We start from the raw sequence: 57671 nt of genomic DNA on the forward strand, positions 1-57671 counted from the left end.
CCGAGTTGCGTGGCGGCTAAATAGCCATCCAAATTATGTAATATACCGCGTGCTACCTTTGCTACGCCGCTGCCAGACTTTGCTTTAATTTCAATTTGCGAACCGCGGACACGCACCATGGCGAACTCCGCGGCAACAAAAAACCCATTCAGAAGCACCAAAAAAATGGTGGCTATAATATAAAATACACTTATTTCGTAATGCTCGGGGCCCATTAAAATTACGCTTGGTAAACAGGGAAAGTGGATTTATAGAGATCCATACTTTCAGATATAACTTTATGGGCATAACGCACACCAAGCAAATGCTCAATAGTTACATTCTTACCTTCCAGTTTTTTATAATCTTTAAAGAAACGAACGATCTCGGTCATGGCATGTGGCGGCAATTCGTTAAGATCGTTAATGTAGTTAACAGACATATCGTTCTTTGCTACGGCAATAATCTTATCGTCTTGTTCGCCGTTATCTACCATGTGCATTACCCCTACCACTTTAGCTTCAATAATAGACATTGGGAAAACGTCTATAGAGCAAAGTACTAAAATATCAAGCGGATCTTTATCGTCACAATATGTTTGTGGTATAAAACCATAATTAGCAGGGTACATCACAGATGAAAACAAAACACGGTCAAGTTTTAACAAGCCTGAATCTTTGTCAATTTCATATTTGGCTTTTGAGCCTTTTGGTATTTCAATTATCGCGTTTACAATCTCAGGAATGTTTTCACCAGGAGAAACCTGGTGCCATGGGTGTAGGGTGCTCATGCAGTTTAGATGTTGTTTTTATTTGTTTCGTTGCCGCCCGAAATCTTCTTTTTGACAAAAGCAAAAATCAGCGGCACTGTTGTTATAATTATTAATCCTAGTACTATATATTGCAGGTAATCTTTTAGTTGCGGGAACCTGCGGCCCAAAAAATAACCAGCCAGTGTTAACGTGGTTACCCATGCAACACTGCCAATGATATTGTATAAAGTAAATTTTTTAATATCCACTTTAACAACACCTGCAAATATAGGGGCAAAAGTCCTAACTATCGGGAAAAATCTTCCTAAGATGAGGGCCATTCCACCATATTTTGCGTAAAACTCTTCGGCAACTACGATATAGCGCTTCTTGAAGAACAACGAATCATTCTTACTGAACAAAACAGGCCCCGTTCGATAACCAAACCAATAGCCTGTAAAGTTGCCCAAGATGCCTGCAGCAATCAATGAAAGAACCAATACGTAAACCGGCACTTGTATGATACCGGCGGCACTAAGTATCCCAGCTAAAAACAGCAGATAGTCGCCGGGAAGAAAGAACCCGAAAAACAAGCCGGTTTCCGCAAAAACCACAATAAGCAGCAAGTAAAAACCGCCACTGCTAATAATGGATTGTGCATCTGTTAAAGTGCGCAGGTATTCCCAAAAGTTCTCCATCAACTATATCTGTAAAACTACAAATATTAATGGAAAAATGCTTTCAAGCAAAATTAAATAAGGCTAGATACCAGGGTAGGGTAAACCCCTATCACTATGGTAGCTAAAGCAGAGAAGCCTAATACAAACTTGTAGTATGCCGGAACTACTACTTCTGTACGTTCCGCAGGGCGGAAATACATGGCTACTATAACCCTAAAGTAGTAGAAGATGCTTATAATAGCGTTTACTACAGCTATGATCACCAACCAGTACCTGTATTGAAGTAATGCACCTGAAAACATGTAGAACTTACCCATGAAGCCTGCAGTCAATGGTATCCCCGCAAGGGAAAGCATGCTGATTGTAAGTACAAACGCTAGAAACGGGTTTTTGCCGGCCAGACCATTAAAACCCTCAAAATCGTCAGTCCCGGTTTGCTGCCTTACCAGCACCAGTGCTCCAAATGCGATTATTGATGCGATAGAGTATGCTGTAGCATAAACAAATACTGAGTTTGCAGAAGCGGCACCCAATGCTACTATAGCAAAAAGCAAGTATCCGGCATGCGATATACTGGAGAACGCCAGCATTCGCTTAAAGCTTTGCTGGTAAAGCGCCGTGATATTCCCGATAAACAAAGTTATTATGGTTATCACCATTAGCACAGGTGCCCAGAAATCGGCAATGGTGGCAAAACAAGCTGAGAACAGCCTAAGGAACGCTGCAAAACCTGCTGCTTTCACAACTGTAGACATGTATGCGGTAATGAGCGAAGGAGCACCTTCATAAACGTCTGGCGTCCAAAAGTGGAATGGTGCGGCGCCCACTTTAAAACAAAGGCCTACTATAATAAGCATTACACCGGTATAGAACAGCGGATCAACTTTGCGGGGGTGCGTTACGATCCAGTCACGGATTGCATCCAAATCAAAAGAACCTGTTGAGCCGTAAATAAGCGTTATGCCGAACAATAGGAACCCGGTTGAGAAGGCACCCATTAAGAAGTACTTCAAAGCAGCTTCGTTGGAGGCAAAATCGTTTTTACGAATGCCGGCAAGGATGTACAAACTAACTGACATGATTTCAATACCGATGAACAGCATGGTTAGGTTGTGATAGCTTACCATAACTATTATTCCCGCAAGCGAGAATAGAATGATAGCATAGTACTCCGCAACATGTGCGCTTATCTTTTCAAAATAGCCTTTTGAAAGCATCAAAATCAATATGGTAGATATGATGCTTACTACTGTAAAGGCAACAGAAAAGTTGTTGAACAGCAGCATGCCGCTATAAATAGGCTGTGCTTGATCTTGAGTGGTCCATGCTGCAATGGCTGTGCCCATAGCAACCAGCATACCAATAATAGCAACCGGCAACAAGGCTTTTTGAGCTTTAAACAAGCCGAGGTAAAGTAGTACTATCGGTAAAACAGATATGATAATTAAAGGTGTCATTTCTATTATATCTGTATGTTAAAATTTAGCATTCATAAACTTATGACTAACCTCGTTGAAAAGGTGATTTGCGGCAGCTTCAGATATATGCAAAAGCGGCTGCGGATAAACACCAATAACAATAATCAGCGCGCAAATAATACCCAACGCAAGCTTCTCTGAACCTTTAATATCTGTAAATGTTGCTGTAAGGTCGTTTAACTGCCCTTGCATCACCCCTTTGTACATTCTCAGCATATAAACAGCACCAAAGATTATGGTAAGGCCAGCAACAGCTGCGAAATACAAACCGTAGCTAAAAACACTCTTTAACAAAAGAAACTCGCCAACAAATCCATTAGTAAGCGGCAATGCAACTGTACCCAGTGTTATAATCAGGAATGCAATTGCAAAATTTGGAGCTACTTTAGCAATGCCACCCAACTGGTCTATATCACGGGTGTTCATTCTGCGGCTTATAATATCCCATATAAAGAACATTCCTACTACGTTTATACCATGGCTTACCATTTGTATTAAGGCACCCTGTATACCCACCAGGTTCCAGGCAAAAATACCCGCAGCTATAAGACCAACGTGTGCTATAGAAGAATAGGCTACCAGGCGCTTACCATCTTTTTGTTTAAAGGCAATTATTGATGCATATACAATGCCAATAATAGCAAGTATCATGACCGTATTCACCCAATGTAAAAAGCCTAACGGTGCATTAGGTATCATCCAGCGGATAACGCCGTAAATACCCATTTTTAGCATAATACCTGAAAGCATCATGGTACCGCCTGATGGTGCTTCGCTGTAAGTATCCGGTTGCCAGGTATGAAAAGGGAACAAGGGCATCTTAATAGCAAATGCTGTAAAGAAGGCCAGGAACACCCACGACTGCTGGCCGGGTGATAAGGCCAGATCATAAAATGCATGAATGTCATACACCTTGTTAGGCGTTTGCAGGTACAGGTAAATAATACCTACCAGCATAAATAGTGACCCTGCAAAGGTATAAATAAAGAATTTCAGGTTAACGCGGATGCGGTTCTCGCCGCCCCACAGCGCACAGATGAAATAAATCGGTATCAACGCGGCTTCCCATCCAACATAAAACAGGAACCCATCTAAAGCTGTAAACACCGTTAGCAAACCTGCCTGCATGAACAATATCAAAGCGTAAAAAGCATTTGCATTCTTATACTGATGCTCATAGGTGGTCAGGATAATAATTGGCACAAGCACTGTAGTTAACAGCACCATAACCATGCTGATACCATCTATGCCGGCGCTAAAGTAAATGCCAAATTTAGGTATCCACGGCAGATCGATAGCATACTGTATAGATTTGTCGGCAACAAAGCCGCTGAGGAAGTAAAACGCCAGTGCAAGCTCTGCAAGTGCAAAAAACATGGCTGCATGCTTTGCAGATCCGTTCTTGATAAACGAAACAACTATAGCAGCTAAAACCGGTAAAAAAAGTAAAATACTAACCGTCATTTTATATTGTAAGCACCAGGCTTATATTTTAACAAAACTGTATACTAAAACGGCGATAATGCCAATAACCATCATGAATATGTAGAACCCTACATTACCTGTTTGCAGCAGACGCAGGCCTTTGCTTGCCTCTACTGTACCTTTACCTAAACCGTTTACCAGGCCGTCAATTCCGCTTTTTTCTATGATGTTATAAAAGAATACCGATGCAGCATCAAGTGGCTTACGGATGATTGTATCATACAATTCATCTACATAAAACTTGTGGTAAGACAGGTTGGATAATGCAGGCCTTTCCTGATCATCTGCAACCGGCACGTGAGCATTGCTTACGTATTTAACATAAGCATAAATCAGCGCAAGTATTGCTACACCCACTGATACAGCCATTAGTATCCATTCTGTGCTGTGGCTTAGCTCATGCTCACCAAGCAAGGCAACCGAGCCTTTAAATACAGGTGCAAGGTAAGCGCCAAGTTCATGATGGCCACCCATAACTGCAGGAACACCAATAGCACCTGCAATGGCTGAAAGTACCGCAAGTACTATCAACGGAATAGTCATGCTTGCAGGGGACTCATGCAGGTGATGTTCTTGTTCGTGCGTTCCGCGGAATTTACCCCAAAACGTCAAGTACATCATACGGAACATATAAAACGATGTTAGACCGGCGGTGATAACACCAACTACGTAAAATGTTGTGCTATGCGCAAAAGCAGCAGCTAATATCTCGTCCTTTGAAAAGAACCCCGAGAAAGGAGGGATACCAGCAATGGCTATAGTGCCTAGCAGCATGGTAATAAAGGTTATTTTAATCTTGCCTTTTAATCCTCCCATTTTGCGCATGTCCTGCTCCCCTCCCATAGCGTGGATAACGGAACCAGCTCCAAGGAATAACAAAGCTTTGAAGAATGCGTGAGTTAACACGTGAAAGAATGACCCGGTATAAGCACCAACGCCTAAGCCCAGGAACATATATCCTAACTGAGATACTGTTGAATACGCCAGTACCTTTTTTATGTCTGTTTGTGTAAGTGCAATAAGGGCAGCAAAGCAAGCAGTTGCTAATCCAATGATAGCTATTACCTCCATAGTGTCAGGCGCCATGCTGAACAAGATGTTAGACCGTGCTATCATGTAAATACCCGCTGTAACCATGGTTGCAGCATGTATAAGCGCTGATACTGGTGTTGGGCCGGCCATCGCATCGGGCAACCAGGTGAACAGCGGCAACTGTGCCGATTTACCGACCGCGCCAATAAACAACAGCAGTGTAACTACGGTAAAGTATAAATGCCCCCGTGGCATGCCACCCACTTTAGGGAATATCTCCTGAAAAGAAGTGCTGTTAAACTCTTTAGCTAAAAGGAATATACCTAACAGGAACCCGAGGTCACCTATGCGGTTCATTATAAATGCCTTTTTAGCAGCATCAGAATAGGCGCCATTAGTATACCAAAAGCCAATAAGCAGGTATGAGCAAAGCCCCACACCTTCCCAGCCGATGAACATAACCACGTAGTTACTGCCCATTACTAAAAGCAGCATAAAAAACACAAACAGGTTCAGGTAAGCGAAGAACTTGCCAAAGCCAGCATCGTCATGCATGTAACCTGCAGAGTAAAGGTGAATTAAGAAACCTACACCAGTGATGATCAGCAACATAATAGAGCTTAACTGATCAACCAGGAAAGAGAATGGAATTTTAAAGCTTCCTACGCTGATCCAATCAAATACAGTAACGTTAATGGGGACACCGGAAGATTTTATCTGGAAGAATGCCGCAAGGCTTAATCCAAATGCCACCAGCACCAGCAAACTGCCAATGGTACCAATAATGCCTTTAGATAAGCTGTTACGTCCTAGTCCGTTTATTACAAAACCGGCCAGAGGTAATACAGGAATAAGCCAGATCAAATTGTTCATATAATTCGCCCCATAATTCCCATGAAGGGAACAGAAGTTTTTAAATTTATTTTATGCCGAACGCTCCTGTTCAGGAACAGGCGTGCTTTACCACTTTAAACGATTCAGGACATTGATGTCTATCGAATTTGTGTTCCGGTATATCATCACTATAATGGCCAAGCCCACTGCAACTTCCGCAGCAGCAAGTGCCATAATAAAAAATACAAATACTTGTCCTGCTGCGTCGCCGCGATATACGGAGAATGCGGTCAATAAAAGGTTAACCGAATTCAGCATTAACTCTACAGACATGAATATCACTATTGCATTACGGCGCAATAACACGCCCATTACGCCGATAGAAAATATAATAGCGCTTAAAAGAATGTAATGGTTTAACGGAACCGTGTGAATTGCGTGGGTTAAACTTTCCATTATGCGGTTGCTTTAGGATCTTTTGTAGCCAATAAAACGGCGCCTACCATTGCCGATAACAGCAATACGGACGAAACTTCAAAAGGCAGTAAGAACTCGTTGAACAATACTTTACCTAGATTTTTAACCAATCCTAATCCCGGGTTTTTGATAACCAGCGGATCAGACGCGCCTACCAGTTTTAACGATGATACCAGCGCAATCGCTAAAATACCACCACCAAATACGGCAGCCAGTTTTACTTGGAAAGGTTTTACAGGCTCAGCTTCCTTATTAAGGTTGATAAGCATCAGCGTGTATAAGAACAGCACCAATATGGCTCCCATGTATACAATGAAGTTTACAATAGCCAGGAACTGGGCGTTCAATAAGATGTAGTGAATAGTAAAAGTAAAAAAGGTGAGTATAAGATACAGAATACTGTGCACCGGGTTTTTTGCAGAAATAACCAGTATGGAGAAAAATATCGATAAAAACGCAATGACGTAAAATGTACTCATATCTATCTTCTACAAATACCCTTGCCTCTTTTTAAGGCTGGGCAAAGGTATAAAACTTCTTGTTATTGGTTTAAAGGTGGCTCTACTAATTTATCCTTGCCGTAAATAAAGTCCTTACGTAGATAGTCTGACGGAACAATATCACCATCCAGGTATATCGCCTCTTTAGGGCATGCTTCCTCGCACAAGCCACAAAATATACAGCGCAGCATGTTAATCTCATAAACAGCGGCATACTTCTCTTCACGATACAGGTTTTCCTCACCCTTCTGGCGTTCACCTGCAGTCATTGTAATAGCTTCTGCCGGGCATGATAGTGCACATAACCCGCAAGCTGTACAACGCTCACGTCCTTCTTCGTCACGTTTAAGTGAGTGCATTCCCCTGAAGTTTTCAGAGAACTCACGCTTCTGTTCTGGGTATTGTATAGTTACAGGCTTTTTCCAAAAGTGCTTCATGGTGATACTGAGCCCTTTTGCTATAGCCGGCAGGTAGGCCTTCTCCCAAAAATTGAGTGGCTTTACCTCTAAAACTTTCTTTTTATTACTTAATGATTCCATTTACCTGCTCTTATAAAAAGGTAATAACTATACCGGTAATAACAATGTTAGCTATAGCCAGCGGTATAAGCACTTTCCAGCCCAAATCCATCAACTGGTCATAACGGAAACGCGGGATTGTCCAGCGTATCCACATGAAGAAGAAAATGAACATGAATACTTTGCCAAACAACAGCACTGTTCCTAATATTACAGAAATATTTGGCCCAGCGTTCGCAGCAACCCAATCCATTCCCGGGTAGTTGTAACCACCCCAATAAAGGGTTGCCATTACTGCCGACGAAACAAACATATTAATGTATTCCGCGAATAGGTAAAAGCCAAGCTTCATAGACGAATACTCGGTATGGTACCCACCCACAAGTTCTGTTTCACACTCTGGAAGGTCAAAAGGTGTACGGTTGGTTTCGGCAAAAGCACACACCAGAAATAATAAGAAGCCTAATGGCTGCTTAAAGAAATTCCATGTAAACCAGCCATTTGCCCAAAAGCCATGCTGCTGCTGCGCTATTTCGCCCAGGCTTAAAGTGCCTGTAACCAATAACAAAGCAATAATGCTAAGGCCCATGGAAATTTCGTAGCTGATGTTTTGCGATGCAGCACGTATAGCACCCAACAAAGAATATTTGTTATTTGACGCCCAACCACCTATCATAACGCCGTAAACACCAAGGGATACAACACCGAAGATGTACAATATACCCACGTTTATATCAGTAACTTGCAATGGAATGCTCTTGCCATTCACCACCAGGTTTTGTCCCCACGGTATAACCGCAGAGCCGATACAAGCTGTTAAAATAGCCAGAGAGGGGCCAACTATGAACAGGAATGGCGTTGCGTTTGTAGGAATAATTTCTTCTTTCAGGAACATTTTACCACCATCTGCAAGCGGTTGCAGAATACCCCATGGACCGGCACGGTTTGGCCCTATCCTGTCCTGAAAAAATGCCGCTATCTTACGCTCGGCATAGGTAGAATACATGGCGATAACAAGGCTTATTAAAAAAATAACTATAATAAGCCCGAATTTAATGGCTATATCTGTTAGTTCCATTAGAGGCGTGTCTCCCTTTCAAATTGTTCTTTATTGGCCTGCTGCAGTAACGGATTGGTTTTAACCACCGGCAACGGCTTAAGCGTATCGTAGTGATTTGCGCTGATAACCGATTTATTAGAAATCTTACGAGGCCCTTCTATAACCCAATCACTAGTTTTCTTTTTATCAAAACGGCAGGTGTTACAAATGAATTCTTCTGCCTCACCGTATTCGTCCTTACGTGCGGTAACCCTCAGCACATCTTCACCCTTATACCACAAGGTTACTTTGCCGCAGCATTTGTCGCAATCGCGATGTGCTTCTACAGGCTTGGTAAACCACACACGGTTTTTAAAACGGAAGGTCTTATCTGTTAATGCTCCTACAGGGCATACATCAATAATATTTCCGCTGAAGTCATTATCAACCGCTTTTTGGATATAAGTTGATATTTCCGAGTGGTCTCCCCTGTTCAGGATGCCATGTATACGGTGATCAGTGATCTGATCGGCTGTGAAAACGCAACGGTAGCACAATATACAGCGCGTCATATGCAGCTGTATTTTGTCGCCAATGTCTATCCTTTCGAACGTACGGCGGTCAAATTCATAACGGGTTTTGGCAGCGCCGTGCTCGTAGCCAAGATCCTGCAAGTGGCATTCGCCTGCCTGGTCGCAAACCGGGCAGTCCAGCGGGTGATTGATCAAAAGCATCTCCACAACGCCCTTACGAGCTTCAATAACTTCAGGAGATGTTATATTTTGTACCTCCATGCCATCCATTACCGTTGTACGGCAACTAGCAACCAGTTTAGGCATCGGGCGTGGATCTTTTTCAGAACCTTTGCTCACCTTTACCAGGCAGGTACGGCATTTACCACCACTACCTTCCAGCTTGGAGTAGTAACACATAGCAGGCGGAACAATGTCGCCACCTATCATCCTTGCGGCATTTAGTATGGTTGTGCCCGGCTCTACTTCTATTGATATGTTGTCTATTGTAACCTTCATTGAAATTCCTCCTTTATGCCTCTGCTTTTTCCAGCAGTGGCAGCGGGTCTGCATAGTGTGCCAGTCCGTAATTCCTTGTTGTCACCTCATAGGCATTGGTTACATGCCATTCAAATTCGTCCCTGAAGTGGCGTATAGCGCTGGCCACCGGCCATGCTGCTGCGTCTCCAAGCGGACAGATGGTATTACCTTCTATCTTCTTGCTAACGTCTACCAACAAGTCCATGTCGCTAAGCTTACCATGGCCAAATTCAAGGCGATGAAGAACTTTCTCCATCCAGCCGGTACCTTCTCGGCACGGCGAGCACTGCCCGCAGCTTTCGTGGTGATAAAACCTTGCAAAGTTCCAGGTGTTGCGCACAATACACTGGTCTTCGTCATAAGCGATGAAGCCGCCTGAGCCCATCATGGTGCCGGTTGCAAAACCACCATCAGCCAACGACTCATAGCTCATTAAACGGCTTTCGTTATTGATGGTCTTCAAGATCAGGTTAGCCGGTAAAATCGGAACAGATGAACCACCTGCAACTACCGCCTTCAGGCGTTTGCCGTTAGCTATGCCCTGGCAATATTCATCACCGTATATAAATTCTTCTACAGGTACCCCAAGTTCAATCTCATATACTCCCGGGCGTTTAAGATTGCCTCCTGCAGATATCAACTTGGTACCAGTGCTCCGGCCAATACCAACTTTAGCGTACTCTTCTCCACCTTCGTTAATGATTGGTACTACAGCAGCTATCGATTCAACATTGTTCACTACAGTTGGGCAACCATATAAACCAGCAATAGCCGGAAATGGTGGCTTAATGCGCGGGTTACCACGCTTTCCTTCCAATGACTCCAGCAAAGCAGTTTCTTCACCGCAAATGTATGCGCCGCCTCCCGGTTGAACGTAAAGTTCAAGGTCGTAACCGGTGCCCAAAATATTAGCACCTAAAAAGCCTTTTGCTTTAGCTTCAGCAATTGCTTTTTCAAGGATGCGTATCTGCGGCATCATTTCGCCACGAACGTAGATGTATGATGTTTTGGCACCCAGCGCGTAGCTTGCTACTATCATACCCTCTATCAAAAGGTGAGGGATATGCGTCATCAGGTAACGGTCTTTAAAAGTACCGGGTTCAGACTCATCTGCGTTACACACCAGGTAACGCGCTACACCTTCTGGTTTTGCCAGAAAGCTCCACTTCATGCCGGTAGGGAAACCCGCACCGCCACGACCGCGTAAGCCTGATTTCTTAACCTCTTCTACAACTTCTTCAGGTGTAAGGGTCTTAAGGGCCTTTTCTACCGATGCATAGCCGCCTTTAGAGCGATACACATCAAATGTATTAATGCCAGGTACGTTTATATGTTCGAGTAAAAGCTTACGTCCCATGTTAGTTGCCAGCCTTTCTTCTGAAATCGGCAATCAAAGTATCTACCGACTCGTTTGTTAAATTCTCGTAAAAAGTATATTCAGGACCTATTTGCAATACCGGGCCATAACCACAGGCAGCAAGGCACTCAACGCCACGCCAGCTAAATAAACCATCCGCAGTTACGTCGCCTTCTTTAACACCTAATGTTTGCTCTACATGATCAATAATCTTGCTTGCGCCAACTACTTCGCATGGGCCTGTACGGCATACTTCGAGCATGTACTTGCCTTGCGGCTTTAAAAAATACATGGTGTAAAAAGAGGCAACCTCATAAACCTCTATAGGTTGTATATCCAGGTAGGCCGCTACTTTATCCATTGCCGGCGGACTTACCCAGCCAAACTCGGCCTGTACAAGGTGCAGTATAGGCAATAAAGCAGATTTTTGCTTTCCTTGAGGATAACGGCTAACTACGTCGTCAAATTTCGTTATCAGCTCCGGTGAAAAGTTTACCGGCGCGCTGGTTTCTTGTACGCTAAGCATCTAATTCTCCGGCTATAACATTTAAACTACTCATGTTTATAATCGCGTCAGATAACAACATCCCCTGGCTCATTGGCGCATACATCTGGTAGTTAATGAAACTAGGCCTACGGAAATGCAGGCGGTAAGGCGAGCGGCCTCCATCATTAACCAGGTAAAATCCAAGTTCGCCATTAGCACCTTCTACCGCATGGTAAACTTCTGCATTAGGAGTGTCAACTTCACCCATCACAATTTTGAAGTGATAGATCAAAGCTTCCATGTTGTTGTATACTTCCTGTTTTGGCGGCAGGTAAAATTCCGGCACATCCGCATGAAATATTTCTGGTGATTCTTTTTCTATTTTATCAAGCGCCTGTTCTATCAGTCGCATGCTTTGCCACATCTCTTCGTTACGCACCAGGAAACGGGCATAAACATCGCCATTGTCCCCCACCGGTACCTCAAAGTCAAACTCCTCGTAAGATGAATATGGTTCCATCGCACGTACATCGTAGTCAACACCGGCGGCACGCAAAATAGGGCCGGTCCAGCTATAGTTCAATGCAGTTTCGGCAGTAACGGCGGCTACACCACGTGTACGGTCTACAAATATACGGTTACGGTTAAACAAGTTTTCAAACTCCTTTAAACCATAATTAAAGTCCTTTAAAAACTTGCGGATCTTGTCAAAAGCTATCTTGTTGAAATTACGCTCGAACCCACCTATACGACCAATGTTGGTTGTAAGGCGCGATCCACATATTTCCTCGTAAATTTCATATACCGACTCGCGATACTGCATCATGTAGGTAAAGCCTGTTAAGGCTCCTGTATCTACACCTAATATCGAGTTGCAAATAATGTGGTCGGTAATACGGGCCAACTCCATAATGATGATTCGCATGTAATCAACACGTTTTGGAATAGTAATGCCCAGAAGCTTCTCAACGGTCATGTGCCATCCCATATTGTTAATGGGCGACGAACAATAGTTCAGACGATCAGTAAGCGGTGTGATCTGGTAAAAAGGCCTGTGCTCGGCAATTTTTTCGAAAGCGCGGTGTATGTAGCCGATTGTTGATACGCCGTTAACAATACGCTCGCCATCCATCTGTAACACATTCTGGAATACCCCATGCGTTGCCGGGTGGGTTGGGCCAAGGTTAAGTGTGGAATACTCGGTCTGCGGATCGTTGTCAGTAAAAACAGGATGATTCTGCATCTTATATGTTATCTTCCGAAAAAGTAATCTTTCTTATCAATACGGTTAGGATCCTCTAACGGGAACTCTTTCCTCATAGGAAATACCGTCATATCATCAACATTCAATATCCGGCGTAAATCCGGATGGCCGTCAAACACTACACCAAAAAAGTCGTATGTCTCGCGCTCCATCCAGTTAGCACCCTCCCACAAGTTGGTTGCAGTAGGCATGTGAACGTTGTCAGCCGTCAAGAACACCTTTACACAAATACGGGTGTTAGTAGTAAGGCTATGTAAATGATAGATAACACCTATCGACTTCTCCAACTCAGGATAATGGATAGCTGTAATATCTGTCAGGAATATGAACTTCAACTCTTCGTCCTGCTTTAAATAAGCAAGCACGTCCGTTATCAGCTCTTTAGTTGTTTCCACCGCTAGCAGGCCAAAATCCTGGTTTAGCGGCATTACCTGGTCTCCAAAACGACCAGCAAGTTTTTCTACAAGAACTTGGTTAGCTATCTTACCCATTATTGTATTCCGTATTTAGCTAAAAGTTCCTGATATTTTGGTTCGTTACGGCGGCGGGAACTTTCTGTTTGCACCAGCTTTTGTATTGCCATAAAACCATCAATGATGGCCTCGGGGCGTGGAGGGCAACCCGGTACATATACATCAACCGGAATAACTTCGTCTATCCCCTGCAAAACCGAATACGTATCAAATATACCGCCGCTAGAAGCGCAAGCGCCAACAGCCATCACCCAACGTGGTTCTGCCATTTGTAAATAAACCTGCCTAAGTACAGGCCCCATCTTTTTAGATATGGTACCCATAACCATCAACAGATCTGCCTGGCGGGGTGAAAAACTGATACGCTCAGCACCAAAGCGCGCAAGATCGTAGTGTGATGCCATGGTTGCCATAAACTCAATGCCGCAGCATGAGGTTGCAAAGGGCAGTGGCCATAATGAGTTTGCACGCGCCAGCCCTATTGCCTTGTCTAACGACGTAGCAAAAAATCCTTGCCCTTCTACACCTGCCGGAGCGTCAACTAATTGAATATCACTCATGAATTTTAATCGAAAATGTATAAATTCATCAGCTTTGCTGATTATGCAAATTTAAACAAAATACGTTGTAACAAGCACATTGGGAATAGCGCCGTCAATATTTAGAATCAGTCTAAACTAATCCCAATCAAGCGCTTTTTTCTTGATAACGTAGATGAAGCCGGCTAGTAATGTTGCCATAAAAATGAACATTTCTATAAGGCCATTTTTACCAAGATTGCGAAAGTTCACTGCCCACGGGTACATAAATATCACCTCCACATCAAACAATACAAATAGTATAGCTACAAGGAAGTATTTAATGGACATTGGCGTGCGGGCGTTACCCACAACCTCTATGCCCGATTCAAATGGTGTAAGCTTGTCCTTGGTTTCGCGTTTAGGCCCAATTTTGTGCGTAACAAACATTGTGGTAAACACAAACCCTAACGCCACCAGCATCTGGAATATAATTGGCAGGTAATCAACCGATGTACTTTGTAATTCCATGCTGCAAATATACAAATGGCTAAACAATAAAAAAGCCCCTTTTTCAAGGGGCTTTTCACTTTATTAAAGCTCTAAATTATTTGCCTTTAGCTCCACCTTTACGCTGGAAGTAAGCGGCAGCTTGTTTATTAGCTGGATCGAATTCACGGGCTTTGGTGTAATTTTCTCCCGCCTTAGCGTCGTCTTTTTCCTTGAACTCATAATATGAGCCCAGGTAAGCATAAGCTTCGGCCATGTACGACTTATCAGCTTCAGTTACCCCTTTAGCGGTTTGTAACTGAATAAACTGTTCGTAGTAAGGCTTAGCCAGCCCTTTTGTAGTGTTACGATCTGTTTCTTTAAAGTCGTTTGCACGTGCCTGGTAAAGGGCCACAATTGGCAGTGGTGCAGAAGCTTTTGTTTGTATGTAATGGAAAGCACTGTCTGCTTTAGTTAACAAAGTAGTATCTGCTACCGGCTTTGGCTTTGCTGTGCTGTAGTACTGATCTGTAAACGCCTTGTAGTAGCTAAAGCCTTCCTGCAGATAATCATTAAGGGTAACCTTACGTGATTTGCTGATGTATGACTTGTAAGCTTCTGCTGCTTCCAAATATTTCTTTTTAGTGTAAAGCGACTTACCGATTTCCAAATAAACGTCTGCCTGAGTGCTATCAAGTGTAGCTGCTTTGCGTAAAGCGTTTACACCTAAAGAATCCTGACCAGAAGCGATCTGTATTTTACCAAGGTAAACGTAGTCACGTGGGATAACACGTTTAGCATCTGCTTTAGTGATCCAGGTGTTCATTGCTGTTAATGCAGACGGATAATCCTTGTTCTCGTAAGCAGCGTAAGCCAGGTAACGGTAAACCCTCAAGTTCTTTGAAGATTTTGCCAGCTCGTTGGCTTCTGTCTGTAGCGATTTCCAATCACCTGCATAGGCCAAAAAGTCGGCGTAACGCAAGCGTGAATCTTCAGACATATCAGTAAGTGATAAAAACTTACGATAGTTATCAGTAGCTTGTTTAATTTTCACAGAAGCCATCTTAGGATCTGTTAAGGCCCAACGTGCGTCAGTCTCAGCCCATTCGCGGTAAGCAGGTCCATAGTTAGGGTCGATGGCTAATGCTTCCTGAAATTGCTTCTCAGAATCTTCAAAGTTGTTGGCAAATTTCCAAAGTACACCTGTAGCTACTTTAGCGTGGGCCGATTTTGGATCCAGTGCCGTTGCAGCAGCATAGTTTTCATATGCCTCGTTACTTTTCAACTGCGAGCGGTAAGCATCGCCCAAGGCAATTAAAAGCTCAGCATCTTTAGGGTTAATAGCCTTGCCTTTGTTCAAAATTGCAATAGCAGCGTTAGCATCAGCAGCGCTTACTTTATCGTTAACCGGATTAAGCAAATAAGCTTCGCCCATATAAACGTAAGGTTTGCTGTTTTTACCTGCTAAGGTCACTGCCTGGTTAAAGTTGTTAGTAGCAGTAGCGCGGTCTTTATCTACCAAAGCTGCAGCGCCAAGGCCAGCATAGTTAAGTGCTGATTTTGGATTTACGGCAATACCTTTGTTAAATACTGTTTTAGCAGAGTCGCTGTAGTCCTGCAATAAATACACCCAGCCCAGATAAAAGAAGTTCTCGTCTTTAGAGGATTGGGTAACGGTCAAGTTCTTTAGCATAGACTTAGCCTTTTGGTATTGTTCGGCGTCAATCGCTTTCTTGGCGTCGTCTAAACTCTGCGCAAAAACCGATGACCCAAATAACGAAAGCGCTAATGCTAGCTTGCTTATTTTACTGATCATTTTCATCTTAGCTTCTAATAGTTATGTATAGTTTAATGTGTTATGTTTATTTCCCTCGGCGGGATAGAATCAGGCAGCAGGCCCGATTTTAATATAATCCGTTGTCCGCGTTCGCTGGCTAAAAATGATGCAAATCCAGCTCCTAAACCTTTTCTGCCTGTGCAGTCAATTATATACAGCGACCTGCTTAGCGGATACGTTTGTTGGACAAGCGTTTCCTGCGAAGGTTTAAAATATTCCTTGGGTGAGGTCTTGCTGCTCTCGTCCTTCACACCAACTATTTTAACCTGATCAACAGCCTCAGCGTAGTCCTTATCCGGGTCATTAAGCCAGGCAAACCCTGTTATGCCAATTGCATCAGGATGGCTAGCAACATATTTAATAACCTCTTTATTAGATTTCAGAGCGTAAATATTTTTTTGTTTGAACTCGCTGTTTCCAGATAGTTCCTTCAAATACCTTACCAAACTTGAGTTCGGATTGTCAAATACGATGCTTTTATCGGCTTTGCCTTTGCCATTTAACATCGCTTTAATTTCGTTCACTGATATCAGTGTGTCTGTTGATGCCTGGTTTACAATAACGGCAACTGCGTCAATAGCAAACTTGTTAATGTCAGGCGGCAGCTTACGGCGCTTAAGTACACCGGCTTCTGCTGTGTCCAATTCGCGAGACATAATAGCAACTCTTACCTTATCGTTCAGCAACTGGTCAAGTACCTGCCCCTCTGGTAAGTAATTAATTACAGGATTTGCTTCAGGAAAAAGCGCTTTAAAAACATATTGCTCCTCGCCTACAATAGGAGAAAACGACTCGTCACATGCAAATATTGCCTTCCCGGTGGTAAAACCGTCTAAAACAACGCCATTTTTATCACTCTTCTGCTTACATGCAGGTAAAGTAAAAAGCAAAAGAGCTACGCTGCTCAATATAACTCTTATACTATCTTTCATTTGGGTCTTTACGTAAATACCTTGAGAAACGCAGTATACTGTATAGTATTACAACTGCGCCGAAAATAGTCCGCTGCGGTTTCGGAAGCTGTGGTAAGAAGCCGTTCCATACAATAAGCAATAAGCCCATTGTGAACAGCCCTACGAATACCACTCCGCCTAAAATAAGCAAAAACCGCCTTTTGGGCGATTTTTGCTCTTCATTATTATTTAATGACATTACTTTATTCTTCAGATGCCAGCGAGAATGCTACCGGTACACTGTACTGAACACGTACTGGGCGACCGTTTTGAATACCAGGAGTCCATTTAGGCGATGCCTTTAATGCACGTACTGCTTCTTCGTCGCAACCGCTGCCAATACCTCTTACAACTTTGATGTCAGTTAACGATCCATCTCTTTCCACAACGAAAGTAAGGATAACGCGGCCCTGAACATTGTTTTCTCTTGCAATTGCCGGGTAGTGGATAGCTTTACCAAGATATTTACCGAAGGCAGCATCACCACCAGGGAAACCTGGTTGTTTTTCTACCGCGGTGAAGATCTGGTTAGGGTTCTCTTCTACCACTTGTTTCACGTCAGAGTTACCAACCGGCTCCTCAATACGGATATCAGCATTCGGGTCACCTTTCTGGTCTTTTTGTCCAGGGTCAGCTACTTCAAGCTCTTTAACGGTTGGCGGTTCTTTCTCACGCACCTCATCGTCATGTTTCACAACCAAAGGAGGGAAACGCACCTGGTCAACCTTTGGTTTAGGTGGCTCTGGTGGCGGTGGTGGTGGTTTAACTTCCTTGTTTACTGGCGGCGGAGGTAACACAACTTCGGTTACCTTTACCTTTTCAGTAGCTTTAGGGATAAATCCCTCGATCTTGTTGATGATGGTTTTTAACGAAATAAGAAAAACGAATGCTACAACACCTATAATAAGAGCCCTGTTTGTATGGCGAGGGTTATCTTTTCGTAGTTCGTATGCACCATAAGCTTTGTTACGGCCGGTAAAAACAACGTCGATCCACTGCTGATTAAGTATGTCTAACTTTGATCCTAACATAGTTTTAACGTTATTTATTATTAGTGTTATTAATAGTTGCCATCACGTTTCAACAACTCAATTTCGGGCTGTGTGATATCTATAATAGCATATGATTTTACACCTGCAATGTTTATTTCGTCAATCGCGTCAACTACATTCTTGTAGTTTGATTTGTCGCTTGGCTTAATAAGCACTACCATGTATTTACCGGTAGACTGCTGTATCTCCCTGCCTTTATCAAGCAGTGTTTTACGTAAACCGTCTTTGCCGTAACCTTCTGTAGTTGGCGGCGTTTCACCGGGTACACCAATAAACCACTCCACTTTGTTGTTAGCGCCTAATAAAAGCGTCATTGATCGTGAAGCCGCAACAGGTAATTCATCCTTGGTCTTTTCGTCCTTATCAGGCATGGCCAAATCCATTGCCTTAGGCTTAGCAAGGGTGGTTGTAAGCATGAAGAAAGTGATCAGCAAAAATGCCAGGTCAACCATTGCAGTTAAATCTACACGTGTCGACGCCTTTTTGGTCCTAACTTTCCCGCCTTTTTTGCCACCCCCGCTGGAGGTATCTAATTCTGCCATTTCGGGTTATTTTTTAGGTGCCGCCCTTACAGTAGTAATAAGCGCGAACTTGTTATTTTTTTGTTTCGTTAGAATAGTGATCACCGTCCTGATGGTTGGGTATTCTTCCTTGTTATCTCCTTTAATGGTAACATAAAGCGGCTTGTTATGCAATGCTGCATTTGCTTTGCGCGCTTCGCGGATCCAGTCTGACAACTCGTTTGCATTTGTTGTGTCTTTAGGGATACCTGGTTGCTGGAATGCTTTACGCTGATCAACATCCATTCTCAGGAAACTCTGAAGCTGGTTGATCGGCACACCAAATACTGGTAGAGAAGCAAATGTTGCTTTTTCCTGAGGAGTAAAGTTTACATTGTATTTCTCGCCCATTTGCTCAAGCGTTGCCTTGCGGATATCGCTTCCGTCAACACTAAAAAACACTTTGCCTTTACCGATAGTAAGCATCAGCGTATTATCGTCAGGTACTGGTATTTCCACAGCTGCACCAGGAACGTCAACCGGAACAGGGTCCTCGGTCCTTGGCTTTGCTGTTAATATAAAGAAGGTAAGCAGCAGGAAGGCCACATCACACATAGCCGTCATGTCTATGTGGGTGCTCTTTCTTGGTACTTTTACTCTTGCCATGGTACAAATTTAAAAAATAATAATTTAAAAAAACAAGTAATTCCGAATTTTATTTTGCTATATCGGAAAATAGCCTTCTTTTATTCTAAATTATCTTTGATTCTTGTGAGAAGCAGCGAATGTTTGAACGATGCTGAAACCAGTTTCGTCAATAGCATAAGTCAACTTGTCGATTTTTGAAGTAAAGATGTTGTACATTACGATAGAGATAGCTGATGTACCAATACCTAATGCAGTGTTAATCAATGCTTCAGAGATGTGTGAAGAAAGCTCAGCCTGGTTAGGAGCACCTGATGCTGCCAGTGTAGCGAATGCACCGATCATACCGATTACAGTACCTAACAGACCTGTTAATGTACCTACAGATACCAGGGTAGCGATAATGGTAAGGTTTTGCTCTAACATTGGCATTTCAAGAGCAGTCGCTTCTTCGATATCTTTCTGGATAGCAAGAGTTTTCTGGTCAACGTCCAGGTTTGGCTCAAGCTCCATTTCACGGTATTTTTTAAGACCTGATTTGATAACGTTAGCTACTGAACCTTTTTGCTTGTCGCACTCTGCGCTTGCAGCTTCGATGTTGCCGGTGTTAAGGAAAGACTGGATTCTTTTTACGAAAGCCTCTACACTACCGGTACCTGCTGCTTTGTTGATAACCACGAAACGCTCTACAGAGAAAGTGATAACCATTAACAGGTAAGACATGATAAGTGGTACGATAACACCACCTTTGTGTACAGTTCCGTAGATATCTGAAGGCTCGTTAGCAGGATCGCCACCTTTGTAGTGACTAGCGTCACCCAGGATGAAAATGAAGATCAAAATAGCTACCACGATACAGATAGGTATAGTTAAAGATGCAAATGCGCCCGATGCACTTGAGCTTTCTTTCTTTACAGGGGTAGTTGGTTTTGTTGGTGCGTTTGCCATTACTTTTAATTTTTAGTTTTCGTTTTGTTTATAATATAAGTTAATAAAAATGTGTGCGTTTTTAGCGAATAACAAAAATAGAATTTAAATGAATTAAAAAAACTTTTTCTCTAATTGTTTATGATAACTTAATACAAGCACCCTAAACGTTTATAAATTGGTAATACTTAACGTGAACAGCTATAAAAATTGTGTTTTTGCTAAATAATTTTTTACAATGAAACCCATTTTTTTTAATAATAGCAAACATTGACCTATAAAAAGTATGTAACTAAAGTGATATAATAGTGTCTAAAGTACAGTTACTCCTTTACGCTTATACCTAATTACTTAGTTATAAATATTGGTACACATTGAACAACAGGCACTTTAAGTTGTTTTTACACTAAGTTGTTTTTTGTTAGTGTAAAACTTATTCCTGCTAATTCTATTGCACTAAAATACGAAATTAAATTTGGCAAAGCCACAAATTACGAATCAATGTATTACCCGCCAGCTTTCTTTGCTTTGTAACCATCCGCAAGTAGTAAGGTGAGTACCTTATCTCTAAAGTCGCCTTGTATAAGTATATCAGCATCTTTAGCTGAGCCGCCTACGCCACACTTGGCCTTCAGTTTTTTGCCAAGTGCTTCAAGGTCGGTTGGTGTACCTATAAAGCCGGTAATACGGGTAACCAGCTTACTGCCGCCCTTTCTGTCTAGGTATATCTTTAAGTTTTGCTGTTGAGGTGGCAAGGTATTTACGTTACCGCTTTCACTTTCCTGGTATTGAAAATCAGGATCGGTAGAATACATTATGCCTGTGTAGTTCTTTTTTGCCATGCTACTATTTATTATAGGCGCTGCCAACCATCACCTTTAATGCACCGGGTACAATATCAATTGTAAGTTCCTCACCGGCATCCCTGGGTTCCCCGTCCAGGTGTATTGGGCCGGGCTTGCTGCGGGTTATACTGATGCTTTTGCCTTTTATTATTTCTACAAACTTTGAGCTGTCTGCCGTTTTAGTAAACATCCGTAAACCCATCTCCGGAAAACGGTATAACGGGAACGGCTTTATAATGCAAACATCAAGCAGCCCATCCTGTACAGAAGCTGTAGGCGAAACATGCGCATTATTACCGTACTGAGACGAATTAGCCAGGCTCAGCATAAAAGCTTCGCGTACATATGGCACTCCGTCTATATTAAGCTTGTACACTTGGGATTGGTAGGTGGATATTTCCTGCAGTGACGATTTAAAATAGCTCACGAAACCGCGCTTCTCGCTGCCGTGCGCAAAAACCTGGCTTATATGCGCATCAAAACCCATGCCTGCCATGTTAAAAAACCACTTGCCGTTCATTTTACCGGCATCTATATTAATGGTATGGCCATTGTTTAATACCTGCAGCGCACCCTCGGCGTTCATAGGTATTCCCAAAAAGCGGGACAGTCCGTTGCCCGATCCATAAGGTACTACGCCTAAAATTGTATCGGTACCTGCTATGCCCGATGCTACTTCGTTTACGGTACCGTCGCCACCAACAGCTACTATCATGTCGTAATTGGCAGCCTCTTCACGGGCAACGTCACGGGCATGCTTTACGCCTGTGCTAAAAATGGTATTAAACTCAAACAGTTGCTGGTTGATGTATTTGTTTATAAGCTCCGGAACACCATCCTTTTTCTTCCCTCCCGACACCGGGTTTATAATAAATAACGCTTTCCTTTTCAACTATATAAGTTTAAGCCGTCAAAAGTAAATGTATTTTCGGCTTTGTAAAAAATTGTTTTATTTTTGCCCACGCGAAAGTGGACTGATTTGATTGCTCCGGACCAGCGCCGGTACATGTTGCAACCACGTAAAAAAGTGCTAATCCTGCTTCTCTTTTACAGTTTCAAAAAGATCTTACCTTTCGGCGTTTACGTTTATTTAAACTTTTTATGCCATATTTATTCACTTCAGAATCCGTATCAGAAGGGCACCCAGATAAAGTTGCCGATCAGATATCCGACGCGTTAATTGATAATTTCTTAGCCTTCGACCCTGAATCTAAAGTTGCGTGCGAAACACTAGTAACAACCGGGCAGGTGATACTTGCCGGCGAAGTAAAATCTAAAGCATACCTTGATGTGCAGAAGATAGCGCGCGAAGTGATCAACAAAATTGGCTACACCAAGGGCGAATACATGTTTGATGGCAGCTCTTGCGGTGTACTGTCAGCCATACACGAGCAATCTCCGGATATTAACCAGGGTGTCGACCGTACCTCTAAGGAAGAGCAAGGCGCGGGCGACCAGGGAATGATGTTTGGCTACGCTACTATAGAAACCGACAACTATATGCCGCTTGCGCTGGATATAGCCCACGCTTTATTGATAGAGCTGGCTGCCATTCGCCGCGAGAATACCGACATTAAATACCTTCGCCCGGATGCAAAATCGCAGGTTACGCTGGAGTATAGCGATGATAACCAGCCAACACGTATAGATGCGATTGTAATATCAACCCAGCACGACGATTTTGACGAAGAGCGGGCGATGCTTAAAAAGATAAGTGACGATATTATTGGCATACTTATACCACGCGTGCAGGCTAAGTATCCAAAATACGCGCACTTCTTTAATAACGAAATTAAATATCATATTAACCCTACCGGTAAATTTGTTATTGGCGGCCCGCACGGTGATACCGGCCTAACAGGTCGTAAAATAATTGTTGATACTTACGGTGGCAAAGGCGCCCATGGTGGTGGTGCATTTTCCGGTAAGGACCCATCAAAGGTTGACCGCTCTGCTGCTTACGCTACCCGCCATATTGCTAAAAACCTGGTTGCTGCAGGTGTTTGCAGCGAGGTACTGGTACAGGTATCTTACGCAATAGGTGTTGCTAAACCAATGGGTATTTATGTAAACACTTATGGTACCGGCAAAGTAGGACTGAACGATGGCGAGATAGCTGCGAAAGTGGAAGAGGTTTTTGACATGACTCCTTACGCTATTGAAACCCGCTTTAAACTTCGCAACCCTATTTACAGCGAAACTGCAGCTTATGGCCACTTTGGCAAGCCAAGCCAAACTATTACAAAAACTTTTACCAGCCCCGAAGGGCGCGTAGTTACCAGCGAGGTAGAACTGTTTACCTGGGAAAAACTGGATTACGTAGAGAAGGTGAAATCAGCATTTGGATTGTAATTCCCCTAATAAATTTCAATTTTTGGAAAGCGGCCGGGTAATCGGCCGCTTTTTTATTTAAGACTTTTCCGGTTGGGATCCTTCGGCGGCTTTGCGCTTATAGTAGTACCGTATGGCTTTATCTGTACTGCCGCACTCCAACGGGTTACACCATCGGCGGGTGTGGCTGCGCGTTCTATCCAAAAATAACCACCCGCATGCAGAACATTCTTTTATATACTTAGCATCTGCGGAAGTCAAAATATCATAAGCAGATTTTACAACCTTCCATAGCGGACTGGAAAGATCTTTTCCTGTGTTTAGCCAAACCTGTGTTAACCCATCTTTATGATTTGCAAAACCGATATTCGACAGCGCTTGAGATACCAGGGTATTAAATTTATCAAGGGTGGATTGATCTACACTTGTTCCGGCAGCCTTTTGGGAAAACAAACCATAGAAAGTATCTCTCACTTGTAAAATATGCTGAAAAGCCTCATCGGTATTCCCGGGCGACGCCACCGACAGTAAAGCCAGCTCTCGCTTCTCGTTCTCTGAGACAATATCAACTTTTATGCACCAATCTAGGAAGGTTGTATAATCTGCAAGATACTCGTGAGACGGCTTCTTTTTGCGTGTTTGTACAGTATTTACAAAGTCGAGGCAGAGCAACCCACCATCAAGCGGCAAACTGGCTATTGTTCTTACTTTGTTCATTACTTCAAATATAATCTTATTTTTACCATCAAAGTAAATTAAGATAGTAAAAACCATTACACTTTACCATCGTTACTCATTTAGATAGTAACATTAGTTATGGCAAACAAACATACAGCCTCGCCCTTGTTGGTGGCATTAGCCTTTTTTAGCATCTACATTGTATGGGGGTCAACCTACTTAGCGGTAGCTTATGGCTTGAAAGGGTTTCCACCTTTTATACTGGTAGGGCTGCGTTACCTGGCAGCAGGGTTACTTATGCTGGCCTGGTGCAAGTTAAAGAAAGAGGCCCTTCCCAAATGGCAATACCTTTGGCGGCACGCGCTCAGCGGCACATTGATGCTGGTGGGCGGCACTGGCATGATCGCCTGGGCCGAACAATACATCAGCTCGGGGCAGGCAGCTATATTGGTTGCCACAGAACCGCTGATGTTTTTGCTGGTGGACAGGAAACGGTGGAGCGAATATTTCTCCAACAAATACATTCTCGGCGGTCTTATCATCGGCTTTACAGGAATTTTTTTCTTTCTCCGACTAGGGGTATCTCATGTTAACGATTCGCCTATGGCTATAGTAGCCAGCATTGTAGTGCTGGTAAGCGCGTTGTTATGGGTAATTGGTTCGCTTATCACCAAAGGAAACCAGGGCACCAGCACTACGGTAATGAATGCCAGCGTGCAGCTGCTTGCCGGCAGCATAGCGGCAGGCATTATAGCACTTTGCAAAAGCGAGCAAACAGGATTTTCGTTTGCACAGGTTACAGCGGAAGCATGGGGCGGTTTGTTGTTCCTTATTGTTATGGGGTCATTAGTGGCGTACCTGTCTTTTGTTTGGCTTATCGCTTTCCAACCGCCGGCAGTTGTTAGTACCCACACTTACGTGAACCCGGTGGTGGCGGTATTTTTAGGATGGCTGCTGATGGATGAGCCCGTGAACAAAGCTCAGCTCATCTGCCTGGTGGTAATACTCGCAGGCATACTGCTGGTAAATGTGCCCGGTTACCTCGACCGTAAAAAAGAAGCTGCGGAAGCATCAGGTTAATTATTGATGCTTGTCCGCTAACTTAAAGAGCATCGTTTAAAAGTGTGTTTTTTGCAGATTTTTGCATGCGAAATTTATCTTTACAGGATGGAAAACCCAACCGAAAACCCGTGGAAAGTAACGTCTGAAAAAGATGTTTACGATAACCCCTGGATAAACGTAACCGAGTACCAGGTGATAAACCCATCGGGCAATCCTGGTATTTACGGCAAGGTTCATTTCAAAAATACAGCCATAGGTGTAGTACCGCTTGACGAGGATATGAATACTTACCTGGTAGGGCAATACCGCTTTGTACTTAACCAGTACTGCTGGGAAATACCAGAGGGCGGCGGACCCGAAGGCAGCAACCCGCTGAATTCGGCAAAACGTGAACTACTTGAGGAAACTGGCCTAAAAGCGACGGAATGGACGGAGATATTGCAGATGCATCTCTCCAATTCGGTATGTGATGAATTTAGTGTTATTTACCTAGCGCGTGGCTTGCAGCAGCATGAAGCAGAACCTGAAGATACCGAGCAATTACAGGTGAGAAAGATGCCTTTTGAGGATGTTTACCAAATGGTTTGCAGCGGCGAGATAACAGACGCGGTAACCGTAGCAGCAATACTTAAAGTAAAGCTGATGCTGGTTGAAAACCGATTGTAATTCATCTGTTTACCATATTCTCAAAAAAATTTACCTTTGCGGCGTTAATGAGAAAATTGCTAGGTTATTTCCTGTCACCCATTGCCATTGTCGCATTTTTTTTGATGCTGGTTATATTTCAACCGGTGCAGTGGATATGCTATAAACTGTTTGGTTATGCTGCTCACAAGCGCTCTGTAGACATCCTGAACTTTTTCCTGGTTAAAACAGCTTACCTGCTGGGCAACAGTGTTACGTTCATAAACAAACAAAACCTTCCGTTAAACAGACCGATAATTTTTATAGCCAACCACCAAAGCTTGTTCGATATCCCGCCGATGATCTATTACCTGCGGAAGTATCACGCTAAGTTTATATCTAAGGTAGAGCTTACAAAAGGCATCCCTTCTATATCTTATAACCTCAAAGTTGGCGGCGGTGCCAATATAGATCGTAAAGATCCGCGGCAGTCTATTATGGAGCTGTCCAAATTTGGCACGCGCATGAAAGAGAACAACTGGGGTGCAATGATATTCCCGGAAGGAACACGATCTAAGGACGGCAGTGTAAAGCCATTTCAATCTGCAGGAGTAGCAACGCTTTTAAAAAAATGCCCGAGCGCCTTATTAGTACCTGTTGCCATAACCGATTCCTGGAAAATGGTAGAGTACGGTTTTTATCCCATGAATACATTTACTCCAATGAAGTGGGAAGTTCTTGAACCCATAGAACCACAGGGCAGACCGGCTGATGAACTTACAAAAATCTGCGAAGAGAGAATACGGGCAGTTGTGGTAAAGTAAACGCTAAGGGGTAAGTGTTTCGAAATTTAATGGCGATGTATTTCAGACTGTTTCACCCAAATACATTCTTCATCGTACCGAATTATAATAATAAACTGATAAACAGATATTTAGATTATCCGCGGTAAGTATTAGTACTGTTTCGCTTCAACTTATAACCAACTGATTACTAAGCAAAGTTTGTTTCAAGGCACTCAAAAGTGTTTCACCTGTTTCAGCGAAACACTTTTGAACTTAGTGTATTCCGTTACTCCAGATCAGCCGCTGCAAAGGTATTACCCTGGCTAAGGTCGCCTGTTTCGTAACCTTTTTTAAACCAGTACATACGCTGCGCACTAGTGCCATGTGTAAAGCTATCAGGTGTAACTTCACCCTGGTATTCTTGCTGCAATCGATCATCACCAATTTGGTGTGCAGCGTTAAGGGCTTCTTCAATATCCCCGGGATCTAGCACATTCTTAAGCTTCTGCTCGTAATGCGCCCAAACACCTGCATAAAAATCGGCCTGCAGCTCCAGTTTAACAGATAGTTTGTTGTATTCAGTCTGGCTCATCTGCTGGCGCGCCTGATCCATTTTGGCGCTTACGCCTAGCAAGTCCTGCACGTGATGCCCTACTTCATGGGCGATAACATAAGCCTGAGCAAAGTCACCCGCCGCACCGAACTTGTTCTTTAACTCATCAAAAAACGAAACATCTATATAAACCTTTTGATCGCCGGGGCAATAAAATGGGCCTGTTGACGACCCAGCCTGTCCGCACGCGGTATTTACTCCGTCGGTGAAAAAATGCATTACGGGCTTGTCGTAAGTTTTTCCCATATCCTGGAAAAGCTTCGTCCATATATCTTCTGTATCCGCCAGTACCACACGTGCAAATTTCTTCTGATCGTTATCCGGGCCGGCTGACTGCGTATTTTCCTGCTGCGCACCGCCCTGCTGAGTTTGATTAAGTACGGCGGAAGGATCTATCCCGGTAAAGAAATATATAGCGGCAGCTATTATGCCAACCAAACCGCCACCTACGGCAAAACCACGGCCACCGCCGCTGCTGCCTTCTTCAACATTACCGCTTTCGCGCCTGCCAAACCATTGCATAGTGTTTTAAGATTAGTTACCATGTAACATGATGCCGCTGAAATTTGTTTGCGGCATGTTTATCTAACTATATCTGTTTTAAAACAAGCGAGCCCTTTCTATTTGGTAGAAAGGGCTCGCTTGTTTTAAACTATAATGTGCTGTTACTGCTGCAACTTAGGAATGCGGGTTGGGGCATCCTTCCCGGCAACTATCGAGCGGGAGCTTAACGCAATAGCGCGGATAGTAGCAATAATGTTCTTCACATCAAGGCTGCTAAACTCGTCTTTAACCGTATGATAAAGCTTGTCACTATCTATCTGGTCGGTAGAGATGGTATGTGCAGGTACGCCGAGTGCTGCAAGTGTAGCATTATCGCTGCGGTAAAATAAGTTTTGCTGCGGATATGGGTCAGGATAAAACTTAAATGCCGTACCTTCCAGATTGCTTTGCAGAATCTTACCAAAATCTGAACGTTCGTAACCGGTGATGAAAGCCGAATTCTCGCCAAATTTTGAGTCTTTGCCAATCATCTCAATATTAAACATGGCAACTACCTTATCTGGGTCCATCTGTTTAGAAAAATACTGTGATCCAAATCCGCCAATTTCCTCGGCAGTAAACGCTACGAAAATTAGGGTGCGCTCGTTATTGTTTAGCTTTTTGTAGTACTTAGCCAGGCTGATAACAGCAGTCGTTCCGGAAGCATCATCATCGGCACCATTAGCAATAGTATCTCCTGCTATGCCATTCTTTTGAATACCCAGATGGTCATAATGACCGGAGAATATCACATATTCGTTTGACTTTGATTTACCAGGGATCATACCAGCTACATTGAATAACGGCTTCTCCTCTGTTTTCACTTCGTAAGCAACATTGAGCGATGTTACATCATCCAGCGACCCCATAACAAACACTACACCTTTATTTGCACCATTCGCAGATTTAAAAGCCGTACCGCCGCGTTTAGCACGTGCTACCAACCTCTTAAACATCGGGGCAAAGCTGGTATCTACCAACACCAGCATATCTTTATCTCCTTTAGCATATAGCTGGTACTTTTCCATAAAGTTGCTCCCAGCCGGTACTTTGGCTACTTCTACTGCGCTAACACTTGCCCAGTTAAAAGATGCCGGAGCTGTAATAGCCAAGCGGTCTGCAGGGACTTCCACACCATTAATGGTTGCTTTGGCACTAACAGGAGTTGTCTTCAGCATGCTGAAGCTCTGCCGGAAGCCGGTTGCTCCTGTTAACGGCTTTAAGCCCGCTGATTTAAACTCACCTTCTATAAATGTTGCAGCCTTGTCAATCCCTTTAGTAAATGTGCCACGACCTTCCATGTCATCAGCACTTAGGGTTTTAATGATGCGTTCTACATCATCCTGCTTTATTAGTTTGTTTACGTCCTGTGCAAAGCTGCACACCGATACGGCCATTAACGCAGCCGACGCTAAAAATCTCTTCATGTTATTTTACTTTTGATGACAACCAACTATTGCGGAAGTCTTGCTGTTGTTTGGTTATTTCTTTACCGGCTGCTTCATAGGTCACTACCTCGTAGCTTGGGTTTTCTTCCAGGGTAACTTTGGTGTCGTGTTCACCTGTCCGGTCTTTATATGTTACTGTAATAACGTCTCCAGGCCTTTTATCAGCAACCGCTTTTTGTAAGCCGGCCGCATCTACTGCATTTCCGTCTACCTTCAGGATCACATCACCTGCATCGATACCTGCTTTGTAAAGCGGGCTACCTTTGGCAGTCGGAGAAGAAATTGGCACGCCTCCATCACCGGTGTTGGACTGACCTGAACGTCCCCTTAATTGCGCACCTGCAGAACCTAACCAGGCTTTACCCGGCTGCGCTTTGCGCAACAGGAAACCAGCATTTGCGAGCAATTTTTCATAATCATTCTTTTCTACACTATAGATGTAGCGCTTAAAGAAATCTGCTGCAAAAGACGCATTGGTTACTTGTGCCAACACAGCCTGAAGATCCGCAACGGTGTACGCTCTTTCTGTTTTACCATGTGTGAGCCAAAGCTGGCGCATAAAATCATCAAGCGTTTTGCCAAACTCAGCGCGCAAGCGAAGGTCCAGAGCCAGCGCGGTTGCGCCGCCATATACATAATAGCTGGTGAATATGTTAGTTGTGTTCAGTTGATCTACGGCAACACCGGCATCTGCATAAACCGCGTAACGGCTGGCCTGTATAGGGCTATAATATTTAGCGCCCGGCGTATTTAACACTGAATTTATCAAGCCTGCAGCAGTACGTGCATACTCCTCAGGCGTGTGGAAGCCTGCACGGGTAAGCACTAACTCCCCATAATATTGAGTAAAACCTTCCGCGCACCAAAGCTCGTTGCTCATGTTTGCGTGCTCGAAGTTAAAGGGCTCTAAAGTTTTTGGGCGAATGCGTTCTACATTCCAGCTGTGGAAGTACTCATGAGAGAAAGTACCCAGCAGGCGTACTTCATTGCCGCCAACTTTACCTATCGGCTGTACGATAACAGTTGAATTACGGTGCTCCATACCATCGCCGGCGGTGCTTGGGTGTACATCGTGCAGGAAAACGTAGCTGCCATAATCGTACATGGGCAGTTCGCCAAATACAGCTTTCTCCTCTAGCACAACTTTTTGCACCATGGTAGCAAAGTTGTCTATAACACTTTGATCATCGTCCGAGTGGGTGCTGAGCTTGATGGTCTCATCCTTACCATTGGCATTTTTAACTGTCCACTTGGCCTCTTTGTAGGCGGATAGCTCAGTAGGACTATCCATCATATATTGCAGATCGCGCGCATAGTAAACGCCGCCGCCGATAGGGTTGAGCTGGGTGGCAACTTTCCAACCGTATTTATCAAGATCGTTAAACTTAAAGGTAACAGGCCGCTTATCCATGCCATATGCCCACATAAACGATGCTGGCATGTTTAAATGCGCGTGGCTGGGCTCTATACTGGCGTATGTCCCATCTGTCCAGTTGCCAAAAAGCGTGTAGGTGATCTTAACGGTTGCACCGTGGCTGGGTATCTGGTACACATCACCTTCTAGTTGAGTAATTGCTAATGGCTTGTTGCCTTCGCCAAAAGCTTTTACGTTGTAAACGTTCTTGCCAAATTCGTGTGTAGCGTACCTGCCCGGCGATGAACGGCTCATACGTACCTTAAGCGGACCCGCAGGTACCTGCGGTATGCTCATGGCTATTTCAGCTTCATGATGAGCCGCGTTTGGAAATGAAACCGTGTAGCTGATAGTGTTAGGCGCTGTTTGTGCCAACGCGGCAAGCGACAATAAGGAAGCCGCTCCTAAAGACAATATTTTCTTCATTAATGGATAATCTTTCGGCTGTTAAATTACCATTAAATCCCTAATGCTTATCTATCAATTTTATTACGGATATCAAACTATACTAATCATAACTGTGACGGCTTAGATCATACTCAGACTGTGCAGTTATAATCCGCTTTCGCCTGTCTATATCGGCATCCAGGTTATGATCGTAAGTACTGTCGGTAACTGCCATGTATCGTTCTTTGTCTTTATCAGCATAATGAACGTCAGCTTCCGCCACCTTTGCTACAGCGGTGTCGTAAGGCCCTTTTGGAGACATCAGCTTAACAAATACCGGCAAGCACTCGAACAATATGAATAAATAACCTATAAAGGAAATTGCGAGGTAAGTGTCCAGGTCGCGGGTGCCGTTTACATTATAGGATAGCTGACCCAACGCCCAGTTTCGGTCGGCAAAACCAGCTATATCAGCCAGGCTATCCAATTGCTGGTTACTGAACAAACGGGTGCTGTTCAATCCTTCGTAATCTTTCCTGCGGGCAAGGTAATCATCCATTTGCCCCAGATTTTCTGTAACGGTTTTAAGGCGGTCCTGCTTTTCTTTTAAAACCTGTTCTTTTTGCTTGGCATAGGTACCATAACCTGTTATACCAGACGTTTGGTTGGTTTTATCTCCAAATACCTCCTGATTAAGCTCATACCGCGAACGATTAATGTCTCGCTCTAGCGAATCTTTCTCCTTTTTCAGGTCGGTGTTCTTTACCAGTTCCTGGGCGTATTTCTGCTGATAAGTTTTTTGCAGCGTATCTATCTTGCTATGCTGGCCTTTTAGATAAGCAGTCTTCAGCTTGTCGCGGATTTCCTTATCGAAAATCTTCAACTCCAATGGCCGCGATATTACCACGCCTATCATAATGGCAAGCAATATACGCGGCGATGCCTGCAGTATTTGCTGGCCTATTGTGCCTTCTTTATTTATACTAGACACAATGTACCTGTCCATATTAAAAATAGCAGTGCCCCACAGCAATCCGAACAGAATAGCAAAGCCAACAGCAAAAGCGCTGCCGCTGAATACGAAGTACATAGCATAGCCGCCGGAAAGTGCGGCAAACAGAGCGGTGAAAAATATAGTAGCGCCTATACCCACATATTTGTTATGTTCTATAGGGTATTTCTTTAAAGTATCTATATGTGCACCGGAACAGAACCAAAAAAACCGGGTTATTTTCTTCATTGCCTTTAGCTGCAATATTTTAACAGCTTACTATGAAACGCCGGCAGGTACTTATTGTTACAAAACACGCACAAATATTTGATGCAGAAAAGCATACCTTTGAGTTATAATTACACTAACATGAAAGAGATTACGGTACAGGAATTAAAAGAGAAGATAGATAACAACGAAGATTTCCAACTGATAGATGTACGCGAGGATTTTGAATATGAAACCTCAAACATAGGCGGCAAACTTATACCTCTGGGTGGAATACTTATTGAGGCAGACCAGGTGTCTAAAGACAAACCGGTAGTTATTATGTGCCGCAGCGGTAAACGCAGCTCGGTAGCGCTTCATCAGCTGGAAAGCCAGGGTTTTACTAACCTTTACAATCTTAAAGGTGGCATACTTGCATGGCAAGCCGAAATTGACCCAACAATCAGCGTGTATTAATATGGGTAAGAAGCTGGCTTTAAATGTGCTTTACAACATAGGTATAATGATATGCCTTTTTACAGCTTACTGGGGGTTTGAGCACGCACGTTATGAGTTTCTAATAGGCGCTTTATTTATTGGCGGCGTTTTTATCATGCTGAAGATGAAGCTTATTAAAGAAGTAAAACAAAATATACGGAATTAACCTGTTCCAACAGACACTAACAAAGCCGGATAAGTTCTCTTATCCGGCTTTGTTAGTTATAAAATAAATCTGCTACATTTAGTAACATTTTCAAAGTGGGTATATCTCATTCTCTATAATATCTAATCACTCCTCAAATTAAATTTACATATCATGTTTTTTATCATTCTCGGTATCATTATCCTGTTTGCGGGTATAATGGTAAAACGCTCTACCGAACTTATTGGACGGTTTGGCGGCATAGTAAGTGCTGTGGGTATAGCCATTGCGGTGTTGGGCTTTATAACATCCTCTTTTAAGGTGATAGATGCCGGTACGGTTGGCGTTCAGGTTTTATTTGGTAAAGTGCAGCCGGCATCGTTGGAAAGCGGTTTGCACGTTATAAACCCACTGGTAGATGTAAAGACGTTTAACGTCCAAACGCAAAACTACACCATGAGTGCCGTGCACTCGGAGGGTGAAGTACAAGGCGACGACGCCATACGCGTACTATCATCAGACGGGCTGGAGGTTACTATTGACTTATCTGTACTTTACAAGGTAGATCCGCTTAAAGCACCTTACATACTCCAAAACATAGGTGCAGACTACGTGGACAAGATTGTTCGCCCGGTAGCACGCACCGCCATACGTGATAATGCGGTTAACTATGCGGCTGTGGATTTGTACTCAATTAAACGGCAGGAGTTTCAGGATAAGATCAACCGTACTATCTTGGAAAGCTTTGCCAAACGCGGCTTAGTGCTTCAGCAGATACTAGTTAGGAACATCTCGCTGCCTGCATCGGTAAGGGCCAGCATCGAGTCGAAGATCCAGGCTGAACAGGATGCTCAGAAGATGACCTTTGTGCTGCAGAAAGAACGCCAGGAGGCAGACCGTAAACGTGTAGAAGCACAGGGTATAGCTGACTATCAGAAGATTCTATCAACCGGATTATCTGACAAGCAGCTGCAATATGAATTGATAAAGGCACAAAAGGATATCGCTTTATCGCCTAACGCAAAAGTGATAATTCTTGGCAATAGCAAGAATACCCCAATAATGCTGACTGATAATTAGCGTCAAAGCAGATAGTGCATCGGCAAAATAGCCGGTGCATTATTTAAAGTAAGCAGCGTATTCTGCAGGAATACCTTTTATCGATTTTATCTGGATGTCTTTGTAATATATCTCGGCAGCCTCGCTCTGTAGCTGCAGCTTGCCTTTAATAAGCGGCTTTAATACATCGCCATCTTTATACCTAGAGCCGGAAAGCGCGTTAACCACTTTGCCGTTAACTATCTGCAAGCTTTTATCGCCGTAAGTAATCAGGTCTATCTGGTTCCATTCGCCCACTTTATCCATATCGGTACCAGCCTGGCAAAAACCACCATGACCTGTTGCCCCACCAAAAGGGGTAAGCGGCCCTTTAGTATCAAATTTGTAGCTTGAATCTTTTACCGCATGAATGTCGGCCTGTGAAGATGCCTGCGACCAGTAATCACCAGGGCTATGCTCTATGATCTGGAACTCTTGACTTAGCATCCAGCTGCGCCAGTACTCTACCCCGGCTGGCCCCTGCGAGTGATAAAGCAACCCGCTATCTTTTAACTCATATATACGCGGTACCCACTTCTTTTTGCCCCATTTATATTTTAAGCGCAAGTGGTAATTTTCAAACTCCTGCTTGGTAAAAACACAACCATAAATCTCACCAGTAACATGCAGCACGGGTTCTCCGCTCACCATATTTACCGAGAATACGTTAGCCTGGTTCTTGTTGTAACCAATTGGCTCTATCAACTTGCCATTCTCATCTGTTGGCGCCTGTCCTTTATAGCCTAGTTTATGGTAGAAGCTTTGGTATATCTCCCATTTGGACAGCGTTTTATCCAGCAGAGGGGTCCATTCAGGTGCCGGCTGAAAAGACGAACCTGTAACAAGGCACAATACACAGCAAAGGCAGGCAAGAAGTTTGTTCATGTTTAAGTATGGTTTACATCTCAAACTTAACAAAAAATTGAAAAGAACAGCCGTTAGTACTTGAAAATAACGCCCGCAAAAAGCCGATAACCACTTCTGTTAACGCAATTTAGCTGCGTTTGTTCAGCTGTGCCGGAGGAAAGGTAAAGTTCATCAATACCCGTTCCCGTTTCCCAGTGATAAACACCAGCACCCAGGTTAATGGCAAATCTTTTAACCAACTGATAAGCGAAAGATGTGTTGCCCTCTAAGCCATAGCCTTTAGCGGTATGCCTGAAACTCACCGGATGCCGAAAGGTTGAGATAAGGTTCCAATCTGCTTTGGCGTTGTAATCAGCCTGATTATACGTGAAATCAGCCATTAAATTAAGCTTTGATGTTAACTTTGCCACAGCTGCAAGTTTAACAAAAGGCCCTTTCCAGTTCGTTTGATAAGAGCTATTGAGATCAGCAAACTGGCCGGAGCGGTCCAGCAAGTGCAACGATTGCTTACTTGTTCCGTAACCAACATAAGGCACTAAACTAAGGCTGTTGTTATCTATCAGGATAAAACCCAATCCACCGGCAACACTCCTGCTAAACCCCTGGTCGGCATCAAACGTTTCGTTATACACCCTGTTTGTGCGGTTATCGCTGCTGTAATCGTTATCTGTAACACTACCAGCACTTATGGCACTATTTGAATAGCTCCCCATCAGCATAAAGCGCCCGGTAATGTTCCATTGAGCTCCGGCTGAAAGAGCAATGCCACCAAGCTTTTTCCACTTTAATTCTGAATAAATGTTTGGATTTTGACCCTGGCTGTTTCCTGCTATCGACCAGTCAAGCTTCTGTTGCTCATAACCCACGGCTACGTCACATTGGACCTTCGGAACCGTTTGCGCACGCACGTAAACAAAGCTGAACAATAAGCACGCGAAGGCAAGCGGTATTCTCATCAGTAAGAAATAAAACAGCCTGCCCATTGGTAAGGCAGGCTGTAATTTACAGATATTTTTATTGATTGATCCCGAAGGCTTCCCAACCTGATGCTGTTGCGCGCGAACACGTCATTGCCGCTGTTCCGTTTTCACTGCTAATGAATTTACCGTTACTTCCTCTAAAAGTAACCTTTCCATCACTGGTTGGTACCCAATCAAACTTTTCCCAATCGCCAATACTAGTACGGTTGCAGGTAATAGCCTGAGTACCATTTTCTGAGGAGACATATTTACCCTGGCTTTGCAAGGCAATTTTACCACCACCTGCATCTACAATGGTAAATTGCTCCCATGCCTGCGGAGTCGGGCGGTTGCACCACATAGCTTGTGTACCATTTTCGCCGCTGACATATTGGTTGTTAAAACCTTTAAGCGTTACCGTTTGCCCTATAGGTGCTGTGCTGCCTGTACCGCTGGTAATGTTATACACCCTAACGTAATCTACATACATATTAGCAGGAAGTGCGCCGTTGTTAATGTTGTTGCCTGGCAGATCTCCGCCTACAGCAAGATTCAGGATTATGTAGAATGGCAGGTGGAACTCTTCTGTATTGTTAATATTATTTTGGATGTTGCCGGTGTTGAACAAGGTTCCGTCTACATACCACCTTATGCTGTTTGCATCCCACTCCACGGCATATACGTGGTAATCAGTAGCGGTAGCGGTAATGCTGTTGCCGTAGTACACATGCCCATTGTTGTTCCAGTGCATGGTACCCAGTATAGTATTGCTGGTATTGGTTTGCTCCATTATGTCTATTTCGCCACACTGCGGCCAGCCCACCTGACCTATGTTTTGGCCGAGCATCCAGAATGCAGGCCAGCTCCCCTGGAAGGCTGGCAGCTTTATCCTGGCCTCAATACGACCATATTTAATACTGAATTTTCCGGATGTATTAAGCTTTGCAGATGTGTATGGTTGGCCGCCCATACTCTGGTTTTTGGCAGTAATCACCAGGTTTCCACCTGTTACTGCAGCATTGGCTGCCTGGTAATACTCCTTCTCGTTGTTTACATTTGGGTTGCCGTTGTCAACGTTCCACTTGCTGCCATCAATGGTGGTGCCGTTGAATTCATCGCTCCAAACCAGTGTTAAAGCACGGGGCGAAGTTGTAGTTGCACTGCCGGAAGGCGCTGTAAGCTCATCAACCCCAGACCGGCTTACATCTTTTTTACAAGATACAGCCATTACGCCAAGCGCCAGCAAGATGCCGGTACTTTTAAGAAAGTGAGATAATTGCTTTTTCATAAAATTGGTATTAGTATTTGGTTAAGTGCTGTAGAACCCGCCAGCTTATTATAACCTAAGAGGCTGACGGTGTAAGAATTTACTGATTCACACCAAAAGCTTCCCAGCCGGATGCTGTGGCCCGAGAGCAGGTCATGGCCTGTGTCCCGTTTTCGCTGCTGATGAACTTTGCATTGTTACCGCGGAACGTGACCTTGCCATCGGCAGTGGGTACCCAGTCGAACTTCTCCCAGTCGCCAATAGTAGTACGACTACAGGTTATAGCCTGTGCACCATTTTCTGAGGAGACATATTTACCCTGGCTTTGCAGCGCTATTTTGCCGCCGCCGGCATCGACCACGGTAAATTGCTCCCATCCCCCTGCTGTAGCCCGGTTGCAATTCATTGGCTGCGTGCCATTTTCGCTGCTTACATATTGGTTGTTAAACCCTTTAAGTGTGATGGTAGAACCAATTGGGGCCCCTGTTCCGGTGCCCCCGCCTGTTGATTGCGTACCGCTCCATTTGAAGGTGACTACTGCACCTGCAGCCAGGCTGTAAGTGAAAGACTCGGCACCCCATTTTAATTTAAAACTTACTGTGCTGCTGCCGGTATTAAGCGCTACAACCACTTTTGAGCCGTCGCTATTCTTAAAAGCTACATTCGAGATACTCCCTGCAATATTAGAGCTAATGCGCACAGCTCCAGGCCTTACAAATTTTGATGCATGAGCTATGATGTAGTAGGCAACGTTACGGGTAATAGATGTACCACTTACGGTGATAGCGCCTAAACAAGTGCTGCAGCCACCGTTGGTGTGTGGGTTGTTATTAGGGTCAGCGGCCAGATTCCACTCCAGCACATTGCGGCTCCAGTTACGTGTAGCGCCTATTATGAGCGTGTTAACGTGCCAGTTAAGGTCACCGGCAAAGTTGCTTGGCGCACCAACCCATTGCTCGGTGAAGTAGACGTTCTTGTTGGGATATGCATTGTGTACATCCGTAAGCGCGCTGATATTGCCTGCATACAAGTGAAACGCCGACCCATCTACATACTGACCAGCCTGCCCAACCACTGTTGTCGCATAGCTTGGTACATCTGCATTATGATCGTAAGCAATGATCTTTGTATTTAGGCCGGCGGCACGCAATTGCGGACCGAGGTTGTTGTTAATAAACGTCACCTGTTCGTTCGCCTGCATAACCATACTCGGGTTATTGTAAGGATTAAGTGGCTCGTTCTGAGGCGTTATAGCATCAATGGTTATGCCCTGCGCTTTCATTGCTTGTATGTACTTTACGAAATACCGTGCATAAGCATCATAGTAAGCGGTGTTAAGACTGCCGCCTGTATAGCCGTTATTACCTGTGGTATTCACCTTCATCCAGGTAGGTGCTGTCCACGGTGTGGCGATGATCTTAATACTAGGATTAATTGCTACGATCTTCTTCAGAATAGGCAGAAAATCAGCGTTTTCCGGAGCCAGGCTGAAGTTATTCATGTTGACGTCACCTGCTGTTTGGTTGTAGGTGAAATCGGAAGAACTAAGGTCGGATGCGCCGATGGAAATACGCAGGTAACTCACCCCTATTTGTCCATTACCGGTGCCAAAAAGCTCATTTAATACAGCTGTTTGATTAGCCCCTAAGCCATTTAACAGGCTGGCGCTCCCTCCGGTAAGGGTGTAACCAAAGCCGTCTATACCCTGGTAAGTAACATTCTCATCTACGGTTACTGTGTTAGCGTTCGTGCCCGCATCTGCGGCAAAGTTAAGGGTGCTTTGTGCCAGTAAGCTGGACTGGTCACCCTTTGTAAGCCAAGCACTTACCGTTTCATTTGCAGCCCGGGCGGTAGTTCCTGACGCATTTGTGTTCCCCGGAGTTTGAGACCCGACATCCTTTTTACAGGCATTTACAAACAGTCCTGCGGTAACTACTGCAGCCGCAAGAAGTTTAAATTTGTAGTTAATTTTCATAAGTTATTGGTTGGTTTATATGCTTTTTATGATGCATTTACCCGCACTCACTAAACTATTGCTTAACAGCAAAGCAAGATCCCGCTTATAACGTTGGCGCAGATCTTTCGTGTTTTTTATAATGAGGAGGCTGATGCAGGTATAACTGGTTGAAACAAATTTAAAGTAATTTTTACGTTACAAACAAGAGAAAACAACTACAAATGATTGATAAATAAGCATTTATGTACACTTTGATACGCTTACATCCGGCTGTTGATAAACAAAAAAGCAGGTTTAAATAAATTAAACCTGCTTTAGAAAAAATTTAAAAATAGTTACGATACGCTTATTTCACGGGTTAATTTTTAAGCAAATATTTGATATCAGGAAAGCGGCGAGTGTTTGGGCACAACACGAAGCTCCTCAATCGTTGACACGACGCTTGCGGTGTTTAAAATCATGAGCAAAAACCTTCAATTTCCACACTTTTTTGAACACCAAAAACCAGCAAAGAAAATTTAAATATTTGTTTTGCTCTATTTCGCAAAAAACAGACTAGTAGAGGAAAAAAGATGTTTTACTGTTCGGCAGATGTGTCTATCACCAACTTGCTCCAGCCTTTGGCTCCGGCAGTCTTCAGTTCTTTTTTCATACTCTCCATAGCCTTCTTAATACGGGTGCTGTACGACCAGCACGTACTCTGGCGAATGGATAGGATCTCTGACAATTTATGTGATGATATCTTACCTTTAGTGGAGTACATCAGAAAGATCATGTAAAACGCTTTATTGATCGGGATACGGGTATTCTGCAGGATCGTATACGCGATAACAGATTCTTCGTATCCGCATTTGGAACAACGGCGGCTGTAAGGCAGGTGGCCATTACTATATTGTACGCTGCTGCACTTGCGGCAGGCATAACCTTTGTCCCACTTAAGCTCAGCCAAAAACTTAAAGCAAGTCTCGCGGTCCGGGTATATTTTGCTGAACTCTTCAAAGTCCACCTCGGCAAGCATCACCCTGTCGTGTGTTACTTTGTCTATGTCCTGGTGCAGCAACTGGTTATCTTTTTCCAGCAGAACGTTCATTCTCGATATTTCCTCGGCTTGCTGCTGCAGTAGCTGGTTTACTTCGGTAAGCTCCTGGTTCTGCAGCTCTATCAGGTTGGATTTCTCTACCAGTTCGCTCGTGCGCTCTGCCACCTGCCCCTCAAGTTTTTTATTCAGGATGTCTTTCAACTCTTCATTTTGCTGTAGTTGTTTTATCATCCGCTGCTGCGTCTCGTCCTTCTCGCGCTTTAGTATGCGCAGCCTGTCACCAATGGCAAAGGTGATGAACAGCATCTCCATTATGAAGCAGAAGCTTAGGCTATAAAAGTTAAAAGCAGTTACCGGCAAGGCCCACATATTTAGCGCAATAAGCGTTTTTATTATAAAGCCTATAAAAAGGAAGCTATACCCGATTACAAAGAACCGCGCCGGCCGGTACCCCATATACAGTACATAACAACCGGATACAAACGCTACCGACAACGGTATAAACTCTACAATCTTATAAGTAAACAGGTGACGGTCTACAAACAGGCAAAGCACGAAAAATACTGTGCGGGCTACAATTATGGCTTGCAGCACTTTATTAAAACGTGGAGCATTCTCTTTAAGATTGAGCAAGCTCTGGGCAAAGAGCATGGCGAATGTACTGGCCAGGAACAATGCTATCCCATAAGCATAATGGTTCCACTGAGGTGCCATTTGCCACAGGTACTGGTAAGCAATACCATCCGTACACATTTCGTACAAGCCGATGCTGAGGTTGTACACAATGTAGTAGAGATATTGCCGCTGGCGCATGGCAATAAACATCATGAAATTGTACAGACCGAATACAAGGATCATTCCGTAGAATATCCCGAAATAGAAGTACTCGTCCAGGGCGTAACTTACAAAGTAGTTTACTGCACGTAAAACAATAATGACGTTTGCAGATTGCTGTGATCTTATTCTTAAATAGTAGGTAACCTCGCCTTTCGGCTCGCCATCTAAATTAAAAATGAGGTTTTTATGCGTATATGGCCGTTGTAAAAAAGGACGATTACTTCCTAATAACGATGCTTGGTAAACACCATTTTTGCCAGGGTAGAAGACTGTAATGCTATCAATCGTCTGGTCGAAAAACTCAAGCAGCCAGCTGTTCTTTGCAGAGCCGGAGCGGTCAATTTTAATTCGGTACCAATACGTACTTGCAGGATCATGTATCTCCGGGGTGACTACCGCGCTGCGTACAAATTTATCCGCTAACCGCGCACTTGCCACATCTGTAATTTCCAGCTTGTTGCCTTTCTCCTGGTAACATGCTATATCCCCTTTGCGGAAAACGTGCTGCCTTATGCTATCGGTAACATGCAAAACAGGTTGTGCATAGCAAAAGGAAAACCCTGCTAACGATAACAACGTAAGAAATAGTTTTTGGTAAAATTTTACCATATTATAATGCTTAACTATATTAATAACCTCCTACGTTGCTTTGCACAAAGAGGGTGAAAATTTTAATCCCGCAGTGCCTTAACAAGTACTCAAAAACCGGCATCAGGAACGTTCGGGTAGTACAAGCATTGCCTAAGCACTAACTTTAACAGAACGTAACGTAGCCGGCACTTTTCTTTGGTTCGTTTCTTTTGGTGTCAAAAGAAATGAACATCCACTAACGTTGATAAGGCAGAACCATTTCTCATAAGCACTACTTACCACCAAAAACGCTACCTCGCAGGCACTTTTAAGCCCAACGCTTCTATATAACCTTTTTGTGGTTTACAGTTGGCAAACTTGCAGTTCTCCAGTAAAGCATAAAGCGCCTGCTTAATTTTCTCGCGATCTTTTGGTGCAGCGTCGCGGATATTTTTGAAGGTTGTACGCGGTTTTTGCGTATAGTCAATCACTTCCTGGTAACCATCAGGCTTATCAAAGCTCATAATACCACGGCTGCTGTCCAGCTTTTTGTATGGCCAATAATGCCAGCCTATGTTGTTCTTTTCGCATACCAGGCGAAAGTCCCGCACCCACTCGTCGGTATTTTCGCCGGTCTCGCCTACATAGATGGGTACGTTATACTTGTCACGAAAATCGATGTATTCCTGTACAACTTTTACAGAAGCATCTGTCCAATACTTATGAAAAGTGTAAACCAGTTTAGGGTCAAACGGCTTTCCAAATATTTTAAAGTTGCTATCCCATTGTGCGCCACCTAAAAAGATGATGTGATTTTTATCTACAGAACGTACGGCAGCCGTAAGCTCTTTGTAAACAGGCTCCAGGTGTGGGTTAAGGTCGTTCACATCGAAGTAGTGTGCAATAGGTTCGTTCAACAAATCATAACCCATAACAGTCGGCTCATTTTTATAATGATCTGCAATGCGCTTCCAAATTTGAGCCGCCTGTGCACGGCTTGCAGTACTTTTGAACAGGAACGGGTAGCCAAAGCCGTCGTCTATGTTGTCGCCGGTCTGGCCGCCGGGCGCACAGTGCATATCCAATAGTACGTACAAATTCTCCTGCTTGCACCATCCAATCACCTTGTCCAGCAATGCAAAGCCACGGTTAGGGTCATTGCCGCCCATGTACTCCTCGGTAGTGAACATGCGGTAGTTGAACGGTATCCGTATAGAATTCATACCTGATGCCTTCAGAAAGTGGATATCATCGCGTGTAATATAGTTCTCCAGGAATTTTTTCCAGAAAAGCTTAGCCTCTTCCGGACCAACCAGTTCGCTTATCGCCTGGTTAATAAGCCGGTGTGAGCTGGCATCCTCAAATTTGAACATGTACCCTTCAGGAACCAGCCAGTTACCCAAATTGGTGCCGCGAATAAGGAAGGGCTTGCCATCTGTACCAATAACATCTTTGCCTTTGGTAGAAATAAATTTTGTTTGTTGTGCGGAAACATTGCTAATGCTTGTATAAAGCAGAGCCAGCAGAAGTAATACTTTTTTCATTAAAACAGGTAGACTTTATTTATCAATCATTTTGTAAAAATGCACATAATCTACATCCATAGTAGTAGGAAAGGATGTATCATCCACACCTTTTTGCCCGCCCCAGCTGCCGCCAACCGCAATGTTTAAAAGCAGGTGAAAGTTTTGATCATAAGGCCAGGTGGCCGATCCGCCATTATTATTTACGTAAGTAAATACCAGGGCATCATCATAATAGCCGCGGATAGCGTAAGGTGTCCAGTCTACCCGGTAAAGATGATAATCAGTACTGGCAGTGGCAATCACTTTAGAATCGCCTTTACCATTAGCTCCGTTGTAGGTTTGATTATGCACGGTAAAATGAACATTACCGGGATCAAACCCCACCATTTCCATAATATCTATTTCGCCGCTGTTTGGCCAGTTGCCGTAAGCATAAGTATCTGGCAGCATCCATATTGCCGGCCAGGTACCCGTGCCGGCAGGCAGCTTTGCTTTTACCTCCACACGACCGTACTTCATGGTGCCGGCCCCTTTAGAAACCAACCGGGTAGATGTATAGTTAAGCCCGCCCATGGCTTCCTTCTTTGCAGTAATGGTTAGTTTGCCTGCCGCAATAGCAACATTGGCCGGCGTGTAATATTCCAGTTCGTTATTACCCCAGCCACCACCACCGTTGTCATAACCCCAGCTTGCAGTATTTGGCGCACCATCAACATTAAATTCATCTGCAAAATAAGGTGTGGTTTCAAATGCCCAACCTTTATCTTCAACAGTTGCCGGGGGTACAACTGTTGGCGTCCGGGGGGTGGCATCATTCTTTTTACCGCAGCTAAAAAAAGCTACAGACAAAACTGCACATGCCAGTAAAGCACGGGAGATATTCATAAGCGGTAAGAGTTTATATTGGTGTGTAAGCAAAACAAATATAACCATTTTAAGGGACATATTTAAGGGCTGTTGTTGGTTATACATTAGCAATGTGCGTTATTTGTTGCCTATGAAAGCTTTGATTAGTAAAATGCGCTACGTGGTACTACTGGTAACAGGCCTGGTAGTAAGCAGCGGAGCATCTGCGCAGGTTGTAAGGGTAGCTATAGCCGCCAACTTACAGCCGGTGATCAAAGTGCTTCAGCAGGATTTTAAAAAGAAGACAGGCATACTTATAGAACCGGTATCAGCGGCGTCTGGCACCCTGGCTACGCAGATAAGGAACGGAGCGCCATTTGACATTTTTATGTCGGCTGATACCGAACTTCCGGAAGCGTTATTCAAGGATGGCTTTGCCTCCAGTGCGCCCGTTGTTTATGCGCGGGGCATACTTATTTTATGCAGCCGGCGCAAGATCTCATCTAAAAAATGGTGGGACATTTTACTGTCAGACAAAGTAACGCGTTTTGCCATAGCAAACCCGGCTGTGGCGCCATATGGTAAGGCTGCAGAGGCGGCTTTGAAACGGCAGGGTGTTTACGATAAGCTAAAAAGCAAAATGGTTGTGGGCGAAAGTATTGGCCAGGTAAATACATATATAAGCACCGATGCTGTGAACGCCGGATTTACAACCCTTTCTTTTTTTAGGGAGAACAGCAGCAAAATACCCCTGGTAGGTTGGACTATCCCGGAAAACACTTATCCACCAATTGAGCAGGGAATGATATTGTTGAAAGGGGCTGAAGACAATGCTGCCGCGATTAAATTTTATAAATACATTTTTACAGCAGAAGCTAAAAAGCTAATTGTTAAATATGGTTACCATGTATTGTAACTGATGGATCTTACCCCTATTTGGCTTACCCTTAAACTCGCCGGTATTACTACACTCCTGCTGCTGGTTGCGGGCCTGCCGCTAGCCTGGTGGCTGTCTGGCAGGCGGTCTTTTGTTAAGATCATTGTAGAGGCGTTGATCACCATGCCCCTGGTGCTGCCGCCGTCTGTACTCGGCTTTTACCTGCTGCTGGCTTTTAGCCCCAGCAGAGGCCTGGGTAAATGGCTATACCAAACGTTTGATGTGCAGTTTGTATTCTCATTTAAGGGACTGGTGATTGCATCTTTAATATACAGCCTTCCGTTTATGATAAGCCCGGTTAAATCGGCACTGCAACAGCTGCCGTTATCGCTTTCACAGGCATCGTATACATTAGGTAAAAGCAAGTGGCAAACCTTTTGGCACGTGCTGCTTCCCAACATAAAGCCCTCACTGTTCACTGCTGCGGTACTAACGTTTGCCCATACCTTAGGCGAATTTGGCGTGGTGCTGATGATAGGCGGCAACATACCCGGTGTAACACGCGTGGCCTCCATAGCCGTGTATGATGCCGTAGAGCAACTGGACTATACGGCAGCCAACAACTACTCGCTGGTGCTGTTCGCTATTACCTTTGTTATGGTGACAGGGGTATTCATTTATAATAAGTATCACGCAAAAAGCCCTTTAGAATGATAGTTCTCGATATAGAAAAGAAGCTAAAGGCGTACAGCGGCACAGAGGTGCTGCGAATTAAAAAGCAGTTTAACACAGGAAGTATTAACCTGATCACCGGGCCTTCCGGAGCGGGCAAGACCACCTTGTTAAAGATGATAGCCGGATTGATTAAGCCGGACAATGGCCACATTGTGGTAAACGCACAAACTTGGTTTAATGCTGCAGAAAAAATAAACCTTACGCCTCAGCAACGCCGCACGGGGTTTGTTTTCCAGGACTATGCGCTGTTCCCGAACATGACGGTAAGGCAGCACCTCGACTATGCAACTACCGATAACGACTGGATAGGACAGCTACTTGCAATAGGCAAACTAAACGCCTTTGCCAATCATAAGCCCAACCACCTTTCGGGCGGACAGCAGCAGCGGCTGGCGATTTTACGGGCACTGGCCATTAAGCCAGCAGTTTTGCTGATGGATGAACCCTTTTCTGCACTGGATGTAAAAACCAAGACAGAGTTGCTTGCTGACCTTAACAACGTGTTTAAAGAGCTGGGCGCAACCGTGCTTATAGTGAGCCATAACCCACAGGAGTTGAAGGAAATTGCAAGCAATGAATTATTAATAGGAGAAGACTATATTTTACCTTTCCACTGAGCAAGGCTTGCAATAATACCCTCTGTAGTTGCATCGAAGCGAATGAAAGTATTATCCTGCGGGTGCGCGTTGTAAAGCTTGATGTACTCCTCAAACATCACCAGCGGATCGTTAGTGATAAGATCGGCAATCGCACCTGTACCGTTAAATTGTTGCAGCTTTTTTGCAATTTCATAACCAACATAGTAGCCGGCTTCATCATAGGCGGTGGTAAAACCAATATTGTAAAGTTCGTTATAAGCGTGCGTTGCTGTATCAGCGTAGGCTTTAAACAGCATTGTTTCAACAAGTACAAAGTTCTGACGCTTACGCCCTAAATTCTTGTTAACCTCTTCCAGCTCTACTTTGGTAAATGGCTCTGGCTTAGCAATTCTGGTTATATCGCCTACCAGCGTAGCGGTGCCTTCACTCCATATGTTGTAAGCAATGGCCCATGATGCCTTTGCGTTGTAAGGGATTCCTTTTTGAGCGTTAATTTTACGCAATGTGCGGCCAGCATCCTGTATCGAATGGTAGAGTTCGTGGGCTACCAGGTATTTTAACCCTTCGTAATCGTTTCCAATTTTTTGCAGGGCTACGTTAAAGATGCTGCCATCATTCAGCACGAAGCCCAGCGATCCACCACCTACCAGAAAGCATGCCCTTACATTAGCATTAATGCTGGCTGGCGTATATGTTTCTATTGTCCTGGTTACATCGGCAATAAAGCTCTTCTGATCTGCCGCCAGTTTGTTGATGAGTAAACGTATTTGAGGCAAGTTCGCTTTTACAAGTTTCCAGTTATAGTTGTCGTCGCCCTTGATTGTACCGGTCTCTATAATCTCTTTCAACGTGCTTTTAAACTTATCTTCGCCGGCGCCACTGTAGCCCTTCACCTTAGCAATAAGCTGTTTACTGCCAAAAGCCTGAGCAGCATTTGTTAACTGCTCATCGGTAACCTTTTTACCGGCAAGTAAACCAGTAATTATACGGGCACTTTCAAAGTCCACTGTGACGTTGATCACAGGCCCGGTTTTTATTTGTCCTGCAACACTTACTCCATAAAAGCATAGCAGCAGTAAGGTCATTGTGTACTTTTTAATCCTACTTAAACACATTTCTTTTTATTGAACTTCTTCTACTGCAATTTTAAGTAAATTATGTAAGTACCGGCGCCCGGTTTTAAAATCTCCGGCAGATGTCATCTGAATGCTTTCGGGCAACTCGTTTATGCCTTTTCCATTCTTCTCCGTGATGATAAATACCTTGTCGCCAACAGTAGTATTATAAAGCTCGTTCCAGGAGTATATTACCTTGTAGCCATCTGCGCCGGTGCAAACAAAGTAAAAGCGGCTGAGCAGTTTAGGGCTGCTGCTTTTGTATTTAGTGTGTGATAGTACATCCCTCAGCAAAACGCCTTTCAGATTGTCATCCTTATGCTTCAGTGCGCCGGTATGGTCAGTTACGTTTATGTCGCCGATTACAACTGTTTTATATAGCTTAAGCGAGTCCGGCGTAATTAACGATCCCTTCTCAACAGCACCAGTAATAGCAAACTGTAATGTTTGTTTGGGAGCAGCATCCTGCGCGGTCGCGTTTAAAGCAACGGCAAGAAAAAGAATAAATAGAATGTTCCTCATGGCGTAAATCCTGTATTTGCAAAGTAGCAATTTCCGGTCAAAAGAAAAGGGGCGTTGCCGCCCCTCATCAACAAAAACAAAAACGACCTCCCAATCATTTTCCGCTTTGTCGTTAATGCCGGGCAAACCTTACATAATATTTAGTTTTTATTCAGAGCATCGTTTACCTGAATTTCGAGCTGCTTTTTGTAGCTGTCATCCAGTGTAATTTCCTTCGGTTCTGCTCTCAGAAGTGCTTTAATCATCTCATTAATTTTAGCACTTTGCTTTATATAGAGCTTGCACACATCGCATTGCAGCAGGTGTATGCGTAATTCCACACTTTCGCGTACGGTTATCTTGCCCAACATACGTTTGTCTATCAGGTAAGTGGCCTTGCGGCAGTTATATACTATATTCTTTAGTTTGCTCATTTATATCCAGTTTTTCTGAAGGCAGGCCCTCAGGTTCAGCTTCGCACGATGTATAATCACCCAGTAATTAGAAGGGCTTATCTTCAGTTCTGTGCAAATAGTTTCTGTTTCCTCGTCATCCAGGTGCTTCATGGTAAATACCGATGCCCACAATCCTGGCAGCTTCTGCATGCACTTCTTCAGTACAGAATCAAACTCCTTTGTATTCAGCGCATCCTGCTGATCGAGCCCGAAGGGTTGTGGCGCATGCTCAGGCATCCAGTGCCCATCATCGCCAAAGAAATCTTTGTCCCTGGTCGTATCAACATTCAACGGCGTTGTTTTTAGTCCTGATGAATTCTTGCGGTAAACATCCATTATCTTATTTTTCAGTATCGCGGTAAGCCAGGTACGCTCAGAACTTTTTCCCGCAAACCTGTCAAGACCCTGCAGACCGGCAAGGAAGGTTTCCTGTACAAGGTCGCGCGCTTGTTCCTCGTCGCGTACGCGAGTTATCGCGTAAGCGTATAAATAGTCGGCATAGGTTTTTACCCAATTGCGCGGCTCGGGCTGATGATCGTTGGGAGGCATCGTCATAGTATCGGTCGTATGATAAAGCTTTGTCGTAAAGACTTGTAAAACCTTACAAGATCTTTACATTTTTATTGAGATTGGCGCTTGTGCTATTACGTAAATTAAATAGAGCTAAATAAATGTAGCTTTATTTGTAAGGAAATTAAACGCACAGCTACTAAGCGGTATAAATACATTCACATGAAACCTTTGAAAATACTTCCGCTGATTATAACAATACTAACCCTTGGCTTTATAACTGCCGCGTTCGTAAAAGGCACACCTAAAGAACACGTAACTAAACTTAGTACAGATAACAAGGGCTTTGCCGTTGTAGAACTGTTTACGTCCGAAGGTTGCTCCAGCTGCCCGCCTGCCGATGCCGTTATAGCTAAAATAGAAAAAGAAATTAAAGACAGGCCCATTTACATTTTAGCCTATCACGTAGACTATTGGAACCGCCTGGGCTGGAAAGATCCGTTCAGCAGCGCCGATTATTCTAAACGTCAAAATGCTTATGCCAACTGGCTGCGCACTAGTTCGGTGTATACGCCGCAGATAGTTGTCAATGGCCAAAAAGAGTTTGTCGGCTCGCAGGAAGGTACGCTGCGCAATGCCATTACCGCGGGCCTTAACAAACAAACAACAGCAGAACTTACGTTGGCTGATCCCAAGATCTCAGCTACCGGTATCAGCGTTAATTATAGTGCAAAACAACCCTCAGCAAACAGCTCGCTTGTTGTTGCGCTAATAGAAAAGAACGCCACAACCGAGGTAAAAAGCGGCGAGAACGGCGGGCGTACTTTATCTCACGTACAGATAGTAAGCCAGCTTAAAAACGTTAGCCTAACCGCTGATAAAGCCGGTCAGGTACAATTTACACTACCAAAAGGTTTTACCGGCAGCAAGTACGAGATAATAGGTTTTGTGCAAAACACAACTACCGGGGAGATATTGGCAGCAGCAAAATCGGCGCTGCAAACGGGCATGATGGCAAGCAACTAAATAATCTGATATTTGCAATACACGACGAGCCTCACAATGAAAGCAATTAAAGAAAAACATTCGCTGCTAATGCGGTGGACCCACTGGGTAAACTTCCCGATACTCACCATTATGATATGGAGCGGGCTGCTTATCTACTGGGCTAACGATGAATACTCCATTAAGCTGTTCGGCCATACCTATTACCGGTTCTTTCCGCAGGGCTTTTATAACGCCCTGCATGTGCCGCGCCGCCTGGCAGAGGGAATGTCCTTTCACTTTTTGTTTATGTGGTTTTTCGTCATAAACGGTATCCTCTATGTCTTATACACAATGATATCCGGCGCGTGGAGGGAATTGCTACCCAACCGGCACTCCTTTAAAGAGGCCTGGCTGGTACTGCTGCATGATCTGCACATCCGTAAAATGGCGCCACCGCAAAAAAAGTACAATGCTGCACAGCGTATTGCCTATACAGCTATCATTATAATGGGGCTTGGTTCGCTTATTACCGGCCTTGCAATTTACAAGCCGGTGCAGTTTAACAGGCTTACCTGGCTTTGCGGCGGGTACCATGCCGCCCGGGTAGAACACTTCGTTTTAACAATAGGATACGTACTTTTCTTTATTATTCACATTGTACAGGTAATACTTGCAGGCTGGAACAACTTTCGTTCGATGATCTCCGGCTTTGAAGTTGTGAACGAAGCCCCCACACCGGCCGTTGCGCCACAAGCCCCTGCAGAAGATGGAAAATAAGGCAAAGCAAAAGAAAGAACTTACAGTGGATCAAAAGATCCGTCGCCGCAACTTTATATCGTTCGGGGTTTTTGGTGTATTATCCGCTGCCGCTTACGAAGGCTGGCGGGCACTTTATACCGCCCCTAAAGAAGTATCCGGCGTTACATCAGGGGCTAAGGCACCGCTGCGAAAAGCACTGAATAAAACAGAGCTCTTCTTCCGCAATTTCTTTAGCAACAATCACCTGGTTAAAACCTATCCTAAAGAAATGGCAGCAAAGCAGGTGCGCCATAACAGCGATATAGGCAACGGCGGCGCGGCACCTGAAGACTGGGCACTGCAGGTAAAGAAAAGCACCGGTGAATTGCTGAACATAACCATAGATCAAATAAAAGCCCTGCCTAAAACTGAGATCGTGTTCGACTTTAAATGCGTAGAGGGCTGGGACCAGATACAATATTGGGGAGGCGTTAAGTTTATCGACTTTATAGAACATTTTGGCCTGGCTAAAGAAACACAGCTGGACTATGTAGGTATGATGACGCCTGACAAAAAGTACTACGTAGGCTTAGATATGCCCAGCGCGATGCATCCGCAAACCATTCTTACTTATGAGATGAACGGCAAGCCCCTGCCTGCTAAACATGGCGCGCCGCTTCGGCTGATCATCCCCGTAAAATACGGCATCAAAAACTTAAAGCGAATTGGCAGCATAACCTTCAGCAACAACCGGCCTCCCGATTACTGGGCAGAACAGGGGTATGATTATTATTCAGGGTTGTAGCGACTATTTACAAACAGTCTCTAAAAACCGCAACGTCAGATAAGTAGATAATTGTCCGCCCGGGCTGTTTACGTTATAATCAAACCCGTGTGTTGCCCATGGCAGTTGCACCAACAAGTGTGGTACTTTGTTTTTAGATAACACCGAATCCAGCTTTGTGCTGTGTAGCGGTGATACCAGCACGTCATTATCTCCATGTATGATGAGTGTGGGCACAGTGCGCTCATTTACAAACAACACCGGTGAAGAAGCAGCGTACTTATCAGGCATTTTCTCATATGCATCGCCTATATAGTTTTGCATCACCTTCCTTGAATTCATGATCAACGGATTTGCCGGTACAGAATAGCCCCACACCATATCTGCAGGTCCATAAAAATCTATTACTCCTTTTATGTTTTTATCAGGACGCGCATAAGCAGCAAGCAAGGCTATCTGCGCCCCTGCCGACCGTCCTAAAAGCACAAACCTGCCGGTATCTATATTCAGCTCTGTCGCATTTGCTTTTAAATAGTTAATTAAATGCCTCACATCTTCAACCGGAACCGGATTCCGGTATTTCGGGGCGAGGTGATAGTTAATAGACGCCACATTGTAGCCACGTATAGACAGGTAGCCATTTAGCCCTGGTAATTGCCTGCTGTTGCCACCACTCCACGAGCCGCCATGAACAACCACCACGCAGGGCTGTTTTTGTTGTCTACTATTGCGGTAGTAATCAAACGTAAGATGAGATGCACTGTCGTAGGTGATGGTTTTAAATGGCACCGCTGGCGTACCTTTTAATAGTTGCAAAAAACTAAATGGTTTATAGGACATTGCTTTAGCTTCCGTGGCTTTAAAGGCGCTGTTGAAAGCTTTGGGCAGACGTCTTGCGACAGACCAGGTGTTAACAACGGGATAAAGAAATAGCGCAAAAGCAATTAAAGCTATTAACACTGCAGGTAAACGATATCTTCTTAGCGAAATAAGAGATAGCAGCAGTATAAACGTTACTCCGGCAAATACTAGCGGATAGGAGTTAACAGCTACTGCCAGCATCCATACATGGTATTCGGGAGCGCCGAAAACAACCAGTAACGACACCAGGAACAGCAACACGCTTAAGATCAGTCTTACCATAAAGGCTGCAAAATAAAAAAGCCGGACAAAAGATCCGGCTTCCTCATTGTATAATGTCTAGTTAAACCAAATTCTGTTTGATATAAGAATAGCTTTTAGTGATGCTGTCGAACGGATCGCCCGGGCAAATATCCTGTTCGTTAAAGAAATAGTCTAAACCTGCTTTCTTAGCTTCTTTAAAAATGTTTTTAAACGGAATTACCCCGTTACCAACTTCGGTAAACATTTGTTTAGGGGTTTTATCCATATCCTTTACGTGCCATAAAGGGAAACGTTTAGGATAGCGGTTGAACAATGCAATAGGATCTTGCTTTGCCTTGTATATCCAGTAAATATCCATCTCCATCTTTACCAGGTCAGGATCGGTATTGTTCAGCAGCATTTCGTACGGGTATTTGCCGTCTTCCTGCTTAAACTCAAAATCATGATTATGGTAGCACAACTGTATACCTGCTTTTTTGCAAATTTCGCCGGCATGGTTCAATTTTGCCGCAGTCTCTTTGTAGTGGCTTAATGTGCCGCGTTCGTTATCTAAAAGATAAGCGCAAACCATGTACTTTAAACCTACTGCAGCAGCGTCGTCAACCGCTTTCTGCCATTCGTTTACAATGGTTCCTTTAGTGTTCGGCATACCTTCGCCCAGCATATAGTGTGCGCTTGGCATTATAAGGCCATTATCCTTCAGTGTTTGCTTAAACTCTGCAGGCTCCATCCCGTAAAATTTTTGCGTACCTGTGTAGGTAGCGCCCTCAACAGAGTTAAAGCCAACGCCCGCAACTTTAGCGAGGGTTGCCTTAGGGTCTTTACCCATAGCATCACGCACGGTATACAGCTGTAAGCCAATGTATTTTTTGTTGCGTGCGAAAAGCTCGGGCGACATCATAAGCCCTGCGCCAAGCATCGCCGAAGTTTTTAGGAACGAACGTCTGGAAGTCATTTTATTTAGTGTTTAGTTGGTTTGTTGTGTAAATGTAACGCATTGACATTTACAATCAAATAGACCACACAAATTTTACAAGGTTTAATTAGCCGCAGGGCGTGGCTTATTATCCTTTTTATTTCCTTTATAACGGTTAGGCCTGCGCCGTTTGTCGTTCTTAGGCCCATCGTGCGGCCTCTCCTGTTTTGGCGCCTCAATAGACTGCAGCTCTTCCGGCAATTCTTTTGGCTCCAGCGTACGCTCTATCAGCGCCTCAATGGTTTTAAAGCGCCGAAGGTCGCGGTCGTTTACAAATGTTATAGCAGTACCCTTGGTGGCTGCCCTTGCAGTACGGCCAATGCGGTGTACATAATCCTCCGGATCGGGTGGTACGTCGTAATTTATTACTAAGTCTATCCCTTCCACATCAATACCGCGCGAAAGCGCATCGGTACCAATAATTACAGGTAGTTGCTTGTTCTTAAACTTTAGCAGTATCTCTTCGCGCTCGTTTTGCTGAAGGTCCGAGTGGAAGGCGGCAACACTTAAATTGGCTTGCTTGAGTTCCTTGTATATCGCCCTTACAATTTCCTTTCGGGACGCAAAAACAATGGAGCTTAAATAGCCGCCTTCTTTAAGTATTTTCTTCAGCAGCGGCATCTTCTGACCATCGTGAACGCGGTATATCTGCTGGTCAATACCTTCTGCAGGTTTTGAAATCGCGATATTGATCTGCTGCGGATCGTTAAGGATAGCCTTAGCAAGGGTACGGATGCGACCCGGCATAGTTGCCGAGAAAAGCAGTGTTTGCCGCTTTTTAGGCAGATAGCTAATGATGCGCATGATGTCGTCCTGGAAACCCATGTCAAGCATGCGGTCTGCTTCGTCCAGCACCAGGTGGGTAACGGTATTAAGCTTTAACACGCCTGATGTAAGGTGGGCTATGAGCCTGCCTGGGGTGGCTATCAAGATATTCACATTGTTCTGAATGCCGCGGCGCTGCTGCTCGTAAGCAATACCATCTCCTCCGCCAAATACGGCAATAGAGCTAATGCCTGTAAAATAGGCCAACCCTTCTACCTGCTGGTCTATCTGTTGGGCAAGCTCGCGGGTTGGTGCCAATACCAGCGCGCTAATGTTATGCTTATGTGTGGTAGCTATGTGGTTTAGCACCGGCAGCAGGTACGATGCCGTTTTGCCGGTACCTGTTTGCGCGCAGGCTATAAGGTCGTCACCGGCCATTATAGCAGGTATTGCAAGTTCCTGTATGGGGGTTGCATTGGTGTAGCCCATGCTTAGTACCCCTTCTAGTAGTTGTTCGTCAAAATTAAATTCCTGGAAAGTCACTTATCGTTATTATGGTAAAAGTGCAAGATAGGTATTTTGTTGGTTTAATAGTAAATACGGCTTGTTATGTCAGGTAAACGTCTCTTTTCAATTCTGCACAGGTGTGTCAAAAACAATAATTGTTAAAGGCTGTAATTTTACCGGGCAACATAGCCCGCTCTTAATTTAATAATGTCTGCTAAATTTATACCCCTTAAAACGTCGGTAATTGCCTTTGTTTTAGTCCTGCTCTCTGCCTCCCGTCTACTTGCTACCAGCGTTGACACCATTAAGGTGCAAGGCACAGCCATACGGCAAGATACCATAACCAGCCTGATCGCGACACGCCTCATTAACCGGGACTTCAACGACATCTACACACAAAATTTGCGGTCATCCACCTTCGGCAATGAATACTTCCAAAAAGTAAAAACTCAGTTGGTGGCAGATGTGGTTGCCAACTTTGTGGTTTACAGCACCCCTAAGTCGCGTTTATTCATAAATGCTTTTACCAGGGTAAAAATCAGGCTGCTTGCAACACCCGGGGCACCGGTAAAATCACCCAGCTATATGCCCGGCATACAGCTTTTCTACCGGTTAAATCATGATGTCTACCATCCGGAGTTCCTTTCAGGCGGTTACACCCATCACTCCAATGGGGTACGCGGGCCAACAGTACTTCCTGATGGCCGTTTTAATGTAGACAGTGGCAAGTTCTCTACCAACTTTTACACCCTTAACTATACAGTGGGTAAACGTACTGATAAAACAAACCGGATCATTAATCAATATAAAACCGTTGGAATTGAGTTACACAGCGGCCTGTTCGGTAAAGGTTATGCTACCGGCTTACCAGGCAAATATGGGTGGGTACGCGTTAATGGCAGCTATATGCTTAACATTGCAAAAAGCTATGAAGATCCAATTAAGAAGGATAGCAAACTCTTTGAAAACTGGCAACGCCTGCAAGTAGACCTCACTTATATAGCCGACAAATACAACGGCTACGGCGCCTTCGACATCAAAAAACGATTGAACATTGGGCTTAAATATTACTACCATCTGCCATTCCTGAAAGATGTAGCCGTTATGGGTGGCGGTGGGTACCGCGGCCAGGACGATTACAACTTCTCCTTTCAGGACAGCTACGGGTATGTAACTGTTGGGCTTGCTTCTGGCCTGTCTTTTTTGTTGAGTAGGTAGCTTCGGGTACTTTAAGCGTTAAGTTTATTGGGCCATATTGGTTAAGTGTAACTGTAATTTTTTCGATTGATTTAGCGTTATTTAATCAGCAATCGAAATAAATATTACTTTAGCAACCAGTTAACACAGCAGCCCCATTTGCTGCTAAACCAAATTACCCATGAAGAAAATACTTTTGAGCGCGTTCGCGTTATCAGCATGCATGCTCACTGCATCTGCACAAAAAACAGTTAAATTATTCGACGGAAAAACCACCAAAGGATGGCACGCTTACAACAAGCCGGGCACCGGAGGCTGGGGCGTAGTTGACGGCGCATTGCAGCTTGACCCAAAAGCTACTGACGCAGCCGACCTTGTTACTGATGGCGAGTACGAAAACTACGAGCTTACCGTAGACTGGAAAATTGCAGAAGGTGGTAACAGCGGTATCATCTTCGGGGTGCATGAAGATCCTGCGCTTGGTGCTACTTACCTTACAGGTATCGAAATGCAGGTTTTGGATAACGAAAAGGCTGAAGACAACAAAAAACCAAGCCACCTGGCAGGTTCATTATACGATATGAAAGCTGCGCCTGCAGCCGCTAAGCCAGCCGGACAGTGGAATACTGCTAAAATACGCAAAGACAAAGGCCACCTTACCTTTTGGCTTAACGGCGTTGAGACCGTTAACGTACAAATGGGTAGCCCCGAGTGGACCGAAATGCTAAACAACAGCAAATTTAAAACCTGGGATAAGTTTGCCAAATACCCAAGCGGCCACATCGCGCTACAAAACCATGGCGCAGTGGTATCTTACAAAAACATTAAACTTAAACAGTTATAAGCTAAGGCTTCCACAAGCAATTACAGAGAGCACGTAAGATAAATATGGAAGATATTCAGATAAAAAAATCAGCCACAACGTATGATGTTGTTATTGTAGGTTCTGGCGCAGGCGGTGGTATGGCCGGGTATGTACTGGCTAATGCAGGAGTTAAAGTATTGATGCTGGAAGCCGGCGCTTACTTTGACCCCAAGACGGATTCACAACAATTGAAATGGCCATGGGAGTCGCCGCGTCGTGGCGCAAGTACAACCCGCCCGTTTGGTGACTTTGACGCTGCTTACGGCGGCTGGGAAATTGACGGTGAACCTTACACTACCAAAGATAAAACAGAGTTTTACTGGTTCCGTTCGCGTATGCTTGGCGGCCGTACCAATCACTGGGGCCGTATTTCCCTACGTATGGGTCCTCATGACTTTAAAGCTAAAGACGGCCTTACAGATGACTGGCCAATCACTTACGATGATGTAAAACCTTTTTACGATAAAGTTGACCGACTAATAGGTGTATACGGCACCAAAGAAAATCTGGAGAACGAACCTGACGGTATCTTCCTGACACCGCCAAAACCTCGTTTGAACGAAATATTCATTACCCAAAGCGCGCGTAAAGCTGGTGTTACTACTATCCCTGGCCGGGGTTCGGTACTTACCGAGGCGCTTCCGGGCAATAAAGACCGCGGCCAGTGCTTCTTCTGCGGACAATGTGGCCGTAGTTGTAAAGTATACGCAGACTTTTCGGCTTCGTCATGCTTGGTTATCCCGGCTATAAAAACCGGCAACCTTAAAGTGATCACCAATGCAATGGTGCGGGAGATATTGACCGACAAGAATGGTATTGCTACCGGCGTGTCTTATATTAATAAAGAAGACATGCAGGAGTACCAGGTAAACGCTAAAACCGTTGTGCTTGGTGCAAGCGCAGGTGAGTCTGCACGTATTCTGCTTAACTCTAAGTCATCTGCACATCCGGGTGGTCTAGCCAATAGCAGCGGAGTAGTGGGCAAATACCTGCATGATTCTACAGGTTCAAGCGCTGGCGGTTTTCTGCCGCAATTAATGGACCGTAAGCGTTACAACGAAGACGGTGTGG

General features: G+C 44.2%; 61 protein-coding genes (2 of these 61 only partly in view). 16 read left to right on the forward strand and 45 right to left on the reverse strand.

Going from position 1 to position 57671, the window contains the following annotated elements; genetic code table 11:
- From AC59GT_RS12585 to AC59GT_RS12710, 26 genes are all read right to left on the reverse strand, one after another.
- Positions 1–215, reverse strand: the 5' portion of a protein-coding gene (locus tag AC59GT_RS12585; protein WP_117383450.1) for a hemolysin family protein. 1126 nt of this gene lie to the left of the window's left edge; 215 of the gene's 1341 nt are visible here — the first part of the coding sequence; it begins with the start codon at positions 213–215; its stop codon lies off the left edge, out of view.
- 5 nt (positions 216–220) lie between these two features.
- Positions 221–769 (reverse strand): inorganic diphosphatase, encoded by a 549-nt coding sequence (locus AC59GT_RS12590; RefSeq protein WP_117383449.1) that lies wholly within the window; start codon positions 767–769, stop codon positions 221–223.
- A gap of 5 nt (positions 770–774) precedes the next feature.
- Entirely contained in the window at positions 775–1428 is a 654-nt protein-coding gene (locus AC59GT_RS12595; RefSeq protein WP_497237965.1) for a DedA family protein, read from the reverse strand.
- Positions 1429–1481: 53 nt separating this feature from the next.
- Positions 1482–2867 (reverse strand): NADH-quinone oxidoreductase subunit N, encoded by a 1386-nt coding sequence (locus AC59GT_RS12600; protein ID WP_497237966.1) that lies wholly within the window; start codon positions 2865–2867, stop codon positions 1482–1484.
- Positions 2868–2885: 18 nt separating this feature from the next.
- Positions 2886–4352: a complex I subunit 4 family protein gene (locus AC59GT_RS12605; RefSeq protein ID WP_497237967.1), complete on the reverse strand. Its 1467-nt coding sequence runs from the start codon at positions 4350–4352 to the stop codon at positions 2886–2888.
- Between the two features lie 21 nt (positions 4353–4373).
- Entirely contained in the window at positions 4374–6278 is a 1905-nt protein-coding gene (gene nuoL / locus AC59GT_RS12610; protein WP_497237968.1) for an NADH-quinone oxidoreductase subunit L, read from the reverse strand.
- 87 nt (positions 6279–6365) lie between these two features.
- Positions 6366–6695 (reverse strand): NADH-quinone oxidoreductase subunit NuoK, encoded by a 330-nt coding sequence (gene nuoK, locus AC59GT_RS12615; protein WP_497237969.1) that lies wholly within the window; start codon positions 6693–6695, stop codon positions 6366–6368.
- Positions 6695–7195: an NADH-quinone oxidoreductase subunit J family protein gene (locus AC59GT_RS12620; protein ID WP_497237970.1), complete on the reverse strand. Its 501-nt coding sequence runs from the start codon at positions 7193–7195 to the stop codon at positions 6695–6697. Before AC59GT_RS12620 ends, nuoK begins: the two co-directional genes overlap by 1 nt.
- Positions 7196–7257: 62 nt before the next feature.
- Positions 7258–7755: a NuoI/complex I 23 kDa subunit family protein gene (locus AC59GT_RS12625; RefSeq protein WP_117383442.1), complete on the reverse strand. Its 498-nt coding sequence runs from the start codon at positions 7753–7755 to the stop codon at positions 7258–7260.
- Positions 7756–7765: 10 nt separating this feature from the next.
- Positions 7766–8812: an NADH-quinone oxidoreductase subunit NuoH gene (gene nuoH / locus AC59GT_RS12630; RefSeq protein WP_117383441.1), complete on the reverse strand. Its 1047-nt coding sequence runs from the start codon at positions 8810–8812 to the stop codon at positions 7766–7768.
- Positions 8812–9804 (reverse strand): NADH-quinone oxidoreductase subunit G, encoded by a 993-nt coding sequence (locus tag AC59GT_RS12635; protein WP_117383440.1) that lies wholly within the window; start codon positions 9802–9804, stop codon positions 8812–8814. Before AC59GT_RS12635 ends, nuoH begins: the two co-directional genes overlap by 1 nt.
- Before the next feature lie 13 nt (positions 9805–9817).
- Complete coding sequence (gene nuoF, locus AC59GT_RS12640) at positions 9818–11182, reverse strand: NADH-quinone oxidoreductase subunit NuoF (protein WP_497237971.1); 1365 nt, start codon at positions 11180–11182, stop codon at positions 9818–9820.
- A gap of 1 nt (position 11183) precedes the next feature.
- On the reverse strand, positions 11184–11708 hold the full coding sequence (locus AC59GT_RS12645) for an NADH-quinone oxidoreductase subunit NuoE family protein (protein WP_497237972.1): 525 nt from the start codon (positions 11706–11708) through the stop codon (positions 11184–11186).
- A complete protein-coding gene (locus tag AC59GT_RS12650) occupies positions 11701–12912 on the reverse strand; it encodes an NADH-quinone oxidoreductase subunit D (protein ID WP_497237973.1) in 1212 nt (403 codons plus the stop codon). The genes AC59GT_RS12645 and AC59GT_RS12650 overlap by 8 nt, the downstream gene beginning before the upstream one ends.
- A gap of 8 nt (positions 12913–12920) precedes the next feature.
- On the reverse strand, positions 12921–13424 hold the full coding sequence (locus tag AC59GT_RS12655; protein ID WP_497237974.1) for an NADH-quinone oxidoreductase subunit C: 504 nt from the start codon (positions 13422–13424) through the stop codon (positions 12921–12923).
- Positions 13424–13966, reverse strand: a complete 543-nt coding sequence (locus AC59GT_RS12660) for an NADH-quinone oxidoreductase subunit B (RefSeq protein ID WP_117383435.1) — start codon at positions 13964–13966, stop codon at positions 13424–13426. Before AC59GT_RS12660 ends, AC59GT_RS12655 begins: the two co-directional genes overlap by 1 nt.
- A 117-nt stretch (positions 13967–14083) precedes the next feature.
- The gene (locus AC59GT_RS12665; RefSeq protein WP_497237975.1) at positions 14084–14455 is read right to left on the reverse strand and encodes an NADH-quinone oxidoreductase subunit A; all 372 of its coding nucleotides are present in this window, start codon (positions 14453–14455) and stop codon (positions 14084–14086) included.
- Positions 14456–14531: 76 nt separating this feature from the next.
- Positions 14532–16235, reverse strand: coding sequence for a tetratricopeptide repeat protein (locus tag AC59GT_RS12670; protein ID WP_497237976.1), 1704 nt, complete (start codon positions 16233–16235; stop codon positions 14532–14534).
- 26 nt (positions 16236–16261) lie between these two features.
- Entirely contained in the window at positions 16262–17182 is a 921-nt protein-coding gene (locus tag AC59GT_RS12675) for a PstS family phosphate ABC transporter substrate-binding protein (protein ID WP_497237977.1), read from the reverse strand.
- Positions 17172–17402, reverse strand: a complete 231-nt coding sequence (locus AC59GT_RS12680) for a hypothetical protein (RefSeq protein ID WP_497237978.1) — start codon at positions 17400–17402, stop codon at positions 17172–17174. The genes AC59GT_RS12675 and AC59GT_RS12680 overlap by 11 nt, the downstream gene beginning before the upstream one ends.
- Before the next feature lie 4 nt (positions 17403–17406).
- Positions 17407–18234, reverse strand: coding sequence for an energy transducer TonB (locus AC59GT_RS12685; RefSeq protein ID WP_497237979.1), 828 nt, complete (start codon positions 18232–18234; stop codon positions 17407–17409).
- Between the two features lie 29 nt (positions 18235–18263).
- Positions 18264–18797, reverse strand: a complete 534-nt coding sequence (locus AC59GT_RS12690; RefSeq protein ID WP_497237980.1) for an ExbD/TolR family protein — start codon at positions 18795–18797, stop codon at positions 18264–18266.
- A gap of 6 nt (positions 18798–18803) precedes the next feature.
- A complete protein-coding gene (locus tag AC59GT_RS12695) occupies positions 18804–19421 on the reverse strand; it encodes an ExbD/TolR family protein (protein ID WP_497237981.1) in 618 nt (205 codons plus the stop codon).
- A 90-nt stretch (positions 19422–19511) separates the two neighbouring features.
- On the reverse strand, positions 19512–20348 hold the full coding sequence (locus tag AC59GT_RS12700; protein WP_497237982.1) for a MotA/TolQ/ExbB proton channel family protein: 837 nt from the start codon (positions 20346–20348) through the stop codon (positions 19512–19514).
- Positions 20349–20833: 485 nt separating this feature from the next.
- On the reverse strand, positions 20834–21169 hold the full coding sequence (locus AC59GT_RS12705) for a translation initiation factor (RefSeq protein ID WP_497237983.1): 336 nt from the start codon (positions 21167–21169) through the stop codon (positions 20834–20836).
- A gap of 4 nt (positions 21170–21173) precedes the next feature.
- Positions 21174–22064, reverse strand: coding sequence for a diacylglycerol/lipid kinase family protein (locus AC59GT_RS12710; RefSeq protein ID WP_497237984.1), 891 nt, complete (start codon positions 22062–22064; stop codon positions 21174–21176).
- Positions 22065–22273: 209 nt separating this feature from the next.
- Between AC59GT_RS12710 and metK the strand changes: the two genes are divergently transcribed.
- Positions 22274–23524: a methionine adenosyltransferase gene (metK, locus tag AC59GT_RS12715; RefSeq protein ID WP_497237985.1), complete on the forward strand. Its 1251-nt coding sequence runs from the start codon at positions 22274–22276 to the stop codon at positions 23522–23524.
- A gap of 57 nt (positions 23525–23581) precedes the next feature.
- On the opposite strand, the gene AC59GT_RS12720 is transcribed toward metK, so the two are convergent.
- Positions 23582–24220 (reverse strand): CGNR zinc finger domain-containing protein, encoded by a 639-nt coding sequence (locus AC59GT_RS12720; RefSeq protein WP_497237986.1) that lies wholly within the window; start codon positions 24218–24220, stop codon positions 23582–23584.
- Positions 24221–24319: 99 nt separating this feature from the next.
- Here AC59GT_RS12720 and AC59GT_RS12725 point away from each other — a divergent pair, with 99 nt between their 5' ends.
- From AC59GT_RS12725 to AC59GT_RS12735, 3 genes are all read left to right on the forward strand, one after another.
- Entirely contained in the window at positions 24320–25261 is a 942-nt protein-coding gene (locus tag AC59GT_RS12725) for an EamA family transporter (RefSeq protein WP_497237987.1), read from the forward strand.
- An 87-nt stretch (positions 25262–25348) separates the two neighbouring features.
- Positions 25349–25909, forward strand: coding sequence for an NUDIX domain-containing protein (locus AC59GT_RS12730; RefSeq protein WP_497237988.1), 561 nt, complete (start codon positions 25349–25351; stop codon positions 25907–25909).
- Between the two features lie 47 nt (positions 25910–25956).
- On the forward strand, positions 25957–26691 hold the full coding sequence (locus AC59GT_RS12735; RefSeq protein ID WP_497237989.1) for a lysophospholipid acyltransferase family protein: 735 nt from the start codon (positions 25957–25959) through the stop codon (positions 26689–26691).
- Between the two features lie 247 nt (positions 26692–26938).
- On the opposite strand, the gene ypfJ is transcribed toward AC59GT_RS12735, so the two are convergent.
- The 4 genes from ypfJ to AC59GT_RS12755 all read right to left on the reverse strand — a co-directional run bounded on the left by ypfJ (position 26939) and on the right by AC59GT_RS12755 (position 32297).
- Positions 26939–27787, reverse strand: a complete 849-nt coding sequence (ypfJ, locus tag AC59GT_RS12740) for a KPN_02809 family neutral zinc metallopeptidase (RefSeq protein WP_497237990.1) — start codon at positions 27785–27787, stop codon at positions 26939–26941.
- 143 nt (positions 27788–27930) lie between these two features.
- Positions 27931–29235: a M20/M25/M40 family metallo-hydrolase gene (locus tag AC59GT_RS12745; protein WP_497237991.1), complete on the reverse strand. Its 1305-nt coding sequence runs from the start codon at positions 29233–29235 to the stop codon at positions 27931–27933.
- Between the two features lies 1 nt (position 29236).
- Positions 29237–31096 carry a M61 family metallopeptidase gene (locus AC59GT_RS12750; RefSeq protein ID WP_497237992.1) on the reverse strand — a complete coding sequence of 620 codons (1860 nt, stop codon included), beginning with the start codon at positions 31094–31096 and terminating at the stop codon, positions 29237–29239.
- A gap of 82 nt (positions 31097–31178) precedes the next feature.
- On the reverse strand, positions 31179–32297 hold the full coding sequence (locus tag AC59GT_RS12755; RefSeq protein ID WP_497237993.1) for a DUF4407 domain-containing protein: 1119 nt from the start codon (positions 32295–32297) through the stop codon (positions 31179–31181).
- Positions 32298–32417: 120 nt separating this feature from the next.
- On the opposite strand from AC59GT_RS12755, the gene AC59GT_RS12760 reads away from it, so the two are divergent.
- The 3 genes from AC59GT_RS12760 (at position 32418) to AC59GT_RS12770 (ending at position 33978) form a co-directional block, all read left to right on the forward strand.
- Entirely contained in the window at positions 32418–32732 is a 315-nt protein-coding gene (locus AC59GT_RS12760) for a rhodanese-like domain-containing protein (protein WP_497237994.1), read from the forward strand.
- 1 nt (position 32733) lies between these two features.
- Positions 32734–32919: a DUF6358 family protein gene (locus AC59GT_RS12765; RefSeq protein WP_117383415.1), complete on the forward strand. Its 186-nt coding sequence runs from the start codon at positions 32734–32736 to the stop codon at positions 32917–32919.
- A 153-nt stretch (positions 32920–33072) separates the two neighbouring features.
- A complete protein-coding gene (locus AC59GT_RS12770) occupies positions 33073–33978 on the forward strand; it encodes a prohibitin family protein (protein ID WP_497237995.1) in 906 nt (301 codons plus the stop codon).
- 39 nt (positions 33979–34017) lie between these two features.
- Here the strand turns inward: AC59GT_RS12770 and AC59GT_RS12775 are convergent, their stop codons facing one another.
- The 7 genes from AC59GT_RS12775 to AC59GT_RS12805 all read right to left on the reverse strand — a co-directional run bounded on the left by AC59GT_RS12775 (position 34018) and on the right by AC59GT_RS12805 (position 43903).
- Positions 34018–34881: a 3-keto-disaccharide hydrolase gene (locus AC59GT_RS12775; RefSeq protein ID WP_497237996.1), complete on the reverse strand. Its 864-nt coding sequence runs from the start codon at positions 34879–34881 to the stop codon at positions 34018–34020.
- Between the two features lie 53 nt (positions 34882–34934).
- Complete coding sequence (locus tag AC59GT_RS12780; protein WP_497237997.1) at positions 34935–35819, reverse strand: hypothetical protein; 885 nt, start codon at positions 35817–35819, stop codon at positions 34935–34937.
- A 58-nt stretch (positions 35820–35877) separates the two neighbouring features.
- Positions 35878–37110 (reverse strand): family 16 glycosylhydrolase, encoded by a 1233-nt coding sequence (locus AC59GT_RS12785; RefSeq protein WP_497237998.1) that lies wholly within the window; start codon positions 37108–37110, stop codon positions 35878–35880.
- A gap of 79 nt (positions 37111–37189) precedes the next feature.
- Positions 37190–39064 carry a glycoside hydrolase family 30 beta sandwich domain-containing protein gene (locus AC59GT_RS12790; RefSeq protein WP_497237999.1) on the reverse strand — a complete coding sequence of 625 codons (1875 nt, stop codon included), beginning with the start codon at positions 39062–39064 and terminating at the stop codon, positions 37190–37192.
- A gap of 559 nt (positions 39065–39623) precedes the next feature.
- Entirely contained in the window at positions 39624–41531 is a 1908-nt protein-coding gene (locus AC59GT_RS12795; protein ID WP_497238000.1) for a 7TM diverse intracellular signaling domain-containing protein, read from the reverse strand.
- 272 nt (positions 41532–41803) lie between these two features.
- Positions 41804–43036 (reverse strand): glycoside hydrolase family 5 protein, encoded by a 1233-nt coding sequence (locus tag AC59GT_RS12800; protein WP_497238001.1) that lies wholly within the window; start codon positions 43034–43036, stop codon positions 41804–41806.
- Positions 43037–43051: 15 nt separating this feature from the next.
- Positions 43052–43903 carry a glycoside hydrolase family 16 protein gene (locus tag AC59GT_RS12805; protein ID WP_497238002.1) on the reverse strand — a complete coding sequence of 284 codons (852 nt, stop codon included), beginning with the start codon at positions 43901–43903 and terminating at the stop codon, positions 43052–43054.
- Positions 43904–44015: 112 nt separating this feature from the next.
- Here AC59GT_RS12805 and modA point away from each other — a divergent pair, with 112 nt between their 5' ends.
- From modA to AC59GT_RS12820, 3 genes are read left to right on the forward strand one after another with little or no spacing between them, the layout of a single operon-like run.
- Positions 44016–44780 carry a molybdate ABC transporter substrate-binding protein gene (gene modA / locus AC59GT_RS12810; RefSeq protein ID WP_497238003.1) on the forward strand — a complete coding sequence of 255 codons (765 nt, stop codon included), beginning with the start codon at positions 44016–44018 and terminating at the stop codon, positions 44778–44780.
- A 3-nt stretch (positions 44781–44783) separates the two neighbouring features.
- Positions 44784–45455, forward strand: coding sequence for a molybdate ABC transporter permease subunit (modB, locus tag AC59GT_RS12815; protein ID WP_497238004.1), 672 nt, complete (start codon positions 44784–44786; stop codon positions 45453–45455).
- Positions 45452–46093, forward strand: coding sequence for an ATP-binding cassette domain-containing protein (locus AC59GT_RS12820; protein WP_497238005.1), 642 nt, complete (start codon positions 45452–45454; stop codon positions 46091–46093). The genes modB and AC59GT_RS12820 overlap by 4 nt, the downstream gene beginning before the upstream one ends.
- Here the strand turns inward: AC59GT_RS12820 and AC59GT_RS12825 are convergent.
- From AC59GT_RS12825 to AC59GT_RS12840, 4 genes are all read right to left on the reverse strand, one after another.
- Positions 46072–47160 carry a DUF5700 domain-containing putative Zn-dependent protease gene (locus AC59GT_RS12825; RefSeq protein ID WP_497238006.1) on the reverse strand — a complete coding sequence of 363 codons (1089 nt, stop codon included), beginning with the start codon at positions 47158–47160 and terminating at the stop codon, positions 46072–46074. The genes AC59GT_RS12820 and AC59GT_RS12825 overlap by 22 nt on opposite strands.
- A 36-nt stretch (positions 47161–47196) precedes the next feature.
- Entirely contained in the window at positions 47197–47712 is a 516-nt protein-coding gene (locus AC59GT_RS12830; protein WP_497238007.1) for a hypothetical protein, read from the reverse strand.
- A gap of 140 nt (positions 47713–47852) precedes the next feature.
- Positions 47853–48125: a hypothetical protein gene (locus tag AC59GT_RS12835; protein WP_497238008.1), complete on the reverse strand. Its 273-nt coding sequence runs from the start codon at positions 48123–48125 to the stop codon at positions 47853–47855.
- Positions 48126–48701 carry a sigma-70 family RNA polymerase sigma factor gene (locus tag AC59GT_RS12840; protein ID WP_497238009.1) on the reverse strand — a complete coding sequence of 192 codons (576 nt, stop codon included), beginning with the start codon at positions 48699–48701 and terminating at the stop codon, positions 48126–48128.
- 177 nt (positions 48702–48878) lie between these two features.
- Here AC59GT_RS12840 and AC59GT_RS12845 point away from each other — a divergent pair, with 177 nt between their 5' ends.
- The 3 genes from AC59GT_RS12845 to AC59GT_RS12855 are packed head-to-tail and all read left to right on the forward strand — an operon-like array spanning position 48879 to position 51186.
- Positions 48879–49682 carry a DUF1223 domain-containing protein gene (locus tag AC59GT_RS12845; protein ID WP_497238010.1) on the forward strand — a complete coding sequence of 268 codons (804 nt, stop codon included), beginning with the start codon at positions 48879–48881 and terminating at the stop codon, positions 49680–49682.
- Between the two features lie 36 nt (positions 49683–49718).
- Positions 49719–50420, forward strand: coding sequence for a cytochrome b/b6 domain-containing protein (locus AC59GT_RS12850; RefSeq protein WP_497238011.1), 702 nt, complete (start codon positions 49719–49721; stop codon positions 50418–50420).
- Entirely contained in the window at positions 50410–51186 is a 777-nt protein-coding gene (locus AC59GT_RS12855) for a molybdopterin-dependent oxidoreductase (protein ID WP_497238012.1), read from the forward strand. The genes AC59GT_RS12850 and AC59GT_RS12855 overlap by 11 nt, the downstream gene beginning before the upstream one ends.
- A 3-nt stretch (positions 51187–51189) precedes the next feature.
- Here the strand turns inward: AC59GT_RS12855 and AC59GT_RS12860 are convergent, their stop codons facing one another.
- The 3 genes from AC59GT_RS12860 to AC59GT_RS12870 form a co-directional block, all read right to left on the reverse strand.
- A complete protein-coding gene (locus AC59GT_RS12860) occupies positions 51190–52308 on the reverse strand; it encodes an alpha/beta hydrolase fold domain-containing protein (protein WP_497238013.1) in 1119 nt (372 codons plus the stop codon).
- A 61-nt stretch (positions 52309–52369) separates the two neighbouring features.
- Positions 52370–53245, reverse strand: coding sequence for a TIM barrel protein (locus tag AC59GT_RS12865; protein ID WP_497238014.1), 876 nt, complete (start codon positions 53243–53245; stop codon positions 52370–52372).
- Positions 53246–53329: 84 nt separating this feature from the next.
- Positions 53330–54574 (reverse strand): DEAD/DEAH box helicase, encoded by a 1245-nt coding sequence (locus tag AC59GT_RS12870; RefSeq protein WP_497238015.1) that lies wholly within the window; start codon positions 54572–54574, stop codon positions 53330–53332.
- A gap of 171 nt (positions 54575–54745) precedes the next feature.
- On the opposite strand from AC59GT_RS12870, the gene AC59GT_RS12875 reads away from it, so the two are divergent.
- From AC59GT_RS12875 to AC59GT_RS12885, 3 genes are all read left to right on the forward strand, one after another.
- Positions 54746–55756, forward strand: coding sequence for a hypothetical protein (locus tag AC59GT_RS12875; protein ID WP_497238016.1), 1011 nt, complete (start codon positions 54746–54748; stop codon positions 55754–55756).
- Between the two features lie 160 nt (positions 55757–55916).
- Complete coding sequence (locus tag AC59GT_RS12880; RefSeq protein ID WP_117383396.1) at positions 55917–56579, forward strand: 3-keto-disaccharide hydrolase; 663 nt, start codon at positions 55917–55919, stop codon at positions 56577–56579.
- A 44-nt stretch (positions 56580–56623) separates the two neighbouring features.
- A protein-coding gene (locus tag AC59GT_RS12885; RefSeq protein ID WP_497238017.1) for a GMC family oxidoreductase crosses the window boundary here: on the forward strand, positions 56624–57671 show its 5' portion. 686 nt of this gene lie beyond the right edge of the window; 1048 of the gene's 1734 nt are visible here — the first part of the coding sequence; the start codon lies at positions 56624–56626; its stop codon lies off the right edge, out of view.

This window comes from Mucilaginibacter sp. 320_HR (genome assembly GCF_059691875.1).

Coding starts and splice junctions, on each gene's coding strand:
- AC59GT_RS12590 (WP_117383449.1), bottom strand. CDS start 769: ATGAGCACCCTACACCCATGGCACCAGGTTTCTCCTGGTGAAAACATT.
- AC59GT_RS12595 (WP_497237965.1), bottom strand. CDS start 1,428: ATGGAGAACTTTTGGGAATACCTGCGCACTTTAACAGATGCACAATCC.
- AC59GT_RS12600 (WP_497237966.1), bottom strand. CDS start 2,867: ATGACACCTTTAATTATCATATCTGTTTTACCGATAGTACTACTTTAC.
- AC59GT_RS12605 (WP_497237967.1), bottom strand. CDS start 4,352: ATGACGGTTAGTATTTTACTTTTTTTACCGGTTTTAGCTGCTATAGTT.
- nuoL (WP_497237968.1), bottom strand. CDS start 6,278: ATGAACAATTTGATCTGGCTTATTCCTGTATTACCTCTGGCCGGTTTT.
- nuoK (WP_497237969.1), bottom strand. CDS start 6,695: ATGGAAAGTTTAACCCACGCAATTCACACGGTTCCGTTAAACCATTAC.
- AC59GT_RS12620 (WP_497237970.1), bottom strand. CDS start 7,195: ATGAGTACATTTTACGTCATTGCGTTTTTATCGATATTTTTCTCCATA.
- AC59GT_RS12625 (WP_117383442.1), bottom strand. CDS start 7,755: ATGGAATCATTAAGTAATAAAAAGAAAGTTTTAGAGGTAAAGCCACTC.
- nuoH (WP_117383441.1), bottom strand. CDS start 8,812: ATGGAACTAACAGATATAGCCATTAAATTCGGGCTTATTATAGTTATT.
- AC59GT_RS12635 (WP_117383440.1), bottom strand. CDS start 9,804: ATGAAGGTTACAATAGACAACATATCAATAGAAGTAGAGCCGGGCACA.
- nuoF (WP_497237971.1), bottom strand. CDS start 11,182: ATGGGACGTAAGCTTTTACTCGAACATATAAACGTACCTGGCATTAAT.
- AC59GT_RS12645 (WP_497237972.1), bottom strand. CDS start 11,708: ATGCTTAGCGTACAAGAAACCAGCGCGCCGGTAAACTTTTCACCGGAG.
- AC59GT_RS12650 (WP_497237973.1), bottom strand. CDS start 12,912: ATGCAGAATCATCCTGTTTTTACTGACAACGATCCGCAGACCGAGTAT.
- AC59GT_RS12655 (WP_497237974.1), bottom strand. CDS start 13,424: ATGGGTAAGATAGCTAACCAAGTTCTTGTAGAAAAACTTGCTGGTCGT.
- AC59GT_RS12660 (WP_117383435.1), bottom strand. CDS start 13,966: ATGAGTGATATTCAATTAGTTGACGCTCCGGCAGGTGTAGAAGGGCAA.
- AC59GT_RS12665 (WP_497237975.1), bottom strand. CDS start 14,455: ATGGAATTACAAAGTACATCGGTTGATTACCTGCCAATTATATTCCAG.
- AC59GT_RS12670 (WP_497237976.1), bottom strand. CDS start 16,235: ATGAAAATGATCAGTAAAATAAGCAAGCTAGCATTAGCGCTTTCGTTA.
- AC59GT_RS12675 (WP_497237977.1), bottom strand. CDS start 17,182: ATGAAAGATAGTATAAGAGTTATATTGAGCAGCGTAGCTCTTTTGCTT.
- AC59GT_RS12680 (WP_497237978.1), bottom strand. CDS start 17,402: ATGTCATTAAATAATAATGAAGAGCAAAAATCGCCCAAAAGGCGGTTT.
- AC59GT_RS12685 (WP_497237979.1), bottom strand. CDS start 18,234: ATGTTAGGATCAAAGTTAGACATACTTAATCAGCAGTGGATCGACGTT.
- AC59GT_RS12690 (WP_497237980.1), bottom strand. CDS start 18,797: ATGGCAGAATTAGATACCTCCAGCGGGGGTGGCAAAAAAGGCGGGAAA.
- AC59GT_RS12695 (WP_497237981.1), bottom strand. CDS start 19,421: ATGGCAAGAGTAAAAGTACCAAGAAAGAGCACCCACATAGACATGACG.
- AC59GT_RS12700 (WP_497237982.1), bottom strand. CDS start 20,348: ATGGCAAACGCACCAACAAAACCAACTACCCCTGTAAAGAAAGAAAGC.
- AC59GT_RS12705 (WP_497237983.1), bottom strand. CDS start 21,169: ATGGCAAAAAAGAACTACACAGGCATAATGTATTCTACCGATCCTGAT.
- metK (WP_497237985.1), top strand. CDS start 22,274: ATGCCATATTTATTCACTTCAGAATCCGTATCAGAAGGGCACCCAGAT.
- AC59GT_RS12720 (WP_497237986.1), bottom strand. CDS start 24,220: ATGAACAAAGTAAGAACAATAGCCAGTTTGCCGCTTGATGGTGGGTTG.
- AC59GT_RS12725 (WP_497237987.1), top strand. CDS start 24,320: ATGGCAAACAAACATACAGCCTCGCCCTTGTTGGTGGCATTAGCCTTT.
- AC59GT_RS12730 (WP_497237988.1), top strand. CDS start 25,349: ATGGAAAACCCAACCGAAAACCCGTGGAAAGTAACGTCTGAAAAAGAT.
- AC59GT_RS12735 (WP_497237989.1), top strand. CDS start 25,957: ATGAGAAAATTGCTAGGTTATTTCCTGTCACCCATTGCCATTGTCGCA.
- ypfJ (WP_497237990.1), bottom strand. CDS start 27,787: ATGCAATGGTTTGGCAGGCGCGAAAGCGGTAATGTTGAAGAAGGCAGC.
- AC59GT_RS12745 (WP_497237991.1), bottom strand. CDS start 29,235: ATGAAGAGATTTTTAGCGTCGGCTGCGTTAATGGCCGTATCGGTGTGC.
- AC59GT_RS12750 (WP_497237992.1), bottom strand. CDS start 31,096: ATGAAGAAAATATTGTCTTTAGGAGCGGCTTCCTTATTGTCGCTTGCC.
- AC59GT_RS12755 (WP_497237993.1), bottom strand. CDS start 32,297: ATGAAGAAAATAACCCGGTTTTTTTGGTTCTGTTCCGGTGCACATATA.
- AC59GT_RS12760 (WP_497237994.1), top strand. CDS start 32,418: ATGAAAGAGATTACGGTACAGGAATTAAAAGAGAAGATAGATAACAAC.
- AC59GT_RS12765 (WP_117383415.1), top strand. CDS start 32,734: ATGGGTAAGAAGCTGGCTTTAAATGTGCTTTACAACATAGGTATAATG.
- AC59GT_RS12770 (WP_497237995.1), top strand. CDS start 33,073: ATGTTTTTTATCATTCTCGGTATCATTATCCTGTTTGCGGGTATAATG.
- AC59GT_RS12775 (WP_497237996.1), bottom strand. CDS start 34,881: ATGAACAAACTTCTTGCCTGCCTTTGCTGTGTATTGTGCCTTGTTACA.
- AC59GT_RS12780 (WP_497237997.1), bottom strand. CDS start 35,819: ATGAGAATACCGCTTGCCTTCGCGTGCTTATTGTTCAGCTTTGTTTAC.
- AC59GT_RS12785 (WP_497237998.1), bottom strand. CDS start 37,110: ATGAAAAAGCAATTATCTCACTTTCTTAAAAGTACCGGCATCTTGCTG.
- AC59GT_RS12790 (WP_497237999.1), bottom strand. CDS start 39,064: ATGAAAATTAACTACAAATTTAAACTTCTTGCGGCTGCAGTAGTTACC.
- AC59GT_RS12795 (WP_497238000.1), bottom strand. CDS start 41,531: ATGGTAAAATTTTACCAAAAACTATTTCTTACGTTGTTATCGTTAGCA.
- AC59GT_RS12800 (WP_497238001.1), bottom strand. CDS start 43,036: ATGAAAAAAGTATTACTTCTGCTGGCTCTGCTTTATACAAGCATTAGC.
- AC59GT_RS12805 (WP_497238002.1), bottom strand. CDS start 43,903: ATGAATATCTCCCGTGCTTTACTGGCATGTGCAGTTTTGTCTGTAGCT.
- modA (WP_497238003.1), top strand. CDS start 44,016: ATGAAAGCTTTGATTAGTAAAATGCGCTACGTGGTACTACTGGTAACA.
- modB (WP_497238004.1), top strand. CDS start 44,784: ATGGATCTTACCCCTATTTGGCTTACCCTTAAACTCGCCGGTATTACT.
- AC59GT_RS12820 (WP_497238005.1), top strand. CDS start 45,452: ATGATAGTTCTCGATATAGAAAAGAAGCTAAAGGCGTACAGCGGCACA.
- AC59GT_RS12825 (WP_497238006.1), bottom strand. CDS start 47,160: ATGACCTTACTGCTGCTATGCTTTTATGGAGTAAGTGTTGCAGGACAA.
- AC59GT_RS12830 (WP_497238007.1), bottom strand. CDS start 47,712: ATGAGGAACATTCTATTTATTCTTTTTCTTGCCGTTGCTTTAAACGCG.
- AC59GT_RS12835 (WP_497238008.1), bottom strand. CDS start 48,125: ATGAGCAAACTAAAGAATATAGTATATAACTGCCGCAAGGCCACTTAC.
- AC59GT_RS12840 (WP_497238009.1), bottom strand. CDS start 48,701: ATGACGATGCCTCCCAACGATCATCAGCCCGAGCCGCGCAATTGGGTA.
- AC59GT_RS12845 (WP_497238010.1), top strand. CDS start 48,879: ATGAAACCTTTGAAAATACTTCCGCTGATTATAACAATACTAACCCTT.
- AC59GT_RS12850 (WP_497238011.1), top strand. CDS start 49,719: ATGAAAGCAATTAAAGAAAAACATTCGCTGCTAATGCGGTGGACCCAC.
- AC59GT_RS12855 (WP_497238012.1), top strand. CDS start 50,410: ATGGAAAATAAGGCAAAGCAAAAGAAAGAACTTACAGTGGATCAAAAG.
- AC59GT_RS12860 (WP_497238013.1), bottom strand. CDS start 52,308: ATGGTAAGACTGATCTTAAGCGTGTTGCTGTTCCTGGTGTCGTTACTG.
- AC59GT_RS12865 (WP_497238014.1), bottom strand. CDS start 53,245: ATGACTTCCAGACGTTCGTTCCTAAAAACTTCGGCGATGCTTGGCGCA.
- AC59GT_RS12875 (WP_497238016.1), top strand. CDS start 54,746: ATGTCTGCTAAATTTATACCCCTTAAAACGTCGGTAATTGCCTTTGTT.
- AC59GT_RS12880 (WP_117383396.1), top strand. CDS start 55,917: ATGAAGAAAATACTTTTGAGCGCGTTCGCGTTATCAGCATGCATGCTC.